This window comes from Streptomyces sp. NPDC086766, from assembly GCF_044746005.1.
In the GTDB taxonomy this organism is placed as follows: domain Bacteria; phylum Actinomycetota; class Actinomycetes; order Streptomycetales; family Streptomycetaceae; genus Streptomyces.
This window is the reverse complement of the sequence record NZ_JBIVBI010000005.1, coordinates 399254-456924: the sequence shown is the minus strand read 5'-3', so window position 1 is coordinate 456924 and position 57671 is coordinate 399254. Positions and strand designations below refer to the sequence as shown.

Sequence of the window (57671 nt, the reverse complement as noted above, 5' to 3'; positions counted from 1 at the left end):
TGCCTGCGCTGTTCCATGCGCACCAGGCCGAGCCCGAGGTCCGCGATGACGTCCCGCACCACGTCGTACGTCTCCTCGCCCTGGGCGGTGAGCAGCAGGACGTGGCCGGCGCCCGGCAGGCCGGTGCCGTCCTGGGTCGTCACCCCGCGCGCGTGGAGCGCGTCGCGCAACGCGCGGGTGCCGTCCGGGTGCTCGTCGGTGTCGGTGACCTCGACGGCGAGGGTGGTGGTGGTCTGGGTGAAGTCGGTGGTGGAGCTGGAGCGGAGCAGGGTGCCGCCGTCGATGACGACGACGTGGTCGCAGGTGCGTTCCAGCTCGCCCAGCAGGTGCGAGGTGACCAGGACCGAGATGCCGAAGTCGGTGTGGATGCGGCGGATCAGGCCGAGCATCTCGTCGCGGCCGACCGGGTCGAGGCCGTTGGTGGGCTCGTCGAGGAAGACCAGCCGCGGGTCGTGCACCAGGGCCTGGGCGAGCTTGACGCGCTGCTTCATGCCGGTGGAGTAGCCGCCGATGGGGCGGTAGCGCTCCTCGTAGAGGCCGACGTGGCGCAGGGTGTCGGCGGTGCGCTCGCGCGCGGCGGTGGGCGGGAGGCCGGACATGCGGGCCATGTGGACGACGAACTCGGTGGCCGAGACGTCGGGCGGCAGGCAGTCGTGCTCCGGCATGTAGCCGACCCGTTCGCGGATGGCGGCGCCCTGGGTGGCGACGTCGAGGCCGAGCACCTCGGCGCGGCCCTCGGTGGCGGGGGACAGACCCAGCAGGATCTTGATCAGGGTGGACTTGCCGGCCCCGTTGGCGCCGACGAGTCCGGTCACACCGGGCCCGACGTCCACGGAGAGCCGGTCGAGCGCGGTCACCCGGGGGAACCGCTTGCTCAGGCTTTCGGTCGCGATCACAGTCACGTCGTAGACGGTAGTGACGCCCGCCGGGGCCGTCGTCAGACCCCAGAGCAGTGTTGGTGTCAGCCTCCAGTCGTACGGGGCCGCGGGGGTCCCCCTGAGGTCTCAGCCGGGTCGGCCGTTCTGCCTGGTTCCTCCCGTCCTCTGCCCCGGTCTTCCCCCGGCCTTCCCCGCTATTGACGATCGGTCTAACAACTGCCACAGTCGCCAGATCACGTGACGGACACTTACGGCGGCCGAAGGGCTGGGTGGACCGGTGGACGGTGGAAGGCGGGCGCGGGGCGGTGCCGCGCCGGGCGGAGGGGACGGGGCGCGCGTGCCCTCAGTGAAGGGGGCGCGGGAGCGCCGGGTGGCGACCGGCGGGGTCGAGCTGTGCGTGGCCGAGCTCGGCGACCCGGCGCGGCCGACGGTCGTCCTGGTGCACGGCTACCCGGACAGCAAGGAGGTCTGGTCGGAGGTGGCCGGGCGGCTCGCCGACCGCTTCCACGTCGTGCTGTACGACGTACGGGGCCACGGTGGCTCCACCGCGCCCCGGCCGCTGCGCGGCGGCTTCACCCTGGAGAAGCTCACCGACGACTTCCTGGCCGTGATCGACGCGGTCAGCCCCGGCCGGCCGGTGCATCTGGTGGGACACGACTGGGGCTCGGTGCAGTCCTGGGAGTTCGTCACCGTCGGGCGCACCAAGGGCCGGATCGCCTCCTTCACCTCGATGTCCGGGCCCTCGCTCGACCACTTCGGCCACTGGATCGGCCGGCGGATCAAGCGGCCCACCCCGCGCCGGGTCGGACAGCTCCTCGGCCAGGGCGCCCGGTCCTGGTACGTGTACCTGCTGCACACCCCGGTGCTGCCGGAGCTGGCCTGGCGCGGCCCGCTCGGCAGGCGGTGGCCGGAGATCCTCCGGCGCGTGGAGAAGGTGCCCGGCGGGGACTACCCCACCGCGTCACTGCCGACGGACGCGGCGCACGGCGCCTGGCTCTACCGGGACAACGTCCGGGCCCGGCTGCGCAGGCCGCGCCCGGACGCCTACGCCCACGTGCCCGTGCAGCTCGTCACCCCGGAAGGGGACGCGTTCCTGTCGGAGCGGCTGTACGACGACCTGGAGCGGTGGGCGCCGGAGCTGGTGCGCCGGACGCTGCCCGCCGGGCACTGGATCCCCCGCACCCGGCCGGACCAGGTGGCGGCCTGGATCTCGGAGTTCGTGACGGCCACCGAGGGAGGGCGTCCCGTACCGGCGGCGACCGGGAAGCACGCCGACCGCTTCGGCGGGCAGCTCGTGCTCGTCACCGGGGCGGGCAGCGGCATCGGGCGGGCCACGGCGCTCGCCTTCGCCGAGGCCGGGGCCCGGGTGGTCGCCGTCGACCGGGACGCGGAGGCCGCCGCCCGCACCGCCGAGCTGTCCCGGCTGCACGGCGCGCCGTCCGCCTGGGCGGAGACGGTGGACGTCTCCGACGAACAGGCGATGGAGAAGCTCGCAGCCAAGGTCGCCGACGCGTACGGCGTGGTGGACGTGCTGGTCAACAACGCCGGCATCGGACTGGCCGGCTCCTTCCTCGACACCACGCCGGAGGACTGGCGGAAGGTCCTCGACGTCAATCTGTGGGGCGTGATCCACGGCTGCCGCCTCTTCGGACGGCAGATGGCCGAGCGCGGGCAGGGCGGCCACATCGTCAACACCGCCTCCGCGGCGGCCTACCAGCCCTCCCGGGCGCTGCCCGCCTACAGCACCTCCAAGGCGGCGGTGCTGATGCTCAGCGAGTGCCTGCGCGCCGAGCTGGCCGGGCGGGGCATCGGCGTCACCGCGGTCTGTCCCGGCTTCGTCAACACCGCCATCACGTCGACGGCGCGCTTCGCGGGGGTCGGCGCCGAGGAGGAGCGTCGCCGGCAGAAGCGCGCGGCCCGCCTGTACGGGCTGCGGAACTACCCGCCGGAGAAGGTCGCCGACGCGATCCTGCGCGCGGTCGCCCGCAACGAGGCGGTGGTCCCGGTGACGCCGGAGGCGCGGGTGCTGCGCGCGATGTCCCGGTTCGCGCCGGGGGCGCTGCGCAGACTCGCGCGGGCCGAGCCCCCGCTGTGAGCGGAAGTCCCTCCAGTCGGTCCTGCCGACCCCCGAGCGGGCGGGTGGTTGTCCACAGAATCGCGGGCTCAGCCTGTGGATAACCCGGCCTGCTTGTGGATCAAACCTTCACCGGGAAATTCGGCTGCGTGATCCGCGTCTCCCCCGGCAGGCTGGGGAAATGGACGAAAGACGCACCGTCACGGTGTCGAAGTACCTGTCGAAACACCTCCGCCACCAGCCCGAACGGATCGGGCTGGTGCCGGACGCGGCAGGCTGGGTGGAGATCGACGTGCTGATCGCAGCGGCCGGCGCACACGGCTTGCCCTTCACGCGCGAGGAACTGGACCATGTGGTCGCCGTCAACGACAAGCGGCGCTTCGCGATCGAGGGCACCCGGATCCGCGCCAGCCAGGGCCACAGCATCGAGGTCACCCTCGGGCTGCCGCCCGCGACCCCGCCACCCCACCTCTTCCACGGGACCGTGGCCCGCCACCTGGACGCGATCCGCGCCGAGGGGCTCCGCCCCATGAGCCGTCACGACGTGCACCTCTCAGCCGACCGCGAGACCGCGACCCGCGTGGGCGCCCGCCGGGGGCGCCCGGTCGTCCTCTCCGTCGACGCGGCCGCGATGCACCGCGACGGCCATGTCTTCCACGTCAGCGCGAACGGGGTGTGGCTGACGCGGGCGGTGCCTCCGCGGTATCTGCGCCTCCCAGGGAACCGGTAGAGGTTCCGGCGGGGGGCCGGGCTCGGGAGAGGAGTTGGCGTTTCACGTGAAACCACGGCGGCGCATAGGCTCGGGCCCATGAGTCTGCGCCTGAGCACCGTGATCCTCCCGTACCGCCGCTGGCACGAGGGGGGCCGCGGGGCATGGACGCGTGCCGAGGAGCTGGGCTTCCACACCGCCTACACCTATGACCACCTGTCGTGGCGCAGCTTCCGGGACGGCCCCTGGTTCGGTGCCGTCCCGACCCTGACCGCCGCGGCGGCCGCGACCGAGCGGCTGCGCCTGGGCACGCTGGTGACCTCGCCGAACTTCCGGCACCCGGTCACCCTCGCCAAGGAGCTCATCTCCCTCGACGACATCTCCGGCGGCCGCGTCACGCTCGGCATCGGTGCGGGCGGCACCGGCTTCGACGCCACCGCGCTCGGCCAGGAGCCCTGGACCCCGCGGGAGCGGGCCGACCGGCTCGCCGAGTTCATTCCACTGCTCGACCGGCTGCTGACCGAGGACGCCGTGTCGTACAAGGGCGACTTCTACTCGGCGCACGAGGCGCGCAACATCCCCGGCTGTGTGCAGCGGCCCCGGCTGCCGTTCGCGGTGGCGGCCACCGGTCCGCGCGGGCTGCGGCTCGCCGCGCGTCACGGGCAGGCGTGGGTGACCACCGGCGACCCGAGGCTCTACGAGAACGGCACCCCGGAGCAGTCGCTCCAGGCGCTGCGCGACCAGAGCGACAAGCTGGCCGCCGCCTGCGACACGATCGGACGGGACGTCTCCGAGCTGGACCGGATCCTGCTCACCGGGTTCACCCCGGACCGGGGCCGTCCGCTGGAGTCCCTCGACGCGTTCGTGGACTTCGCCGGGCGCCACAAGGAACTGGGGTTCACCGAGATCGTGGTCCACTGGCCGATCCCCGACTCGGACTTCGCGGCCGACGAGAAGGTCTTCGAGCAGATCGCACGGGAGGCACCGGCCCAGCTCGGATGACGTCTGCGGGGTGACTCCTCTGGGGGCGGGATCCGGGGAAAGGCCCGTGAGGTGGTCCACCGGAGTGCTCTCCGTGAGGCCGGCTCCGCGGGGTGACTCCTCAGATGTGCGGAGGTCCTCATCACATGTGCGCGGACCCGCCCGGCCGGGCGGGCATGTGCGGGACAATGGCGTGGTGACCTCAGCGACTCGACAGCCCGCCGTCCCGGCCGCCTCACCCATGCTCTCGACCTCGCGCGAGCGGGGCGGTGCCCCCGTCGGCCCACCGCGGCTGATCGCCACCGACCTCGACGGAACGCTGCTGCGCGACGACAAGTCGGTGTCCCCCCGCACGGTCGCCGCCCTCGCCGCCGCCGAGGAGGCGGGCGTCGAGGTCTTCTTCGTCACCGGCCGCCCGGCCCGCTGGATGGACGTCGTCAGCGACCATGTGCACGGCCACGGCCTGGCGATCTGCGGCAACGGCGCCGCCGTGGTCGACCTGCACGGCGGGCCCGGCGCCCACCGCTTCGTCAAGGTGCGGGACCTGGCCCGGGAGAACGCGCTGGACGCCGTGGGACTGCTGCGGGACGCGGCGCCGGGCACGGTGTACGCCGTCGAGCAGACCTACGGCTTCTACCAGGAGCCGGCCTATCCGAAGCTGCACATGGAGGTGCCGGACACGCGCGCGCCCGCCGAGGAGCTGCTGGCCGTGGACGGGGCCGGCACCGACCAGCCGATCCTGAAGGTGCTCGCCTACCACCCCGAGCTGGACCCCGACGCCTTCCTCACCCTCGCCCGCCTCGCCGTCGGCGAGCGCGTCACCATCACCCGGTCCAGCCCCAGCGCCCTGCTGGAGATCAGCGGCCCGGGCGTCTCCAAGGCCAGCACGCTCGCCCTGTGCTGCGCCGAGCGCGGCATCTCGCACGAGCAGGTCGTCGCCTTCGGCGACATGCCCAACGACGTGGAGATGCTGACCTGGGCCGGCCGTTCCTACGCCATGGGCAACGCCCACCCGGCCGTGATCGCCGCGGCCTCCGGACGGACGGTGGCCAACAACGAGGACGGGGTCGCGGTCGTCATCGAGCAGCTGCTCGCGGAACGGCTGTGACGGGCGGCGCGCCGCCCGGCCGGGACGGGTCCTGGCGCGCCGCCATCAGGAGCAGCTCCGCCTCCGCCTCCCGCGCCACCATCCGCCGCAGCGGCCCCGGCAGGGCGGCCAGCTCCGCGTAGGGGCCCCGCTGCACCACACGTCCCCGGTCGAGGACGATCACCTCGTCGACGCTCTCCAGCCCGGCCAGCCGGTGCGTGATGAGGAGCGTCGTGCGGCCCTCGGTGGCGGCCAGCAGATCGGCGGTGAGGGCGTCGGCCGTCGGCAGGTCCAGGTGCTCGGCGGGCTCGTCGAGCACGAGGACCGGGAAGTCGGCGAGCAGCGCGCGGGCCAGTGCCAGCCGCTGCCGCTGACCGCCGGACAGCCGCGCGCCGTGCTCGCCGACGAGGGTGTCGAGGCCGTCGGGCAGACCGTCCACCCAGTCGAGCAGCCGGGCCCGCGCGAGCGCGTCCCGCACCTCGGCCTCGGTGGCGTCCTTCCTCGCCAGCAGCAGGTTCTCCCGTACGGAGCTGTCGAAGAGGTGCGCGTCCTGGGCGCACAGCCCGACACACCGCCGTACGTCGTCGCCGTCCAGCGCGTACGCGTCGACCCCGCCCAGCGTGTACGCACCGGCCCGCGCGTCCAGGAACCGCAGCAGCACCTGGGCCAGCGTGGTCTTGCCGGACCCGGACGGCCCGACCACCGCGATCCGGCGCCCCCGGTCCAGCGTCAGGTCGAGACCGCTCAGGGCATCCGTTTCCTGACCCGCGTGACGGGCCGTGAGGTCCGTCACGACGAGCGGGAAGGGAGAGGCGGGCGCGCGCCCCGGCCGTTCCGGTTCGCGGACGGGCTCGGGGGCGTCCAGGACCTCGTACACCCGCTCCGCGCTGCGGCGCACCCGCTGCCGGTACTGCGCGGCGAGCGGCATCCCGAGCACGGCCTCGAAGGCGGCCGACGGGATGAGGACGACGACGGCCATGGCCACCCCGGCCAGCCGCCCGTCCGCGACCCCCCGGGCGCCGGCGAGGGCCGCCGCCGCGACCGTCAGGCCCGAGATCAGCGCGGTGAGCCCGTCGCCCAGCGCGGTGGCGGTGGCGGCGCGCGAGGCGATCCGGGTGAGCACGGTGTCGGCCCGCCGCGCCTCGGCGGTACGGGCGGGCAGGGCACCGGCGACCGTGAGTTCGGCGGTCCCGGTGAGCAGATCGGTCACCCGGGTCGCGAGCACGCCGCGGGCGGGGGCGAGCCGGTGCTCGGCGCGCCGGGCCACGGCTCCGGTGACCAGGGGGACGCCGGCCCCGGCGGCCAGCAGCCCGGCCGCCAGCACCGCTCCGGCCTCCGGCAGCAGCCAGGCCGTGAACGCCACGGAGGCGGCCGAGACCAGCACGGCGGCTCCGGCCGGCAGCAGCCAGCGCAGCCAGTAGTCCTGGAGCGCGTCCACGTCGGCGACGAGCCGGGACAGCAGATCGCCCCGGCGGGTCCGGCGCAGTCCGGCGGGCGCCAGCCGTTCCAGCCGCCGGTAGACCGCCACCCGGGTGTCGGCCAGCATCCGCAGCACCGCGTCGTGCGACACCAGGCGCTCGGCGTACCGGAAGACCGCACGTCCGATACCGAAGGCGCGCGTCGCCGTCACCGCCATCATCAGGTACAGCACGGGGGGCTGCTGCGAGGCCCGCGAGATGAGCCACCCCGAGGTGGCCATCAGCCCTACGGCACTGGCGAGCGCGAGGCCGCCGAGCAGCAGGGCGAGAGCGAGCCGGCCGCGCCGGGGGCCGGACATGGCCCGGACGCGTGCGAGGACGCCGCCGGAGACCGCCGTGGCACCGCTCTCCGGCTCGGCCGGCACGGAGGGCGCGACGGACTCCCCCATGGTTTCCTCCGCGGTCTCCGCCGCGCTCATGCGGGCCCCGGAGGCGTGCGCGACCAGTCCGGCGCCCTCGGCTCCTTCAGCCTCGGCCCCCGCACCCTCGACCTCGGCGCCCTCGGCCTCCCGGAGCCGCACCACGCGGTCCGCCACCCCCAGCAGCGCGGGGCGGTGCACCACCAGCAGCACCGTCCGCCCCACGGACAGACGCCGTACCGCGTCGACGACTTCGGCCTCGGTCGCCCCGTCCAGCGCGGCCGTGGGCTCGTCCAGCAGCAGGACCGGCCGGTCCGCGAGGAAGGCCCGGGCCAGCGCCAGGCGCTGCCGCTGCCCGGCGGACAGCCCGGCCCCGTCCTCACCCAGCGCGGTGTCCGCTCCCTCGGGCAGCGCGTCGACGAACTCCAGCGCACCGGCGTCGGCCAGCGCCCGCCGTACCGCCGCGTCGTCCGCGTCGGGCCGCGCGAGCCGTACGTTCTCGGCGATGGTGCCGGCGTACAGGTGCGGCCGCTGCGGCACCCAGGCGACACGTGACCGCCACTGCTCCGGATCGAGGTCCGCCAGATCGGCCCCGCCGATCCGCACCCGCCCCCCGGTGGGCCGGACGAACCCCAGCAGGACGTTCAGCAGGGTCGACTTGCCCGCCCCGCTCGGCCCGACCAGGGCCACCGTCTCTCCGGGTTCCACGATGAAGGACACATCGCTCACGGCGTCGGCGGACCGGCCCGGGTAGCGGACGCTCACGCCCTCGAAGGCCACCGCCCCCGCCGGGACGGCGCCCCGGCCGGACTCCGGCACCGGCGTCTCGAGCACGGCGAAGATCTCCTCGGCCGCCGCCAGCCCCTCCGCCGCGGCGTGGTACTGCGTCCCGACCTGACGCAGCGGCAGATACGCCTCAGGCGCCAGCACGAGGACGACCAGGCCGTCGTACAGGGCCAGATCGCCGTCGACCAGCCGCATACCGATGGTGACGGCGACCAGGGCCACGGACAGGGTGGCGAGCAGCTCCAGCGCGAACGAGGAGAGGAAGGCGATCCGCAGGGTCCGCATGGTGGCTCGCCGGTACTCGCCGGTGATGCGCCGGATGGACTCCGCCTGCGCCTTGGCCCGGCCGAACACCTTCAGGGTCGGCAGCCCGGCGACGACGTCGAGGAAGTGCCCGGACAGCCGGGACAGCAGCCTCCACTGCCGGTCCATCCGCGACTGCGTCGCCCAGCCGATCAGCATCATGAACACGGGGATGAGGGGCAGGGTGCAGACGATGATGGCCGCCGACACCCAGTCCTCGGTGACGATCCGCGCCAGCACCGCCACCGGGACGACCACCGCGAGCCCCAACTGGGGCAGATAGCGCGAGAAGTAGTCGTCCAGGGCGTCGACGCCCCGGGTGGCCAGGGCGACCAGCGAGCCGGTCCGCTGCCCGCCCGGCCGGACGGGACCGAGGGCCGCGGCCCGCTCCAGCAGCCGCCCGCGCAGCTCGGACTTCACCGCGGCGCTCGCCCGGTGCGCGGCCAGCTCGGTGAGCCAGGAGACCAGCGCGCGGCCGCAGGCGACGGCCACCAACAGCAGCAGGGGAGCGCGGAGTTCGGCGACCGGCATCCGGTGCTGGAAGGCGCCCACCACCAGCTCGGCGAGGAGCATCGCCTGCGCGATGACCAGTCCCGCGCCGACGGCACCCAGGCCGATGACCGCCGCGAGGAAGAACCGGGTGGCGCGGGCGTGACGGAGGAGGCGCGGATCGATCGGTTTCACGGGAGACAAGCCCTTCGGCCCAGAGGGGTGTGTTTCACGTGAAACACACCCCGTTCGGACTCAGTGCGCGGCGTCGGCGAGGTGCTGCGTGCCGATCCGCTTGCGGAAGACCCAGTAGGTCCACCCCTGGTAGAGCAGGACGATCGGGGTGGCGATTCCCGCGCACCAGGTCATGATCTTCAGGGTGTACGGGCTGGACGAGGCGTTGGTGACCGTCAGGCTCCACTGTTCGTTCAGCGAGGACGGCATGACGTCCGGGAAGAGGGACAGGAAGAGCATCGCCACCGCGGCCACGATCGTGACGCCGGACAGGGCGAAGGACCACCCCTCGCGTCCCGCCTGGTTCGCCACCAGCGCGGCCACCAGGGCGAGCACCGCGACGACCAGCGCCACCAGGCTCCGGCCGTTGCCCGTCTCGGCCTGCGTCCACAGCAGGAAGGCCAGCGCCGCGACGGCCGTCACCAGGCCCACCCACAGGGCCAGCCTCCGCGCCCGCTCCCGGATGTCACCGACGGTCTTCAGCGCGGTGAACACCGCGCCGTGGAAGGTGAACAGGGTCAGCGTGACCAGCCCGCCGAGGAGCGCGTACGGGTTGAGCAGGTCCCAGACGGTCCCGACGTACTCCAGGTTCCGGTCGATCTTCACGCCCCGCACGATGTTGCCGAAGGCCACGCCCCACAGGAAGGCGGGGATCAGCGAGCTCCAGAAGATCGCGGTCTCCCAGTTGCGCTGCCAGTGCTCCTCGGGCCGCTTGGCCCGGTACTCGAAGGCGACGCCCCGCACGATCAGCGAGACCAGGATGACCAGCAAGGGCAGGTAGAAGCCGGAGAAGAGCGTGGCGTACCACTCGGGGAAGGCCGCGAAGGTGGCGCCGCCCGCGGTGAGCAGCCAGACCTCGTTGCCGTCCCAGACGGGTCCGATGGTGTTGATCAGGACCCGCCGCTCCGGCCGGTCGCGGGCCAGCAGCCTGGTGAGGATGCCGACCCCGAAGTCGAAGCCCTCCAGGAAGAAGTAGCCGGTCCACAGGACGGCGATGAGGACGAACCAGACGTCGTGCAGTTCCATGACTGTGCAGCTCCCTCGGCCTAGTACGAGAAGGCCATCGGCTTGTCGGCGTCACGGGAGTCGCCGCCGATCTTCGTGGGCGGGTGGAGATCGGCCTCGGTCAGCTCGGGCGGGCCGGCCTTGACGTACTTCACGAGCAGCTTCACCTCGACGACGGCGAGGATGGCGTAGAGCAGCGTGAAGACGGTCATCGAGGTGAGGACCTCGGCCTGGGAGACGCCGGGGGAGACCGCGTGCCGGGTCTGCAGGACGCCGTAGACGACCCAGGGCTGACGGCCCATCTCGGTGAAGATCCAGCCCCAGGAGTTGGCGATCAGCGGGAAGGCCAGGGTCCAGATCGCGATGCGCCAGTACCAGGTGGTGTGCTTCGGGCTGAGTGCCTTGTTCCGGAACAGGACCAGGTGCGGGATCTCGTCCTCGGCCACCCTCAGGTGCTGCGGCAGCATGAACTTCTTGCGGGTCAGCCACAGACCGGCGAGACCGATGGCGAAGGACGCCATGCCGAAGCCGATCATCCAGCGGAAGCCCCAGAAGGTGACCGGGATGTTGGGCCGGTAGTCACCGGGCCCGAACTTCTGCTGCTCGGCCTTGTTGACGTCGTTGATGCCCGGTACGTAGGAGGTGAAGTCGTCGTTGGCCAGGAAGGACAGCACGCCGGGTATCTCGATGGCCACGCTGTTGTGGCCCTTCTCCACGTCGCCGTAGGCGAAGATCGAGAACGGGGCGGAGTCCTGGCCGTCCCACAGCGCCTCGGCCGCCGCCATCTTCATCGGCTGCTGCTTGAACATGACCTTGCCCAGGACGTCACCGCTGACCGCGGTGAGCAGGCCGGCGATGACGACGGTGACCAGGCCGAGCCGCAGCGAGGTCTTCATCTCGCGGACGTGCTTCTTGCGGGCGAGGTGGTAGGCGGCGATGCCGACCATGAAGGCCCCGCCGGTCAGGAAGGCCGCGGAGAGCGTGTGGAAGGCCTGGCTGAGCGCGGTGTTCTGGGTCAGCACCGCCCAGAAGTCGGTGAGCTCGGCGCGCCCCTTGGCCTGGTTGATCCGGTAGCCGACGGGGTGCTGCATCCAGGAGTTGGCCGCGAGGATGAAGTAGGCCGACAGGACCGTGCCGATCGCCACCATCCAGATGCAGGCCAGATGGATCTTCTTCGGCAGCTTGTCCCAGCCGAAGATCCACAGTCCGATGAAGGTGGACTCGAAGAAGAACGCGATCAGGGCCTCGAAGGCCAGCGGGGCGCCGAAGATGTCGCCGACGAAGCGGGAGTAGTCCGACCAGTTCATGCCGAACTGGAACTCCTGCACGATGCCGGTGACCACACCCATGGCGATGTTGATCAGAAAGAGCTTGCCCCAGAACTTGGTGGCCCTGAGGTACTTCTCGTTCTCCGTGCGCACCCAGGCCGTCTGCAACCCGGCCGTCAGAGCGGCCAGCGAGATCGTCAGGGGGACGAACAGGAAGTGGTAGACGGTGGTGATGCCGAACTGCCAGCGCGCCAGTGTCTCCGGCGCAAGAGCCAGGTCCACGTCGTCACTCTCCTTACCTCGCAGCGATCACGGCGACCGCGTACCCGGGATGTAACGCACATCACGGAGCAATCGGACGCGCTTGTGAACGCGTTCACATTCACAAGCAATTATGACGCATACCCGTTCGGTGCCCGATAGGTGGGGGTCCCCTCCGGGCCCCCGGAACACGAAACCGCCCCCGGACCGGGTCCGGAGGCGGCACGACAGAGGCGGCGGAACAGGGGCGGAACAGGAACGACAGCGGCAGGAAAGAGCCGGAGGGAGGCGGCCCCGGGCCGAGCCGGGGCCGTGACTCAGGCCTCCTTGCGGAACGCCTCCGTCACCTTCAGGAAGATGTCGTTCGCCTCGCACTCGCCGATCGTCACCCGCACCCCCTCGTTCGGGAACGGCCGGACCACCACGCCCGCCTGCTCGCAGGCCTCGGCGAAGGCCGTCGTGCGCTCCCCCAGCCGCAGCCAGACGAAGTTGGCCTGCGTCTCGGGCACCGTCCAGCCCTGGCCCCGCAGCGTGTCCACCACGCGCGTGCGCTCGCACACCAGCGAGCCGACCCGGCCGAGCAGCTCGTCCTCGGCGCGCAGCGAGGCGACCGCCGCCTCCTGCGCGAGCTGGCTCACACCGAACGGCACCGCCGTCTTGCGCAGCGCCGCCGCCACCGGCTCGTGGGCGATCGCGAAGCCCACCCGCAGGCCGGCCAGGCCGTACGCCTTGGAGAACGTCCGCAGGACGCAGACGTTGGGCCGGTCCCGGTACAGCGCCACGCCGTCGGGTACCTCGGGGTCGCGGATGAACTCGCGGTAGGCCTCGTCCAGCACCACCAGCACATCGCCGGGCACCCGGTCGAGGAAGCGCTCCAGCTCGGCCCGCCGCACCACCGTGCCGGTCGGGTTGTTCGGGTTGCAGACGAAGACCAGCCGGGTGCGGTCGGTGATCGCGTCCGCCATCGCGTCCAGGTCGTGCACGTCGCCCGGCGTGAGCGGCACCTGCACCGAGGTGGCGCCGCTGATCCGGGTGATGATCGGGTACGCCTCGAAGGACCGCCAGGCGTAGACGACCTCGTCGCCCGGTCCGCTGGTCGCCTGGATCAGCTGCTGGGCGACGCCCACCGAGCCGGTCCCGGTGGCCACGTGGGAGGCCGGCACGCCGAAGCGCTCGGCCAGCTCGTTCGTCAGGGCCGTGCACGCCATGTCGGGGTAGCGGTTGAAGGAGGAGGCGGCCGCCGTGACCGTCTCCATCACCCCCGGCAACGGCGGATAGGGGTTCTCGTTGGAGGACAGCTTGTACGCCACCGGGCCCCCCGCCGCGGCGGGCTTGCCCGGCTTGTAGGTGGGGATACCCTCCAGCTCGGCGCGCAGCTTCGGGCTCGTCTCGCTCACCGCAGTCCTCCTCGTGACCACCACCGGCTTTCAATACTGCTCACCTTATGAGGATTCCGCGCGCCTGCGTATGGGTCGGGAGCCATCACTCGTGCGCGGAAGGCCGGACTCCGCCCGTCGCACCGGCATCCGGGGGCAACGTTGTACGAAGTTGTACGAATGAGGGGGCGCGTCGCACATATATCTACGCGCCGGTGGCTCACGCCGTGGCGCGCATCACCCGTGCAGGTGAGTTGAGACCTCTTCGAGACATCGAGGGCTCGACAGGCCCATGCGTGCCCCTACGGCACGTACTGGCGCTGGATCGTTTAACTGCCATGGTTTCCAATGGAGTTGACTACGGATGACCATGCAGAAACGTGCCTGTCAACGCGTGCATATGCGTCCGCACTACCCCACCGCAAGAGCCCTACTATCGGCTCGCCATGACAGCAGCAGGGAAGCACCAGGTGAGCCGCGCGGAAACCTCACGTCGAGGCAGCCGACCGGGACGGGCGGGCATCAGAGACGTGGCCGCCGCCGCCGGGGTCTCCATCACGACCGTCTCCGACGCCCTCAACGGCAAGGGCAGGCTCCCGGACGCCACCCGCCGCCATGTCCGCGAGGTCGCCGACCGGCTGGGGTACCGCCCCTCGGCCGCCGCCCGCACCCTCCGTACCGGCAAGTCGGGACTCATCGGCCTGACCGTGACGACGTACGGGGATGAACCTTTCACCTTCACGGAGTTCGCCTACTTCGCCGAGATGGCCCGGGCCGCCACCTCCGCCGCGCTCGCCCGCGGCTACGCCCTGGTCATCCTGCCCGCGACCTCGCGCCACGACGTGTGGTCGAACGTCGCCCTGGACGGCACGGTGGTCATCGACCCCTCCGACCAGGACCCGGTGGTGAGCGAGCTGGTCCGCCAGGGCTTACCGGTCGTCAGCGACGGCCGCCCGGCCGGCACCCTGCCGGTCACCGCCTGGGTCGACAACGACCACGAGGCCGCGGTCCTCGGCATCCTCGACCATCTCGCCGAGGCCGGCGCCCGGCGCATCGGCCTGCTCACCGGCACCACCACCGACACGTACACCCACCTGTCGACCACCGCCTACCTGCGCTGGTGCGAGCGGGTCGGCCAGGACCCGGTGTACGAGGCCTACCCGGCGCACGACCCGTGCGCGGGCGCCGTCGCCGCCGACCGGCTGCTCGCCCGGCCCGACCGTCCGGACGCCGTGTACGGCCTGTTCGACCCGAACGGCACCGACCTGCTCGCCGCCGCCCGCCGCTACGGCCTGCGCGTCCCCGAGGATCTGCTGCTCGTGTGCTGCAGCGAGTCCACGGTGTACGCCAACACCGAGCCGCCCATCACCACGCTCTCCCTCAAGCCGCGCCGCATCGGCACCGCGGTGGTCCAGCTCCTCATCGACGCGATCGAGGGAGTCGAGTCGGACCAGCCGGTGGAACAGGTCATACCGACCGAACTGATCGTGCGCACCTCGTCCCAGCGGCGCCCGCCGCGTACGACCGTCAGCCCGCCCCGGACAGCGGAGGGACGGTAGGACCCCTCGTTCGGATCGTGCCGGGGTCGCGGGGCCCGGCACGTGCGCCTGCCCTCGCTCGGGCACCCGGGAGGCAGCGTCGCCCGGAGTCGGCCGGATCCGGAGGAAAGGCTCCGGGCCGGCCGCCCGCCGGACCGCCGAAGACCGCCCAATCGGGGCGAAAGCCGCGGTGCACCGGAGTCCTGCTCCGATTCACCACCCCTGGGTCATCACACGGCGCGATCCGCGTTCCTATGATGGGCCCACGACACCGCGGGCCGCTGCGACCAGGCAGTCCGAAGCGGTGCAGCTGCGGCGCGATGGTGGAGGGGTCGATGACTCAGGGGGCCGGTCAGGGACCCGAGGTGGAGCGGACGGCGACGCTGCGCGACTTCCGGGTACCCGCGTACGTGCCCGAGACCGGTCCGTACGCCCACGGCGCGCAGCCCGCCGACACCGCCGCGCCGGCCCGGGAGGGCTACCCGGACGCGTACACGCCGACGCAGCGCGACCTGCCCGTCATCAACCGGGGCGACACGGTGCAGGTGGCCGTCGACCCGGCCGCCGAACCGGCGCCGGGGTCCGCCACCGGCCAGGGCCCCCTGTACGTCGTCGGGGACGTGCACGGCTATCTCGACGAGCTCCTCGCCGCCCTGCGGGGCAAGGGGCTCGTCGACTCCGAGGGGCGCTGGTGCGCCGGCACCGCGCGGCTGTGGTTCCTCGGCGACTTCACCGACCGCGGGCCGGACGGCATCGGCGTCATCGACCTGGTGATGCGGCTGTCCGCCGAGGCGGCCGCGGCCGGCGGCTACTGCAAGGCGCTCATGGGCAACCACGAGCTGCTGCTGCTCGGCGCCAAGCGGTTCGGCGACACCCCCGTCCACTCCGGCGCGGGCACCGCCACCTTCCAGGCGGCCTGGCTGCTCAACGGCGGCCAGAAGTCCGACATGGACCGCCTCCAGGACCACCACCTGCAGTGGATGGCCCGCCTGGACGCCGTCGAGGAGGTCGACGGCCACCTGCTCGTGCACTCCGACACCACCGCCTACCTCGACTACGGCGACTCCATCGAGGCGGTCAACGACACCGTGCGCGAGACCATCACGCGCAACGACGCCGACGAGGTGTGGGACCTCTTCCGCAAGTTCACCAAACGCTTCTCCTTCCGCGACGAGGGCGGCGCCGACGCCGTGCGCTCCCTGCTCGACACCTACGGCGGCCACCGCATCGTTCACGGCCACAGCCCCATCCCCTATCTGCTGGGCGAGGTCGGCTCGGAAGACGGCGAGGACGACACGGGCCCCGTGGTGGAGGGACCGCACGTCTACGCCGACGGACTCGCCATCGCGATGGACGGCGGCGTGACCATGGCCGGAAAGCTGCTGGTCCAGCAACTGCCCCTGGACGTCTGAGCGTTCACCGACGCGGCCTCCGGCGGTCGCGGAGGCGCGGGTCCGCACCGAAATTGTGGAAACCCCCTGTCACCGCGCGCCGTCACGGCTCTACCATCGGCTTATCCGTAGCAGGCTCCCCTCCGTTTCTGCCCGACGGCTCGCCGGCGTGCGAGCCCCAAGCCCTACGGAGCATCGGGGGATGCACATGAACAGCGTTCCGCAGCACCTGCTGAGCGAGGACCGCCAGGAATACGAGCGGATCCTCGATGAGGCGCTGCGCTCCGCCCCGCACCGCCAGGAACTGGCCGCTGTCGGACAGCGGCTCAACCTCGAACAGCTGCGCACCATGGCACTCGACGCCACCGCCCTCATCACGGCGGCCGCGGCGACCGAGTACCAGCACTACGTGAAGATCCGCGAGGAACTGCGTCGTCCGGAGCAGGCCACGGCGGCGCCCGTCCGCGAGGCCGGCTCCGCCGAGCCGGGCGCGGGCGCGGTGGGCATCGCCGCCACCATGGGCGAGGTCGCGGAGACGGCCGGCGCGGGCGCCGTCGCCGTCGTCGCCGTCCTCGCCCCCGTACTGGCCGGAACGGCCGCGGCCCTCTTCCTGCTCGTCGGCTACGTCCTGAAGATGCTCGACCCCGCGCCGGCCTTCGCCCAGACCATGATCACGACGGGCTGGGTGTTCGGCGCGGTGACCGCGGCCGCGATCCTCGTCGCCGCCGTCGGGCTGCTGCTCACCGCCCTGCGCAACCGCCCCTCGCCGGCGGCCGGTCCGTACGGCGCGCTCGACGAGGAGGTCGCCCGGGCCAGGGACGCCTGGCGGGAGGCGCTGCTGGAGCGCGGCATACTGCCGTTCCTGCGCGAGGCGCTCACCGACCGCGGCTCGGGCGCGGCCCCCCGGACGTCACCGGCCCCCTCGGCGCCGACCGGCCGTATGCCGCGGCTCGGCTACGACCGTCCCGGCTTCAGCAGCCCCGACGACGGCAGCCCCGGCCACCGCACGAGCTTCACCAGCCCCGACTTCACCAGCCCGGACTTCGGAGGACCGGAGCACCAGCCGGAGTGACCCGGGCGTCCGGGCCCCCGGCTACAGACGCCTGAGGACCTGCGCTTCCACCCGCTCGACGAGCGTGCGGCTGTAGGCATGGACGAGAGCGAGGTGGAACAGCGCCGGGGCCAGCGGCGCCCACCGGTGCACGCGGTCCTCCCGCATCATGTACCGGACCACCGGGGCGGGCCGGAAGGGCACGTAGTCGATCGTCTGGTGCTCCCAGCGGTCCGCGACGCCCCGGCTCATCCGCTCCTGCAGGTCCGTGCTCTTCAACTCCTCGAGCCGGGCGTAGTAGTGGGCGCTCCAGTGCCGCCGCTCGACGTCCAGGACGAAGGCCAGCAGGTCGACGGTGTACTCGTGCGGTTCCAGCGACAGTTCCTCGCGCATGCCCCGGCGGCACACGGCGTGCAGGTCCGGCGCGCTCCGCCCCGAGGAGTCGATGTGGCGTGACAGGCCCTCGTTGACGGAGGAGTTCCACACGCCCGGCGCCATCCGGACCCGGTCGCTGCGCCGGCTCACCACCAGCATGTCGTCGGCGGTGACCACCGCGACGTTGACGGCGAAGCTGCACTGCAGGAACGCCGGGGCCCGCAGCGGCTCCCCCGGGTCGAGATGGCGCGAGCGGGGAGTCGTCCCGTCGGGCAGGCGGCGGTCGAGCTGCTGCGCGGCGAGGAAGGTGTAGTAGTCGGTCGGCCGCAACCGCAGGTGCACCTCCGGGGTCTCGTCGAGGGCGGTGCGGGAGATGTCGAACGACTCCACCGCGTACCGCGGGCCGTTCCACACCGGGGTGCGTCCCTCGGCGCGCAGACGCTCGCAGTCGGCGGCCACCTCGTCCCGCCAGGGCGCCATGTCCTCCGGCAGCCTCACCTCCTCGTCGAGCACGTGGACGAAGACCGCCTCGGCAGGGATCGGCGTCTCCCCGTCCCCCTCGACGATCAGGGCCGAGGTCTGCAACGGCCCGAGGGAGAAGGTGCGCCAGGCGGGACTGGACTCGTCCCGGCGCCGCAGCGTGCGCAGCGCACGCCCCGACCGCCCCCGCAGCCGGAACCAGGCGTCCTGCAGCGGCTGTTGGAACAGCACCGCGAACAACATGCCGATGACGGCGCCGGCCACTCCATTGGCAACATCGATCCCACCCACGCCCCCGACAGTAGAGATCACGCTCCCCACCGAATACCGTCGTACCCCTTCCGTTACGACACCGGCTCCCCGGGACCCGCGCTCCGCGCCCCGTGCTCCGGCCGATGCGGCCGGGCACAGGGCATGGGGCGGGCGGAACACGCACCCGCGGTGGAACCTTGGGACGTCAGTCCGTGATGGGCAGGTAGACCCGGTTCCCCGCCTCCGCGAACTCCTTGGACTTCTGGGCCATGCCCTTCTCGATCTCCGCCTGATCGGTTCCGTGTTCGCGGCGGATGTCCTGCGAGATCTTCATCGAGCAGAACTTCGGCCCGCACATCGAGCAGAAGTGGGCCGTCTTGGCCGGTTCCGCGGGGAGGGTCTCGTCGTGGAACTCCCGTGCCGTGTCCGGGTCGAGGGCCAGGTTGAACTGGTCCTCCCACCGGAACTCGAAGCGGGCGTCGGACAGTGCGTCGTCCCACTCCTGCGCCCCGGGGTGGCCCTTGGCGAGGTCGGCCGCGTGGGCGGCGATCTTGTAGGTGATGACCCCGGTCTTGACGTCGTCGCGGTTGGGCAGGCCCAGGTGCTCCTTGGGCGTGACATAGCACAGCATGGCCGTGCCCCACCAGGCGATCATCGCGGCGCCGATGCCCGAGGTGATGTGGTCGTACGCCGGCGCGACGTCCGTGGTCAGCGGGCCGAGCGTATAGAACGGAGCCTCATCGCAGATCTCCTGCTGAAGGTCGATGTTCTCCTTGATCTTGTGCATCGGGACGTGTCCCGGGCCCTCGATCATGGTCTGTACGTGGAAACGCTTGGCGATCGTGTTGAGTTCCCCGAGCGTGCGCAACTCCGCGAACTGCGCCTCGTCGTTGGCGTCGGCGATGGAGCCGGGACGCAGTCCGTCGCCCAGCGAGTAGGTGACGTCGTAGGCGGCGAGGATCTCGCAGAGTTCCTCGAAGTTCTCGTAGAGGAACGACTCCTTGTGGTGCGCGAGGCACCAGGCCGCCATGATCGAGCCGCCGCGCGAGACGATGCCGGTCTTGCGGTTCGCCGTCAGCGGCACGTAGGCGAGGCGTACGCCGGCGTGGACCGTCATGTAGTCCACGCCCTGCTCGGCCTGCTCGACGACGGTGTCCTTGTAGATGTCCCAGGTCAGTTCCTCGGCCCTGCCGTCGACCTTCTCCAGGGCCTGGTAGAGCGGCACCGTGCCGATGGGGACGGGGGAGTTGCGCAGCACCCACTCGCGGGTGGTGTGGATGTTGCGGCCGGTGGAGAGGTCCATGACCGTGTCCGCGCCCCACCGGGTCGCCCAGGTCATCTTCTCCACCTCCTCCTCGATGGAGGACGTGACCGCGGAGTTGCCGATGTTGGCGTTGACCTTCACCAGGAACCGCTTGCCGATGATCATCGGCTCGATCTCCGGGTGGTTGACGTTGGCCGGCAGCACGGCGCGGCCCGCCGCGATCTCCTCCCGGACCACTTCCGGAGCGACGTTCTCGCGGAGAGCCACATACTCCATCTCGGGCGTGATCTCGCCCCGGCGCGCGTACGCGAGTTGCGTGACCGCCTGGCCGTCGCGTCCCCGGCGCGGCTGGCGCGGCCGCCCCGGGAACACCGCGTCGAGGTTGCGCAGGCCCCCGCGCGGCGAGGTGTGCTTGATCCCGTCGTCCTCGGGGCGGACGGGTCGGCCCGCGTACTCCTCGGTGTCACCGCGGGCGACGATCCAGTTCTCCCGCAGCGGCGGCAGGCCCCTGCGGACATCGGTGTCGACGAGTGGATCGGTGTACGGGCCCGACGTGTCGTACAGCGTGACCGACTTCCCGTTGGTGAGGTGCACCTGACGGACCGGCACCCGCAGATCGGGGCGCGAGCCCTCGACATACGCCTTGTGCCAGCCGATGGACTTCCCGGCCTCCCCGTCGCTGGAGATCTGCGTGGAGGCAGGCGTGCGTGCGTCCTTGTGGGTCATGAGACCTACTCCCTACGCCGGCATTACCCGGTAACAGGTTCGGCGGTCGACGCAGCGGCTTCCGTCTGTCGACGTTCCGCGTGAAACATCTCTCGTTCCACGTGAAACATCGCGAATACGGAGGTCAGCGCCCTCTCAGCCCGGTGCTCCGAGCTCCCGCGTGTGCAAAGGTGCCTCCACGCTAGCGCCCCTTGTGGCGCGGTGAACAGTGGGCCTCTGCCGTTCTTGCGATGATCTGGCGGTGACCACGACACAGCAGTCCCCCTATCCACCGCCAGAACCACGAGGCAGACCGGGCCCCGGGCAGGAGCAGGGCCATGGGCACGGGCACGGGTCCGGACAGGGCCACGAGCACGTGCAGGGACACGGTCACGGGCACGCTCACAGCCATGGGCCCGCCACGCCCGTCTCGAAGCACCTGCGCAAGGTGATCGCGGCGGTCCTGATCCCGTTCGCCGTCGCGGTGGCCGTCGGGCTCGCGGTGCTCTGGCCCGGCGGCGCCCCCGCGCACGAGCGCACCGGCGTCGGCTTCGACCGGCAGAGCCAGCAGGCCACCGTCACCCAGGTGATCGCGGTCAGCTGCAAGGGGGTGAACGCCTCGGCCGGCGCCCCCGCCGGAGATCCCTCCGCTGCCGGAAGCTCCTCCGCGCCGGAGCAGGCATCCGGCACCTGCAAGAAGGCCACGGTCCGGGTCGACACCGGCTCCGACACGGGCCGTACGTTCACCGAGTTCGTCCAGCCGGACCAGTCACGGCAGTTGCACGAGGGCCAGAAGGTCGTCGTCGCCTACGAGCCCTCGGCGCCGAAGGATCTCCAGTACTCGGTCACCGATGTCGACCGGCGCTTCCCCATGGGCCTCCTGGCCGGCATCTTCGCACTCGCCGTCGTGGTCGTCGGGCGGATGCGGGGCGTCATGGCGCTGGTCGCGCTGGCCATCAGCTTCCTGGTGCTGAACTTCTTCGTCCTGCCGGCGATCCTGGAGGGCTCGAACCCCCTGGTCGTGGCGGTCGTCGGTTCGAGCGCCATCATGCTGATCGCCCTCTACCTGTGCCACGGCCTGTCCGCGCGCACGTCGGTCGCGGTGCTGGGCACCCTGATATCTCTGGTGCTGATCGGCGTCCTGGGCTCGCTGTTCATCGGCTGGGCCGCACTCACCGGCAACACGGACGACAACACCGGCCTCATCCACGGCCTCTATCCGTCGATCGACATGAGCGGTCTGCTGCTCGCCGGCGTCATCATCGGCTCGCTCGGTGTGCTGGACGACGTGACGGTGACGCAGACGTCGGCGGTCTGGGAGCTGCACGAGGCCAACCCCGCGATGGGCTGGCGAGGCCTGTACCGGGCGGGCATCCGCATCGGACGCGACCACATCGCGTCGGTCGTCAACACACTGGTCCTCGCGTACGCGGGCGCCGCGCTCCCGCTGTTGCTGCTCTTCTCCGTCGCGCAGAGCAGCGTGGGGACGGTCGCCACCAGCGAACTGGTCGCGGAGGAGATCGTGCGCACGCTGGTGGGCTCGATCGGCCTGGTGGCCTCGGTCCCGGTCACCACGGCCCTCGCCGCCCTCGTGGTCTCGGCCGACCGCCCGGGAGCCGACCCGGCCCCGGCACCGGCCGCGCAGCCGGCCCCGGCGCGCGGCGGACGGGGACGACGCCGCAGGCGCTGAGGCGGCGCCTCGGGCCGGACCACGGCCACGGTGAGGGGTGGGGGCGCGGACCGCAGGCGCTGTCGCCGGCGAGGCCGCGGGAGATGCGGCGAACGCCCTCGGGAGCGGTGAAGCGTTACGGCAACAGCGCCCCGACGGCCCTAGCTCAGCCCGCGCTCTGTTCCTCCGCCAGGATGCGGTCCAGGGCCTCGTCGAGATGGGCGTCGAAGTCCCCCAGCGCGCCCTCCTGCCCGAGCGGCACCAGCTTGTCCGTGCGGTCGAGGAAGGCCACGAGCGGGGCCGCCGAGGAACGGAACAGCGCCCGGTCGCCGCCGACCTGCAGCCGGATCAGGACCTCGCTGAGCGCCTCGTTGTCGGCGGGCGAGATCCGCACGTCGCCGTCGCCGCACGGCGTGCCCACCCCGTCGATCAGCAGCTCGCGCCCGAAGGCCCAGGTCACCGGTGCGTCCCCGGGCAGATGGAAGGTCAGCCGCACGGCATAGGGATCGCAGGTCTCGTACCGCAGCTCCACCGGGATGCGGAAGGAGAGCTCCTCGGACACGAGAAAGCTCATCATGACCTCTGCCTGTACGGACTCGCGCATCGCTACCCCGTCATCTGCCGTCGACTGGCCGGGAATCGTCCCCGTCACACTGGGTGCATCTTGCTGAACGTGCACGGCAGATCACAAGGAGTGAGTTTTCAGATGCTGATAGAGAGTGCCAGGGAGCCGATCCTCCGGCTCACCTCGCCCTGCAGCTGCCGGGCCGCGGGCAGCAGGCGGGAGGCCTGGTGGGCGGGGAGGGAGAGGGCCATCGTGGCCGCCGTGGTGCCCACCGTGATCGGGACCGCCGCACAAACCGTACCCAGCGCGTACTCCTGACGCTCGGTCACCGGTTCCATTCGGCACATCCGTTCCAGACGCCGCAAAAGAGCGTGATCGTCCCGAACCGTGTACGGGGTGAGGGACTGCACGGGGTAGCGGTCGAGATGGTCCCGGCGGGCGCCGTCGTCCAGTTGCGAGAGCAGGCACTGACCGATCGCGTGCGCGTGCCCGGTCTCACGGAAGTCGGCCCATTCCTCGACCGCGGGACTGCCCGGGCTGTCGGAGACGCACACGATCTCGATCTCGCCGTCGCGGTACATCGCGTAGTACACCGGGGCCCCGATCGCATCGCGCCAGTGCGCGAGCGCGTCGACGACCGTGCTGCGACGTTTCTGCGCCGCTCCGCTGCTGCTCAGCCGTTCGGCGGCGTCGCCGAGGAAGAACAGGCCCTTGTCCCGGTACAGATAGCCCTCGTGGACGAGGGTGCGCAGCAGGTGGTAGGCCGTGGGAAGCGCCAGTCCGGTCTCGCGGGCCAGCTGCTTGGCGGGCGCGCCGTGCTCGTGCCGGGCGACCGTCTCCAGCAGGCGCATCGCGCGCTGCACGGATCCGATGAGGGTCTGGGAGTGCTGCTGCTCCGGGACGCTGGGGCTCGGCCGCTCCACGGGGGCCGCGGAGCGCGGCTGCGCGGGGAGCGCCGTGGAGTGGGACGGCATCCGGGGCGCGTGCGGTTCTGCGGGTGCGGTGTCAACAGTGGCCAAGGGGTCACTCCCGAAGCGCGAGGGGGCATCCCGTGCGGGGGACACGGGAAGGGGGTGTGCGCCGCCCGCGGGGGACCGACCCCCGCGTCGATTTTCGGACCCTATCCGCCCGCCACCGCTCGCGGACGGCCCGTCCGGCAAACTTCCCTCCCGCGAGGGAACACGCGATTCCTGTTACCGGCCACCGGCGTTCCCCCCACGTGCCCTGCGGCCGCCGCGCGACCCGCACCGGCCGGTCGCCCCCGCGCCGCGCTCACCGCTCCACGCGCGCCCCGCTCACCAGTCGCTGCGCGACGACGAACTCGACGTGAACTTCCGCACGACGTAGATCAGTCCGCCGACCAGGGCGACGAAGACCAGCAGCTTGAACAGCAGGCCGATCACGAAGCCGACCACGCTGGCGATCAGGCCGCCGAAGACGACCAGGGCGATGACCGGCACCGCGACCCACTTCACCCACCACGGCAGACCCGCGAAGATCTCTCGCATTGCCCTCGTCCCTACTCTCCGCCCGTCGCCGGCGCCGGACCCTGTCGGGCCCCGGGCTCCCCGCCGCCGGGTCGTCTCGATGTCCTGCACCCGATGCTAGGGCCGCGAACGGGCCGGGCGGGGGCCTCGCACCCCTTGCCCGTCCCTGACCGTTCCCCTAGGGAACCCCGACCGGCGCCTCAGGCTTCGGGGGGAGAGAACACCACCAGGACCCGCAGGTCCTCGCTGATGTGGTGGAACTTGTGGGCGACTCCGGCCGGTACGTAGACCAGGCTGCCGCGCGCCACCTCGGTGGTCTCCAGGCCGACCGTGATCGAGGCGCGGCCGCTCACGACGAAGTACACCTCGTCCTGGTGGTGGGGCTTCTGCGGGTCGTGCTCGCCCGCGTCGAGGGCGTACAGGCCGACCGACATGTTCCGCTCCCTCAGGAACTGGAGGTAGGCGCCCTCGTTGGCGGCTCGCTCCGCCTCCAGTTCGTCCAGCCGGAATGCCTTCATTCGCCCTCGCCCGCCTCGTAGCCCCGTCCGGTCTGCCACGATCAGACACATGAAGAATTTCATAGTCAAGACGATCGCCAACGCGGGTGCGCTGGCGGTCGCCGTATGGCTGCTCGACGACATCACTCTGACCGGTGACAGCACCGGGAAGAAGATCGGCACGCTGATCGCGGTGGCGCTGGTCTTCGGCCTGGTCAACTTCCTCGTCAAGCCTCTCGTGAAGGTGCTGACGTTCCCGCTGTTCGTGCTGACGCTCGGCCTGATCACCCTGGTGGTCAACGCGCTGATGCTGCTGCTGACCTCGTGGGTGTGCGGCGAGCTCGACCTGAGCTTCCACGTCGACGGCTTCTGGACCGCGGTCGTCGGCGGCCTGATCATCTCGGTCGTCTCCTGGGCGCTGAACCTCGTACTGCCGGACGAGGACTGAGCGGAAGGCCTCGGCCTCGTCGTGGTCGCACCCGGCCCCTGCCACGGGGGTGCGGACGGCCTCGAGGAGCGTCCTGAGAGGGTGGAGGGGTGAGCGGGCCCCGTCCTGCTCGCCGCGGTACGAGAGCACGGAAGGACGGCCGGCATGAACGATTCCGTTGGGGACGACGAGGGCGGCACGCTGGAGGGGGCCGGATCCCCGGCCACCGCCGCTGTCGGCGACGGCACGCGCGCGGTGCGCGCCGGGCTGCCCGAGCCGGTCAAGCACGAGCCCACACTCCCGGGACCGGTGTTCGCCGCTCATTTCCACCTGCCGGGCGACCCGACCGGCCCGTACGCCTACGGCCGTGACGAGAACCCGACGTGGACGCTGCTGGAGCGGGCGATCGGCGAGCTGGAGGGGCCCGGCCGCGGCGACGTCGAGACCCTGGTGTTCGCCTCCGGCATGGCCGCCATCTCCTCGGTGCTCTTCTCCCAGCTGCGCGCCGGGGACGCGGTGGTCCTGCCCAGCGACGGCTACCAGGCGCTGCCGCTGGCTCGCGCCCAGCTGGAGGGATACGGCATCGAGGTGCGCACCGCGCCGACCGCCGGCGACGCGCAGGTGGAGGTCCTGGACGGGGCACGGCTGCTGTGGATCGAGTCCCCGTCGAACCCCGGGCTCGACGTGTGCGACATCCGGCGGCTGGTCGAGGCGGCCCACGCCCGCGGGGCCCTGGTCGCCGTCGACAACACGCTCGCCACACCGTTCGGGCAGCGGCCGCTGGACCTCGGCGCCGACTTCGCGGTGGCCAGCGGCACCAAGCAGCTCACGGGGCACGGCGACGTTCTGCTCGGCTACGTCGCCGGCCGCGACACCGAGGCCATGGCCGCCGTGCGGCGCTGGCGCAAGATCGTCGGCGCGATCCCGGGGCCGATGGAGGCCTGGCTCGCGCACCGTTCGATCGCCACGCTCCAGCTGCGCGTCGAGCGGCAGAACGCCTCCGCCCTGGCGCTCGCACAGGCGCTGCGCGAACGTTCCGACGTGACCGGTCTGCGCTATCCGGGCCTGCCCGACGACCCCTCGCACAAGATCGCCTCGCAGCAGATGCGGCGCTACGGATGCGTGGTGTCCTTCACGCTGCCCACGCGCACGCGGGCCGAGCGCTTCCTCGACGCGCTGCGGCTCGTGGACGACGCGACGAGCTTCGGCGGGGTGCGCTCGACCGCCGAGCGGCGGGGACGCTGGGGTGGCGACGCCGTGCCGGAGGGCTTCATCCGGCTCTCGGTCGGGGCCGAGGACCCCGCGGACCTGGTGGCCGATGTGCTCCGCGCGCTGGACGAATCGGCCCGGTGACCTCTTCCGGACACCGGTCGGCGGTCCTCTCCCGGACGCCGTTCGGTGTCCGGCTGCGTACGACGGACGGTCCGAGCCTCCCCCCTCGTGGCTCGGACCGTCCTCGGTTCCGCGCGCGAAGAACCGCGCGAACAAGGCTAGTTGACTGCCTGTCAGTGTCCAATCACGGTAGCGACAGAGACCTATCGACATATTTATAGTTGGGCGCGGTCGGGGGCTGGGGGAAGGGCACCGAGAGGCGAGGGCGTGCCATGGATCTGGCGTTGTTACGGACGTTCGTCACCGTGCACCGGGCGGGCTCCTTCACTCGGGCCGCGGCGCTGCTCGGTCTCTCCCAGCCGGCCGTGACCTCCCAGATCCGCAGCCTGGAACGGCAGCTCGGCCGTCCGCTCTTCCTGCGCCAGGCCCGCGGTGTCACGCCGACATCCATCGGCGACGAGCTCGCGCACAAGGCGGCACCGCACCTGGACGCCCTGGTGGAGATCGCCGAATCGGGCCTCGACGACGAGGCGTCCGTACGGACGCTGCACCTGGCCGGGCCGCCCGAGTTCACCGCCGAACGGGCGCTTCCCGTGCTGACCGAGCTGACCGAGCTGACCGGCGAGGACGGGCAGGCCTTCGCGCTGCGCGCCTCCTTCGGGAACGCCGAGGAGACCCTGGAGGGACTGGCCGCCGGACATCATGATCTGGCCATCGGCACGGCCCGGCCGCGCGGTGCCCTGCTCACGGCGACCACGCTGTGCGACGAGGAGCATGTACTGGTCGCCGCCCGGAGCTGGGCGGAGCGGATCGGTTCCACCCCACTGCGCCGCGAGGACGTACCGGCCCTGGATGACATCCCCGTGGTCGAGGTGCACGAGTCGCTTCCCTTCGTCTCCCGCTACTGGGCCTCGGTCTTCGACTCCCGGCCGGCCGCCTCCGGCACCGTGATCGTCCCCGACCTGCGCGCGGTCCTCGCCTGCGCGATAGCGGGTGCCGGGCTCGCGGTGCTGCCCCGGTATCTGTGCGCGCCCGCCCTGGCACACGGTCGGGTGGTGGCCCTGCACGAGCCGGCGGTGCCGCCGCTGCGGACGTACTTCCTGGTGGCCCGCACCGGAACGCTGGCGATGCCGCACATCGCGCGGGCCCACGAGTGGCTGCTGCGGGCGGCTGCCGACTGGTGCTAGAAGCAGTCCGGCGAGGGCGCCACGTCCTGGCTCCGTCCGGTGACGTCTCGCGATGTTTCACGTGGAACCAGCCGGGCCACATTTCTCCCATGACCGTCCGACCCGTGGTCAAGCGCACCGCCCGCGCCGTCCTTCTCGACGGCGACGACCTGATCCTGATCAAACGCACCAAGCCGGGGGTCGATCCCTACTGGGTCACGCCCGGTGGCGGGGTCGAACCGGGGGACACGACCGTCGTCGACGCCCTGCACCGCGAGGTGTACGAGGAACTCGGCGCCAAGATCACCGATGTGGTGCCCTGCTTCGTGGACACCGTGGAGCACATCGGCGAGGACGGCGGGGCGACCGGGGTCAAGGTGCAGCACTTCTTCGTCTGCCATCTGGAGTCGATGGACCCCTCCCTGCGGCACGGCCCCGAGGTGGAGGAGCCCGCCGGCGAGTACGAGATCGTCCGCGTGCCGTTCACCCGGGTGGGGATCGCCTCCGTCCATCTGGTCCCGCTGTCGCTGCGGCACTACCTGGACGGCAACATCGAGGGCGTACGCGCCATGCACGCGCCCGACCTGGGGTGACGCCGAGCAGAACGGCTCACGATCCGGCGGAGGCCAGTTCCTCGACCGCGTCGTGGCGGATCCGCGCGGACGGGATGCCGAGGTCCCGCAGGGTGGTCAGCCCGCTGCGGATCATGCCGGGCGGTCCGGAGAGATAGGCGTCGTACTCGTTCCATGGACCGGCCCCCCGTACCGCCTCCGGCAGCCCGGGGTGCGCCTGCCGGTCGACGACCGCGCGGACCGACAGCCAGGGGTGGGCGTGCTGGAGCCGGCGCATCGTGTCGATGTCGTACAGGTCGTGGTCGGTTCGGGCGCCGTAGAACACCTCGACCGGGCGCTGCTCGCCGTGGGCCGCGACGTCCTCGACCAGCGCCTTGATGGGCGCGATCCCGGTGCCTCCGCCCAGGCAGAGCAGACCGCTCTCGGTGGTGTGGTCGACGGTCATCGCACCGGCGGGCGGGCCGAGGCGGACGACGTCGCCGGGCCGGGCACGGTGCACCAGCGCCTGGGATACCCAGCCTGCGGGGACCGCCTTCACATGGAAGGTGAGCAGCCCGTCGGAGCGGGGCGCGGACGCGAAGGAGTAGTGCCGCCAGATCCGCGGCCACCAGGGCGTCTCCACACTCGCGTACTGGCCGGCCAGGAAGGGATAGGGGTGGTCGGGGCGGAGGGTGAGGACGGCGATGTCCGGAGTCCTCTTCTCCTGGGCGACGATCTCCGCGGACCACCAGGCCGGGGCATGTGCCTCGTCGGCCGCCGCCGCATCGATCATGACCTGGGACATCCTCGTGTACGCCCGGATCCAGGCCGCCGCGGTCTCCTGGTTCCAGACGCCGGGCGCGTACGCGCTCAGCGCGCCCATGAGGCATTCACCGACCGCCGGGTAGTGCTCGGCCCGGGTGCCGTACTTGCGGTGGCCACGGCCGAGGTTCCGCAGATAGCCCACGAGGACCTCGGTGTCGTCGAAGCGCTCCGCCGCGGTGAGCAGGGCCTTGAACAATCGGTCCCGCTGGGTGTCCATGGCGAGCGGGAACAGGGACCGCAGCTCGGGATGGCGCACGAAGAGCAGCGCATAGAAGTACGAGGTGGCGTCGTCGGCGACCGGCTCGATCGCGGCCAGCGTGCGGCGGATGAGCACCGCGTCCGGGGACGCGCCGCGAACGCCCGGCGCCGGAGTGGGCGGCGGTGTGGGCGCGTGGTCTGCCGGTGGGCGCTCCTGACCCGCTGCGGGGTCCGCTGAGGGGCCGGGCCGCCCGTCGCGGGTGCCGGACGGCTCCGCCGGCCCTCTGCGCGGAACGAACCAGCCGCTCCCGTCCGACGTGCCGTCCCCGGCCGACGGGCTGATCGGAGCGTCCATGCTGTGCCTCGCCTAGGACATCGTGTGGTCGGTCTGCGCACGTCCTCGGCCGTACGCGTGTGCTCTCCCCCGCAGTGGCTTGAATCCTGCCTGCGGTCCCGTACCCGGCACGACCGCATCCACGCGAGGTCTCGCATATGCCGGACCCCACAGATCACGGCGACCACGTTTCACGTGAAACCACCGGCAGCTGTCCAAAGGTTGTGCACACGGCGACGACATGGCCAAAACCACGTGTGTCTCCCCCGAAACCGGTGGACGGCGAGGGCGCCGGTCGGACAGCCTGACCTGCGTGCCGACTCCTTTCCCCGCCGCTCTGCCCATTCGCCGTCTGACGCTCCGCGATCTCACCGCCTGCGCCGACTTGTCCGAGAACCGGGGGTGGCCGCGCGAGGAGCACAAGTGGGGCTTCCTCCTCACAGCCGGTCGGGGGTACGGGATCGACGACCCCGACGGCGGCCTCGTCGCCGCCTGTGTGGTCACGGAGTACGGACCACGGGAGCGCCCCGACCTGGGCGCCATCGGCATGGTCCTGGTCGCGGAACGGCACGCGCGTCAGGGCATCGGACGCCGGTTCATGCGCCACATCGTCTCGCTGCTGGACACCACGCCGCTGACCCTGCACGCGACGCCGTACGGCCGCCCCCTGTACGAGGAGATCGGGTTCAAGGCGACCGGCCGGGCGGAGATGGCGAGTGGCCGTTTCACGCCGGGTGGGGCGGAGCCCCGGGTCGCCACGCGGGCGGCCACCGCCGAGGACCTCCCCGGCATCCTCCGGCTCGACGAGGAGGTGTTCGGCGCCGACCGCACCCACATCGTCACCCGGCTGCCCGCCTTCGCCGACCAGTTGAGGGTCGCCGAGGACGACGGCCGCGTCATCGGATACGCGGCGGCCTGGCCCAACATGGACACCCAGGTGGTGGGCCCGCTGATCGCCCGCGACACCGACACCGCCAAAGCGCTCCTCGCCTCGCTCGCCGCCCACACGGACCGGCCGCTGCGCACCGACATCGACGTACGGCACGAGGAGCTGCTGGACTGGGTGAAGGAGCGGGGACTGACGTCCGTCACCTTCAACACCGTCATGACCTACGGGATCACGGAGCTGCCCGGGGACTGGACCCGCCGGTTCGCCCCGGTCACGGTGGCGGCGGGCTGAACCGGCCGCACGAGTACGGGCGCCTACGACGCGCTACGGCAGAACGCCGGTCCCCGAACGGGGACCGGCGTCGTCGTGCGGAGGGTGTCGTCAGTGGTGGACGACCGTCCGCTGCTCGGCCGCCGGGGCCCCCGCGACGACGCTGCCGGGCGCGGTGTCCCGGCGCTCCAGGGCGGACGAGACGACGGCGAGGACCAGGGCGCCCGCGGCGAGCACGGCACCGACCCAGTTGGGCGCGGTGTAGCCGAAGCCGGCCGCGATGACCAGGCCGCCGAGCCAGGCGGACAGCGCGTTACCGAGGTTGAACGCGCCGATGTTCACGGCCGAGGCCAGGGTCGGGGCGCCGTGCGCCTGGTCGAGGACCCGCTTCTGCAGCGGCGGCACGGTGGCGAAGCCCAGGGCGCCGATCAGGGCGATGGTGACGGCGGCGGCGATCTTGTTGTGCGCGGTGAACGTGAAGAGCGCGAGAACGACGGCCAGGGCGCCGAGGGAGACGTACAGCATGGGCATCAGGGCCCGGTCGGCGAACCTGCCGCCGACGAGGTTGCCGGCGACCATGCCGAGGCCGAAGAGGACCAGCAGCCAGGTGACGGACCCCTCGGCGAAGCCGCCGACGCGGGTCATCATCGGCGCGATGTAGGTGATGGCGGCGAAGACACCGCCGAAGCCGAGCACGGTCATCGCCATGGCGAGGAGGACCTGGGCGTTCTTGAACGCGGCCAGTTCATGGCGCAGGTGCACCCCCTCGGGCCTGGGCATCTCGGGTACGAGCCGGGCGATGCCGGCCAGCCCCACGACGCCGAGAGCGGCGACGACGGTGAAGGTGACGCGCCAGCCCGCGGACTGGCCGAGCAGGGTGCCCAGCGGCACGCCCACGACGTTGGCGACGGTCAGACCGGTGAACATCATCGCGATGGCGCCGGCCTTCTTGTCGGGGGCGACCAGATCCGCGGCGACGACCGAGCCGATGCCGAAGAAGGCACCGTGGGCCAGCGAGGCGACCACCCGGCCGATCAGCATGACCGAGAAGGCGGGGGCGATCGCGGAGAGCAGGTTCCCGGCGATGAACAGGCCCATCAGCAGCATCAGCATCCGCTTGCGGGAGACCTTGGTGCCGAGCGCGGTCATCAGCGGGGCGCCGAACACGACGCCGAGGGCGTAGCCGGTCACCAGGAGACCGGCGGTGGGGATGGTGACCCCGAAGTCGTTCGCCACCTGGGGCAGCAAGCCCATGATCACGAATTCGGTGGTTCCGATTCCGAAGGCCCCGATCGCGAGGGCCAGAAGCGCGAGAGGCATGAGGAGGAAACCTTCCCAGACGATTGCAGGTGCGCTTTGCGTGCGTCCACAATAATTGCACACGCGGGCTATATGCAAACGACGGATATTTCGAAGCTGCTCTATCCTGGGGGGTAGCCGCTCCGGGACGGAGGAGAACGCCCATGACAGCGACGGATCCCGCGCTCACCGCCCTCGCCCAGGGCTGGTGCGCCCTCTCCCTGCTGCACGGGAGGATCGAGGCGCACATCGAGCGCGCCCTGCAGTCCGCGCGCGACCTGAGCGTGCGTGAGTACTCCCTGCTCGACGTGCTCAGCCGTCAGCACGACGGCGAGGGAGGCCATCTGCAGATGAAGCAGGTGGCCGATGCGGTCGTCCTCAGCCAGAGCGCCACCACACGACTGGTCACCCGGCTCGAGGACCGCGGGCTGCTGGAGCGCTATCTGTGCCCCACCGATCGCCGGGGCATCTACACCAACGTCACCGAGGCCGGCCTCACGCTCCTGGAGGAGGCCCGGCCGACCAACGACGCCGCCCTGCGCGAGGCACTCGACGAGGCCGCCAAGAACCCCGCACTGGCACCGCTGGTCCGGGCCGTGGAGTCGTTGCACGCGCCGGCTCCGGCCTGACCCCGCGGGCCGCCGGCGGCGCATAGGGTGCGGGACATGGGAGATCTCGACATCCGCGCCGCCGCCACCGACGACGTCCCCGCCCTTGTCGCCCTGCTCGCTGACGACCCGCTCGGCGCGCAGCGCGAGTCCCCGGACGACCTCGCCCCGTACTTCGCCGCTCTGGAGCGGCTCAGCGCCGATCCGAACCAGCATCTGGTCGTCGCCGTGCGCGAGGGGCGCGTCGTCGGCACGCTCCAGCTCTCGATCATTCCCGGGCTGTCCCGCCGCGGCTCCACCCGGTCGATCATCGAGGCGGTCCGCGTCCACGCCCACGAACGTGGCAGCGGCCTGGGGACGCGGCTCATCGAGTGGGCGATCGACGCCTCACGGCGCCAGGGCTGCCGACTGGTCCAGCTGACCTCGGACACGACCCGCACCGACGCCCACCGCTTCTATGAGCGGCTGGGATTCCAGGCCTCCCACGTGGGCTTCAAGCTTCAGCTCTGACCCCGGGCCCGCCTCCGTATCGGCGCGGCCCGGCCGGCAGGTCGGTCGGGGAGTCGGCAGGCGGGTGCCCACAAGCAGCGAAGCGTCCTGTTTCACGTGAAACAGGACGCTTCGCCGAAGGGATCGGGCAGCGGCCGCGTCAGCCGACTCCGCGCCAGCCCTCCGCGTCCACCCCGCCGGGCACCGGCGCCGTCTCGTCGTAGGGCTGACGCGTGAAGACGAAGGATCCGAGGTCGAGGTGGCTCACCATCCCGTCGGGCCGTCGTACCGCCCGCAGAACCTCTCCGGCGTAGTACCCCTCCAGACCGGTCCACGTCCCGTCACCGTTCGCCCGGAACCGCGAACGGCGGCCCGTGCCGGACAGCGGCTCCAGCGAGACCAGCCCGTCGGCCGTGACCCTCAGAGCGACGCCCTGGGTCCCCCAGTACCACTGCCCCGCCAGTTCCAGCACGGCCGGATCGACCTCCCGCAGCGGCCGCCAGGGCTCCGGGATCCGCGGCTCCGCCTCGGCGACGATCCCGACGAGCTCGACGCCCAACGTCGACACCAGTGGACCCTGTGTGCAGTTGGCCAGAACGACGGCGGCGACATCCTGCTCCGGGCTGAAGGTGAGGCAGGCGAGAAAGCCCGGCAACGACCCCGTGTGCCCGACGAGCAGGCGTCCGTCCATGCGCCTCAACTCCAGTCCGAGGCAGTACGCATAGCCGGTGGCCACGTCGAGGGCCTCGGGCGGAGCGGCGGGGGTGCGCATCTCGTGCAGGGAGGCGGCACCCAGCACCCGGTCGTCCCCCTTGGCCAGGAAGGCCGCGAACCGTGCCAGGTCGCCCGTGGTGGACCAGAGTTGCCCGGCCGGTGCCATCCGGCCGAGATCCTCGGCGGGCTCGGGGAGCAGCACATCGGCCCAGGGGTGCACGGCCCAGCCACCCGCATGGGGCGCCTGAGGCAGCGCAGAAGTGCGATGCAGGCCCAGGGGTTCGAGCACTTCCCGCCGAAGAACCTCCTCCCACGGGGCCCCGCGCAGCTTCTCCACGAGAGCGCCCAGCAGGGTGTAGCCGGGGTTCGAGTAGTGGAACCGCCGGCCGACGGGATGCACGAGCGGCCGCTCGCCGAGGACGTCGGACAGTTCGGGGCGCAGCGTCCCCGGGGTGCGCTCCCACCAGGGGGCGGGGGACTCGGCTGCCAGTCCGCCCGTGTGGGCCAGCAGGTCCACGATCGCGGCCTCCCCCACACCGGTGCCGGGCAGATGCTTCTCCAGCGGGTCGCCGAGGTCGAGCAGCCCCTCGTCCCGCAGCCGCAGGACGAGCACCGCGGTGAACGTCTTGGTGATCGAGCCGATGCGGTACTGGGTGTTCTCGTCCGGCCCGTGCCCGTCCACCGACGTCCGCGCGCCGTGCCACACCGTCCGCCCGTCCCGCACGACCGCAGCGACGAGCGACGGCGCCCGTCCCTCGCTCTGGGCGACGGCGATCCTGTGCAGCAGTGCCCGGCGCGTACCGGGGAGAAGCTCGTCCTGAGGTGTCGTCATGCCCCCAGTCCACCTGGTGCGACGACGCACGTCGAGTTCATTTCACCCAGCGTGCCGGGCCGGCCGCCCTCGCCGGACCACCGGGCACCAAGCGCTGGCACATCAGTGGCACCGCCAAGCCACGGCACATCAGGAGCATCAGGGCCCCGATCAGGTCTGCGCCATGTCCACGAAACGCGAGTAGTGCCCCTGGAAGGCGACCGTGATCGTCGCCGTCGGGCCGTTACGGTGCTTGGCGACGATCAGGTCGGCCTCGCCCGCCCGCGGCGACTCCTTCTCGTAGGCGTCCTCGCGGTGCAGCAGGATGACCATGTCGGCGTCCTGCTCGATGGAGCCGGACTCACGCAGGTCGGAGACCATCGGCTTCTTGTCGGTGCGCTGCTCGGGGCCACGGTTGAGCTGGGAGAGCGCGATGACCGGGATCTCCAGCTCCTTGGCGAGCAGCTTGAGGTTCCGGGACATGTCCGAGACCTCCTGCTGACGGCTCTCGGCACGCTTGGAACCGCCGGACTGCATCAGCTGGAGGTAGTCGATGACGACCAGCTTCAGGTCGTTGCGCTGCTTCAGGCGGCGGCACTTGGCGCGGATCTCCATCATCGACAGGTTCGGGGAGTCGTCGATGTAGAGCGGGGCGGCCGAGACGTCGGGCATCCGGCGGGCCAGCCGCGTCCAGTCCTCGTCGGTCATCGTGCCCGAGCGCATGTGGTGCAGGGCGACCCGGGCCTCCGCGGACAGCAGACGCATCGCGATCTCGTTGCGCCCCATCTCGAGGGAGAAGATGACGCTCGGCAGGTTGTTCTTGATCGACGCCGCGCGCGCGAAGTCCAGGGCGAGCGTCGACTTGCCCATCGCGGGACGGGCGGCGATGACGATCATCTGGCCGGGGTGCAGGCCGTTGGTGAGGGAGTCGAAGTCCGTGAACCCCGTGGGCACACCTGTCATCTCGCCGCTGCGCGAGCCGATCGCCTCGATCTCGTCGAGCGCGCCCTCCATGATGTCGCCCAGCGGCAGGTAGTCCTCGCTGGTGCGCTGCTCGGTGACCGCGTAGATCTCCGCCTGGGCCCGGTTGACGATCTCGTCGACGTCGTCGTCGGCCGCGTATCCCATCTGCGTGATCCGCGTGCCTGCCTCGACCAGCCGACGCAGCACGGCGCGCTCGTGGACGATCTCCGCGTAGTACGCGGCGTTCGCCGCGGTCGGGACGGTCTGGACGAGCGAGTGCAGATACGAGGCGCCGCCGACCTTGTTGATCTCGCCGCGCTTGGTCAGCTCGGCGGCGATCGTGATCGGGTCGGCCGGCTCGCCCTTGGCGTAGACGTCGAGGATCGCCTGGTAGATCGTCTCGTGCGCGGGCTTGTAGAAGTCGTGGCCCTTGAGGATCTCGACGACGTCGGCGATGGCGTCCTTGGACAGCAGCATGCCGCCGAGGACGGATTGCTCGGCGTCGAGGTCCTGCGGCGGGACCCGCTCGAAGGAGGTGCCCGCGCCGTCCCATCCGCCGCTGTCCCGGCCCCGGTCGTGCTGCTCGTCGCGCCCGCGGCCTCCCTCGGGGCGCCGGCGGGAGGCGGGCAGACGGTCGCCGGGTCCGCTCTCGGCCCACGGGTCGTCCAAGGGCTCGGAAATGCTCACCGAGCGACCTCCTCCCGTCCGCCGAGCGGACCTCGCCGTGCCCCTCTTTTCTACGGCACGGCACTGACAAAACGAGAAGCCAGTCTCCGCTTCTGGCGCGTCACTCTGTGACGGTTCGGAGGCCGGCGAACGGAGCGGGCGCCGGTCCACGGTAGGCCCCCGGGGGGCGTCAGCCAATCTGGTTATCCACAGGCCATGTGGACGAGCGCCCGGATGCTGTGGAGAACTCGGGAAAACCTGTGCACGACCCGGTGGACAGCACTGTGAACAAGCCCTCGCTCTTCCCTCCACCAAGCCCCTGAGCTGGTGTTTTGCCGTCCACGGGCTGTGCAGAAGAAAAACTTCCCCGGTCGGGCCACATTCGCTTCGAACGGTGCGCACCGCCGCACACCCCGAGAGGATCAGTAAGGCCCTCAAGGGCTTTGCATCTCTTACCTGTGGACGATTACATTGATGCCCATGACACAGGCCCCCGCACGCCCCGCGAGCACCCGGCGGAAGCACGACCGGGAGATCGTCGCGCTGGCCGTTCCGGCCTTCGGCGCGCTGGTCGCCGAGCCGCTCTTCGTGCTGGCCGACAGCGCGATCGTCGGCCACCTCGGCACGGCACAGCTCGCCGGACTCGGCGTCGCCTCGGCCCTTCTGACGACGGCCGTCAGCGTCTTCGTGTTCCTCGCCTACGCCACCACCGCAGCCGTCGCCCGGCGCGTCGGCGCCGGAGACCTCCCGGCCGCCATCCGCCAGGGCATGGACGGCGTCTGGCTGGCGCTGCTGCTGGGCACCGCCGTCATCGCGGTCACCCTGCCCACCGCTCCCGCCGTGGTGGACCTGTTCGGAGCCTCGCCCACCGCGGCCCCGTACGCGACCACGTATCTGCGCATCTCCGCCTTGGGCATCCCGGCCATGCTCGTCGTACTCGCGGCCACGGGCGTCCTGCGCGGTCTGCAGGACACCCGGACTCCGCTCTACGTCGCCGTGGGCGGCTTCGTCGCCAACGCCGTCCTCAACGCCGGTCTCGTGTACGGCGCCGGTCTCGGTATCGCGGGCTCCGCCTGGGGGACCGTCATCGCCCAGTGCGGCATGGCCGCGGTCTACCTCACCGTGGTCGTCCGCGGCGCCCGCGAGCACGGTGCCTCGCTGCGCCCGGACGCCGCGGGGGTCAGGGCCTCCGCCCAGGCCGGCGCGCCCCTGCTGGTCCGCACGCTCTCCCTCAGGGCGATCCTGATGATCGCCACAGCGGTCGCGGCCCGGCTGGGGGACGCGGACATCGCCGCCCACCAGATCGTCCTGTCCCTGTGGAGCCTGCTCGCCTTCGCCCTGGACGCCATCGCGATCGCCGGGCAGGCCATCATCGGACGCTATCTGGGCGCGGAGGACGCCGAGGGCGCCCGGGCGGCCTGCCGCCGCATGGTCCAGTGGGGCATCGCGGTCGGCGCCGCACTGGGCCTGCTGGTGGTCGTGGCCCGTCCGGTGCTCCTGCCGCTCTTCACGGGCGACCCCGCGGTGACGGACACCGCCCTGCCCGCGCTGCTCGTGGTGGCGCTCTCCCAGCCGGTCTGCGGTGTCGTCTTCGTGCTCGACGGCGTCCTGATGGGCGCGGGCGACGGCCCCTACCTGGCGTGGGCGATGCTGCTCACTCTGGCGGTCTTCACCCCCGCCGCGCTGCTGGTACCCGCGTTCGGCGGAGGCCTGACCGCGCTGTGGGGAGCGATGACCCTGATGATGGCCGTACGGATGCTGACCCTGTGGCTGCGGGCCCGCTCGGGCCGCTGGCTGGTGACGGGCGCAACGCGCCCGTGAGCGGTTCACGTGAAACGGGGCTGTTTCACGTGAAACGTGAGACAGCCCCGTTTCACGTGAAACACGGCCATGAAGAAGGGCCGCACCCCCTCGGGTACGGCCCCTCTCCAGGCTGTTCAAGCCGGACGCAGCGGTCAGCCCGCGACGACCTCGATGTTGACCTTGGCGGCAACCTCGGGGTGCAGACGCACGGACGTCTCGTGGGCGCCCAGGGTCTTGATCGGCGCACCGAGCTCGATGCGGCGCTTGTCGACCTCGGGACCACCGGCGGCCTTGATCGCCGAGGCGACGTCGGCCGGGGTGACGGAACCGAAGAGACGGCCGGCGTCGCCGGAGCGAACGGCCAGACGGACCTTCACACCTTCGAGCTGGGCCTTGATCTGGTTGGCCTGCTCGATGGTCTGGATCTCGTGGATCTTGCGAGCACGACGGATCTGCTCGACGTCCTTCGCGCCACCCTTGGTCCAGCGGATCGCGAACTTCCGCGGGATCAGGTAGTTGCGAGCGTAGCCGTCCTTGACATCGACGACATCGCCCGCGGCACCGAGGCCGGAGACCTCGTGGGTGAGGATGATCTTCATGATTCGGTCACCCTTCCCTTAGCGCGCGGTGGACGTGTAGGGCAGCAGCGCCATCTCACGGCTGTTCTTGACGGCCGTGGCGACGTCACGCTGGTGCTGCGTGCAGTTGCCGGTCACGCGGCGGGCACGGATCTTGCCGCGGTCGGAAATGAACTTCCGCAGCATGTTCGTGTCCTTGTAGTCCACGTACGTGACCTTGTCCTTGCAGAAAGCGCAGACCTTCTTCTTCGGCTTGCGCACAGGCGGCTTCGCCATGGTGTTTCTCCTGTGTGATCAAGAAGTGTGGGTACGACCCACCCTTGGTCCGGGGACCTAGAAGGGGGGCTCGTCCGAGTAGCCGCCACCGCCGCCGGAGCCGGAGCCGCCGCCCCAGCCGCCGCCACCGCCGCCGCCCTGGTTGCCACCGGCGGGAGCGCCGGTCGCCCACGGGTCGTCGGCCGGGCCGCCGCCCTGCTGACCGCCGCCGGGGCCGCCGCCCCAGCCGCCGCCACCCTGGCCGCCACCGCCGCCGTAACCGCCCTGGCCCTGGCCACCGCGGCCGGTGGTCTTGGTGACCTTGGCCGTGGCGTTGCGCAGGCTGGCGCCGACTTCCTCGACGTCCAGCTCGTAGACCGTGCGCTTGACGCCCTCGCGGTCCTCGTAGGACCGCTGCTTCAGCCGGCCCTGCACGATGACGCGCATGCCTCGCTGGAGCGACTCCGCGACGTTCTCCGCCGCCTGACGCCAGACCGAGCAGGTCAGGAACAGGCTCTCGCCGTCCTTCCACTCGTTCGTCTGACGGTCGAAGGTGCGGGGCGTGGACGCGACACGGAACTTCGCGACCGCCGCACCGGAGGGGGTGAAGCGCAGCTCGGGGTCGTCGACAAGATTGCCGACGACCGTGATGACGGTCTCGCCTGCCATGGGGGAACCTCTCGGCGGGTGTGCTGCTGGCTGCTTGGTGCTGCTACTCGAATCCCGGGATCAGCTGAGCGGGAGAGCTCAGTGGGTCTCGGGACGGAGGACCTTGGTCCGGAGGACCGACTCGTTCAGGTTCATCTGGCGGTCGAGCTCCTTGACGACCGCAGGCGCGGCCTGCAGGTCGATGACCGAGTAGATGCCCTCGGGCTTCTTCTTGATCTCGTAGGCGAGACGACGACGACCCCAGGTGTCGACCTTCTCGACCTTGCCGCCGCCGTCACGGACGACGGACAGGAAGTTCTCGATCAGCGGAGAGACAGCGCGCTCCTCGACATCGGGGTCGAGGATGACCATCACCTCGTAGTGACGCATGTGGAACCCACCTCCTTTGGACTCGGCGGCCACGGTCGTTCCGTGGCAGGAGGGTTGTGATGCGTACGCAACGGTATCGGCCGCCACTGACAATCGGAGGCGGCCGACGGAATCGCCAGGCGCCGCGAGGTGCCTGGGCAGAGACCGATGCAGACGTTACAGACTACCCGCACCCCCGCTTCCGGTTGAAATCGGGCCCCAGGACCCGTCAATCTGGACACGACGGGTGTGTAAGGCGCTACGATGCGCCGCCCTTCGCAGGAGGTGCCCCATGGCACAGACGTTGCGACCCAACACCGCCACCGGCGGTGGACTCCTCTCCACGGACGGCAAGTCCCATCCCGTCCAGGACACCCTCCTCGCGGTGACCCTGGCGCTGGGCCTGACGGCTGTCGTCGCCGCGTGGTTCCCCGGTCTTCATGCGCTGAGTTCCTGGGCCGGCCTGGTGGGCATCCTCACCGGCGCGTACGGCCAGTGGATCTCGGAGACGACACGGGAGCGCTTCGGGCTGATCATCGGCCTCGGCGCCTCGGCGGTCGGCTTCGGACTCGGCCTGGCCTGGGGCGGGTTCTTCTGACGCCGCACACCCCCCTCCACCACAACATCACGGACACCGTCCGCACGGCATGAGGCGCCGTCCGCCGGATCTTCGGACGGCGCCCCGCCGGATCTCCGGACGGCGCCCCCGCCGACCCACAGCACGCCCCGGCCGGGCCCCGGGCCGGGGCGAAGGCACCGCACGGTCATTCGGGCCGCGGGCCGGGCGCAGTAGGCTTCGGCGCGAGAGCCGGAGCCCCTGATCCCATGGGGACACGCCAGCCCGAGGAGCGCCCCGAATGACCCTGACCCTGAGGACCATCAGTCGAGAGCAGCATCTGGCCTACATCCAGAGCCTGCCCGCGGCGAGTCACATGCAGGTCCCGGCCTGGGCGGACGTGAAGGCGGAGTGGCGTTCGGAGCACCTGGGATGGTTCGACGACCGCACCGGCGAGCTGGTCGGGGCGGGCCTCGTGCTGTACCGCCAGCTGCCCAAGATCAAGCGGTACCTCGCCTACCTGCCCGAGGGCCCGGTCATCAACTGGTTCGCGCCGAACCTGGACGACTGGATCCAGCCGATGCTGGCCCACCTCAAGCAGCAGGGCGCCTTCTCCGTGAAGATGGGCCCGCCGGTGATCATCAGGCGCTGGAACGCCGAGTCCATCAAGAGGGGCATCCAGGACCCGGACATCAAGCGCCTGCGCGACCTGGAGGCCGACTTCATCGAGCCCCGCGCCTTCGAGGTCGCCGACAAGCTGCGCCGCATGGGCTGGCAGCAGGGCGAGGACGGCGGCGCCGGCTTCGGCGACGTCCAGCCGCGCTACGTCTTCCAGGTGCCGCTCGCCAACCGCTCCCTGGAAGAGGTGCACAAGAACTTCAACCAGCTCTGGCGGCGCAACATCAAGAAGGCCGAGAAGGCCGGCGTCGAGGTGGTCCAGGGCAGCTACCAGGACCTCGAGGAATGGCAGCGGCTGTACGAGATCACGGCCGTGCGCGACCACTTCCGGCCCCGCCCGCTGTCGTACTTCCAGCGCATGTGGACGGCCCTGAACTCCGAGGACCCCAACCGGATGCGGCTGTACTTCGCCCGGCACAACGGGGTGAACCTCGCCGCGGCGACCATGCTGATCGTCGGCGGGCACGTCTGGTACTCCTACGGCGCCTCCGACAACATCGGCCGCGAGGTCCGGCCCTCGAACGCCATGCAGTGGCGGATGCTGCGCGACGCGTACGCGCTCGGCGCCACCGTCTACGACCTGCGGGGCATCTCCGACTCGCTGGACGAGACCGACCACCTCTTCGGTCTGATCCAGTTCAAGGTGGGCACCGGCGGACAGGCCGCCGAGTACCTCGGCGAGTGGGACTTCCCCCTGAACAAGCTGCTCCACAAGGCGCTCGACATCTACATGTCCCGGCGCTGAGCCCCGTCCCCTGTTCCCCCCGTCCCCTCTTCACCCCAGCTGACCACCGCAGCTGACCAACCGCAGCCACCAGAAGGAAAGGTTCCAGGTCCGGCCATGGCGCTCACGCTCTACGTCGACACCGCGCGCTGGCGGGCGCACCACAAGCACGTGCAGGAGCAGTTCCCGGGCCTCGTCCCGGTCTGCAAGGGCAACGGCTACGGCTTCGGGCACGAGCGGCTGGCGGAGGAGGCCACGCGTCTGGGCGCGGACGTCCTCGCCGTCGGCACGACGTACGAGGCCGCCCGGATCAAGGACTTCTTCGGCGGCGACCTGCTGGTGCTGACGCCGTACCGGCGCGGCGAGGAGCCGGTCCCGCTGCCCGACCGGGTGATCCGGTCGGTGTCCTCGGTCGACGGGGTGTACGGCCTCGTCGGCGCCCGTGTCGTCATCGAGGTGATGTCCTCGATGAAGCGGCACGGCATCAGCGAGCAGGACCTGCCCCAGTTGCACGCCGCCATCGAGAACGTCCGGCTGGAGGGCTTCGCCATCCACCTGCCGCTGGACCGCACCGACGGCTCGGACGCCGTCGAGGAGGTCATCGGCTGGATGGACCGGCTGCGCGCGGCCCGGCTGCCGCTGCACACGATGTTCGTCAGCCACCTCAAGGCCGACGAACTGGCCCGGCTCCAGCAGCAGTTCCCGCAGACCCGTTTCCGCGCCCGCATCGGCACCCGGCTGTGGCTGGGGGACCACGACGCCACCGAGTACCGCGGGGCGGTCCTGGACGTCACCCGCGTGACCAAGGGCGACCGCTTCGGCTACCGGCAGCAGAAGGCAGCCTCCGACGGCTATCTGGTGGTCGTGGCGGGCGGTACGTCGCACGGCGTGGGCCTGGAGGCCCCCAAGGCGCTGCACGGCGTCATGCCACGCGCCAAGGGCGTCGCCCGCGCCGGCCTCGCCACGGTCAACCGCAACCTCTCGCCGTTCGTCTGGGGCGGCAAGCAGCGCTGGTTCGCGGAGCCGCCGCACATGCAGGTCTCGATCCTGTTCGTGCCCATGGACGCCCCGGAGCCGAAGGTCGGCGACGAGCTGGTGGCCCATCTGCGGCACACCACCACGCAGTTCGACCGGCTCATGGACCGCTGAGGTCCCACCGGCACGAAAGGCCGTACCCGGAACGCCCGGTGTACGGCCTTTCGCATGCGGCCGGGTGCGAAGGGGGCCTTCGCACCCCGTTCGCTCAGAGCGAACCTCCTCCCGGGGAGGCCACGGCCCCGGCGCCCCACTCCACCTGCGGCCCGGCGAAGTGGGCCGCGTGGCGCCGCGGACGGGCCGCCGTGCCGAGCACGAAGACGTCCTCCGCGCCGTCGAGCACACCGCCCGAGGGGTCGTCGTCCCCGGCCCGGCGCACCACGTCCCGCTCCGGCATGAGGATGTCCCGCACCACGACGGCGCACAGGTACAGCGTCCCCAGCAGGTGCACGCCGATGGCCCAGTGGTAGCCGTCGGTCGGCAGTCCCTTGTGGGCGTCGCCGCTGGTCGTGTACGCGAGGTACATCCAGATCCCCAGGAAGTACGCCACCTCGCACGCCTGCCAGACGAGGAAGTCCCGCCACCGGGGCCGGGCCAGCGCGGCCAGCGGCACCAGCCACAGGACGTACTGCGGGGAGTAGACCTTGTTGGTGAGGATGAAGGCCGCGACGATCAGGAAGGCCAGCTGGGCGAAGCGGGGACGGCGCGGAGCGGTCAGCGCGAGGGCCGCGATGCCCACGCAGCTCAGCAGCATCAGCAGGGTGGCGAGGAAGTTGACGGTGTCGGTGCTGAGCGGGCTGCTGGAGTTCTGGGCGAGGATCAGCCAGAAGGAACCGAAGTCGACACCGCGCTCCTGGCTGAACCGGTAGAACTTCGACCACCCCTCGAAGGCGAACAGCATCACCGGGAGGTTCACCACCAGCCAGGCCACGGCGGCGCCGCCGAACGCCCGGCCGAACTCCCGCCACCTGCCCGCGCGCCAGCACAGCACCAGCAGGGGGCCGAGCAGGAAGACCGGATACAGCTTGGCGGCCGTGGCGAGCCCGAGCAGGACGCCGAAGGCGAGGGACCGGCCGCGGGACCACATCAGCATCGCCGCGGCCGTCAGGGCGACCGCCAGCAGGTCCCAGTTGATGGTGGCGGTCAGGGCGAAGGCGGGCGCCAGCGCGACCAGCAGGCCGTCCCAGGGCCTGCGCGCGTGGGTGCGGCCGACGCAGACGGCGATGACGGCGGCGCAGGCCATCAGCATCCCCGCGTTGACCATCCAGTACCACTGCTCCTGGTCCTGGATGCTGCCGCTGCCGGGCGTGAGCCAGGCGGCCACCTCCATGAACACGCCGGTCAGCACCGGGTATTCGAGGTAGTCCATGTCGCCGGGGAGCTTGTCGAAGTACGGCACGAGCCCCTCGGCGAACCCGCGCCCCTGGTAGAGGTGCGGGATGTCGGAGTAGCAGGCCTTGGTGTACTGCGAGCTGGCGCCGAAGAACCAGGCGCCGTTGTAGCAGGGCGCCTTCTGGACCAGGCCGAGGGCGAACATGCCGATCGCCACGAGCGCCACGATCCGCACCGGGGTCCACCAGGACGTCCCGAGCAGGGCGAGCCGCCCGACGGGCCCGCCGATCAGCTCGCTGCCGGCCGCGGCGACCGGGTCCTCCCTGGTCGGCCGCACCGGGTCGGTCTCGGGCACGCTCGCTTGCGTCGATTCAGCACCGGTCATGCCGCACATCCTGCCGTACGCGCCTGAGCGGGACCCCGCGCACACCGTTCTCCGCGGCCGCCCGGGAGGGAAACCCGGAACCCGGCGCGGAGCGAGGGCACGGGACCGCGGCGCGGCACCACGGCACAGGACCTCGGCACAGGACCTCGGCACGGCACCGGGACGAGGAACCACGGCACGGAAAAGGGCAGGGCCCCCGGATCTGTTCCGGTGGCCCTGCCCTGTCGTTCCGGCGCGGGTGTCGCGCCACGGTGCCGGCCGGAGGAACCGGCCGGCCGGGGTCAGCCCGTACTGCCTCCGAAGAAGCCTCCGTTGCCGTTGCCCCGGGTGGTGCCCGTGGTGCTCGTGTCCGTGATCGTCGGCGTGGGACTGGTGCCGCCGTCGGTGGTACCGCCGTTGCCGTTCTGTCCGCCGTTGTTGCTGCAGCCGAAGAAGCCACAGCTGTCGCTCGGCGAGGGACTCGGGCTGGTCTGGGTCTCGCTGGGCGTGGGCGACGGGCTCGGGCTCGTCTCCTGGCTCGGCGTGACCGTCGGGGTCGGGGTCGGGCTCGGCGGGGCGTTGACGACCGTGCCGATGGGCTCGGGCGCCGGGAACGGCATCGCCGGCTGGCCCTTGAGCGCCTCGGCCATGTAGTCGTGCCAGATCTGGGCCGGGAACGAGGCACCGTGGATCTTCTTCTGCCCGCCCGTTCCGTACATCTTCAGGAACGTGCGCGACTTGTTCTCCGCGTTGTCGTCCATCCGGAACATGCTGATCGCGGTGGACAGCTGCGGGGTGTAGCCCACGAACCAGGCGGACTTGTTGCCGTCGGTGGTACCGGTCTTGCCGGCCACGTCACGGCCGGGCAGCTGGGCGTTGGTACCCGTGCCCTTCTCGACCACGGTCTTCAGCACGTCGGTGACGTTGTCGGCGACCTTGGGGGTGAAGGCCTGCTTGGTCTTGTCCTCGTGCTTGTAGCGCGTGCCGTCCTTGTCCTTGACCTCCGTGACCGAGAACGGCTCGTTCTGCTTGCCGCTGGCCGCGAAGGTGGCGTACGCCCCCGCCATGCGGATCGCGCTCGGGTCGGAGATGCCGATGGAGAAGGAGGGGTAGTTGGTGCCGGCCAGGCTGTTCGCCTTCAGGCCCGCGTCGATGGCCGACTCCTTGACCTTGTCCAGGCCGATGTCCATGCCGAGCTGCACGAAGGCGGAGTTCACCGACTCCCGCATCGCCTCACGCAGGTCGATCTGGTGCTGGGGCGGGGTGCCGTAGGACTGGTTGCCGTCGTTGGTCTGCAACCACTCCTCGCCCTTCTCGTTCTTCCAGACCTCGCCCCGGTAGTCCTTGATCTTGAGCTTGTTCTGGCCGCTGAACAGGCTCTTCGGGGAGACCTGGGTGCGCTCGTCCTGGGGCTGGTCCTCGGGGCCGTCGGGGTTGCGCACGCCCCACTTCATGGCCGCGGCCAGCACGAACGGCTTGAAGGTCGAGCCCACCTGGGCACCGGTGGCGTCGGCGTTGTCGGTGAAGTGCTTGGTGGCGTCCTCACCGCCGTAGATGGCCGCGATGGCGCCCGTCCTCGGGTCCACCGAGGCGCCGCCGAACTGGACGTGGGTATCGGTGTCCGGACGCAGCTTGGGCTTGATGTTGCCCTTCTGGACCTTCTCCACCGCGGCCTTGAGGGCGTTGACCTTCTTCTTGTCGAAGGTCGTGTAGATCCGGTACCCGCCCCGCTGCAACTGGCTGGCGGTGATGTCGGTGTTGTTGATGATGTAGGCCTTGGCGAGGTCGACCAGATAACCGGTCTGGCCGCTCAGCCGGGTGTTCGACCGCGGGTTCTGCACCTTGGGGAGCTGGGTGTACTTGGCCCGCTCCGATGCGCTCAGATGCCCGTACTCGACCATCTTGTCGAGCGTGTCCTGCATCTGCGACTGCGCACGCTTGCTGTTGGCCTGCGGGGTGGCGTTCGGGTCGATGGACGTCGCGCCGGCCGGGTCGTAGTACGTGGCGCCCTTGAGCGTCGCGGCCAGGAAGGCGCACTCGCCCGGGTTCAGCCTGATGGCGTCCTTGTTGAAGTACGCGCGCGCCGCCGCCTGGATGCCGTAGGCACCGCGGCCGTAGTACGCCGAGTTCAGGTAGCCGGCCAGGATCTGCTTCTTGGGGACCGTGGCGCCCACCTTGATGGAGATGAAGATCTCCTTGAACTTACGGGTGATCGTCTGCGACTGGTCGTCCAGCCGCGCGTTCTTCACGTACTGCTGGGTGATGGTGGAGCCACCCTGCGTCTGACCGCCCCGGGCCATGTTCAGCACGGCGCGGGCGATGCCCTTGGGGTCGACGCCGCTGTCGCTGTAGAAGGTCTTGTTCTCCTGGGAGATGACCGCGTTCTGCATCGCCTCCGGAATCTCCGAGAGGTTGACGATCTGGCGGTTCGTCTCACCGCCGGTCGCGACCATCTGGGTGTGGTCGGACCAGTAGTAGACGTTGTTCTGCGCCTCCGCGGTGTCCGCGACGTTGGGCACGCTCACCATGGCGTACCCGATGCCCGCGACCATCACCATGCTCCCGATCATGCCGATGAACAGGCCGGTCACGAGCTTCCAGGACGGCATCCAGCGGCGCCATCCGTACTTGCCCGCGCGCGGGTAGTCGATCATGCGCTTGGCGGCGGGAGAGGCGCTTCGGCTCCTGCCGCGCCCGGGGCCGGCGGGCTCGGGCGCACGACGGCGGCCGCCGCCTCTCTGCGCCGCGCGCCTGGCCTCGGCACGGCTGCCGTACGCGCGGCCCTCATCCCCCATGCCATGGGATCCCGCGCCCTGGGGCCCCGACCCGTAGGGAGTGGATCCATAGGAACTGGACCCATAGGAGTCGGCGGAAGATCCGGTGGCGCCTCGCGGTGCCGCGCGGCGGCCGGAGGGCGAACCGGACTGACCGCGTCGGGCCGCGGCACGTCCGCCTTCCTGCGGCTGCGGCGGTTTGCGACGGTGCTCGCTCATCGAACGATTACTCCTCGGGCAGGCGCACCCTTGCGCGCCTGGAAACGGCAGCTGGTTTCCGGTCCCCCCGAAGTACGGATGTGGTCGGTCGCGCATTCACCCGTACTGCACCGAGGACGAGGACGTCCCCAGGAGTCTCTCGGTTCCCGGTGGTGTGCATGGCGCACAGACTACGCACCGCCAAAACCTCCCGAGCCCCTGAGTTCACCCCAAATCAGGCAACTCGCCTGCAACGAAACGGTGATGTGATCCCGTTCACCATGTGCCCTCTTGTCGCATGCGGACGACCGTTCTATCGTCGTGATGTATCGAGTCGATACATCAGCGCGAGATAAGGACGAGGGGGGCGACGATGAGCCGACGTTCCGGCATCCTCGAGTTCGCCGTGCTCGGCCTGCTCCGCGAGTCTCCGATGCACGGCTACGAGCTGCGCAAACGCCTCAACACGTCTCTGGGTGTGTTCCGCGCCTTCAGTTACGGGACGCTGTACCCCTGCCTCAAGACGCTCGTCGCAAACGGCTGGTTGATCGAGGAACCGGGCAGCACCCCCGAGGACGCCCTGGCCGCTTCCCTCACAGGGCGCCGCGCCAAGATCGTCTACCGGCTGACGGCGGAAGGTAAGGAGCACTTCGAGGAGCTGCTCTCGCAGACCGGCCCCGACGCGTACGAGGACGAGCACTTCGCCGCCCGCTTCGCCTTCTTCGGGCAGACGTCGCGGGACGTGCGCATGCGCGTACTGGAGGGCCGACGCAGCCGGCTGGAGGAGCGCCTGGAGAAGATGCGCGCCTCCCTGGCGCGCACCCGGGAGCGCCTCGACGACTACACCCTCGAGCTCCAGCGCCACGGGATGGAGTCCGTGGAGCGCGAAGTGCGCTGGCTGAACGAGCTCATCGAGAGCGAGCGGGCCGGACGGGACCTGAAGGGTGCCGGCCCGGGGGGACCCGCTCAGCAGGACACCACATCTGGAGCGCCGGGCGGCCTGCCCCGGTCCGGGGATTCGCCCCGGCCGGATACGCCCGGCGACACCGCCACGTGAGGTCCCGTCGGGACCTCACCGAGTACACACAGGGAGCAACCGCCAATGGGTTCGGTTCGCGTAGCCATCGTCGGCGTGGGCAACTGCGCCGCGTCGCTGGTGCAGGGCGTCGAGTACTACAAGGACGCCGACCCGGCGTCCAAGGTCCCGGGCCTCATGCACGTGCAGTTCGGCGAGTACCACGTGCGTGACGTCGAGTTCGTCGCCGCCTTCGACGTCGACGCGAAGAAGGTCGGCCTCGACCTCGCGGACGCCATCGGCGCCTCCGAGAACAACACCATCAAGATCTGCGACGTGCCGAACACCGGCGTGACCGTCCAGCGCGGCCACACCCTCGACGGCCTCGGCAAGTACTACCGCGCCACCATCGAGGAGTCCGCCGAGGAGCCGGTCGACGTCGTCCAGATCCTCAAGGACAAGCAGGTGGACGTCCTCGTCTGCTACCTGCCCGTGGGTTCCGAGGACGCGGCGAAGTTCTACGCGCAGTGCGCCATCGACGCCAAGGTGGCCTTCGTCAACGCCCTCCCGGTCTTCATCGCCGGCACCAAGGCGTGGGCGGACAAGTTCACCGAGGCGGGCGTCCCGATCGTCGGTGACGACATCAAGTCCCAGGTCGGCGCCACCATCACGCACCGCGTCATGGCGAAGCTGTTCGAGGACCGCGGTGTCGTCCTGGACCGCACCATGCAGCTGAACGTCGGCGGCAACATGGACTTCAAGAACATGCTCGAGCGCGAGCGCCTGGAGTCCAAGAAGATCTCCAAGACGCAGGCCGTCACCTCCCAGATCCCCGACCGGGAGCTCGGCGAGAAGAACGTCCACATCGGCCCCTCCGACTACGTGGCCTGGCTGGACGACCGCAAGTGGGCCTACGTCCGCCTCGAGGGCCGCGCCTTCGGCGACGTCCCGCTGAACCTGGAGTACAAGCTCGAGGTGTGGGACTCCCCGAACTCGGCGGGCGTCATCATCGACGCGCTGCGCGCCGCGAAGATCGCCAAGGACCGCGGCATCGGCGGCCCGATCCTGTCGGCGTCCTCGTACTTCATGAAGTCCCCGCCGGTCCAGTACTTCGACGACGAGGCCCGGGAGAACGTGGAGAAGTTCATCCGCGGTGAGGTCGAGCGCTGAGCACGCTCGTGATCACGGGTCGTTGAGGGCCCCCGGGGGGATCATCCCCCCGGGGGCCCTTCCCGTATGTGAGGCTGTGCCCCATGCCCGTCGTCCGTGACCTGCGCGTCCTGCTGCGTTTCCGGGACTTCCGGCGCCTGCTGTCCGTGCGGCTGCTCTCCCAGGGCGCCGACGGCGTGTACGAGACCGCGCTCGCCACCTACGTCGTCTTCTCCCCGGAGCGGCAGACCTCGGCCGCCGCGGTCGCCTCCGCCATGGCGGTGCTGCTGCTGCCGTACTCCCTGGTGGGCCCCTTCGCCGGAGCCCTGCTGGACCGCTGGCGGCGCCGCCAGGTGCTCCTCTACGGCAACCTGACCCGCGCGGCGATGGCCACGGTGACGGCGGTGCTGATGGTCGCCGCCGTCCCGGACTGGCTGTTCTACGTCTCCGCCCTGTGTGTGACCGGCGTCAACCGCTTCGTCCTCTCGGACCTGTCCGCGGCGCTGCCCCGCGTGGTCGACGGGGAGCGCCTGGTGATCGCGAACTCCCTGTCCCCGACCGCCGGGTCACTGGCCGCCTTCGCGGGCGGCGGGCTCGCCTTCGCGGTCCGGCTGGTGGCCGAGGACTCCGACGCGGCCGTGGTGCTGCTGGGTGCCGCGCTCTACCTGTGCGCGGCCCTGGTGTCGCTGCTCATGGCGCCGGAGCTGCTGGGCCCCGACCGGGAGCTGATCCAGCCCCGGCTGGGCGCGGCGCTGCGGGGCACCGCGCGCGACCTGGCGGCGGGCGTGCGGCACCTCGCGGCCCCGCCGCGCCGGGAGGCCGCCTGGGCGCTGGCCTCGATGACGCTGATGCGGTTCTGCTACGGCGCGCTGACCGTCATGGTGCTGATGCTGTGCCGGTACGGGCTGACCTCCCACCCGCAGGAGGGTCTGCGCCTGCTGGGTCTGGCGCTGGGCGCCTCGGGCGCCGGCTTCTTCGCGGCGGCGGTCGTCACTCCGTGGGGAGCCGGGCGGCTCGGCCCCGCCCGCTGGATCGTCGTGTGCGCGGCGGCCGCGGCGGTCCTGGAGCCGGCTCTCGGCCTCCCCTTCGCCGTCGGGCCGCTGCTGGTGGCGGCCTTCGTGCTGGGACTGACCACCCAGGGCGCGAAGATCGCCACGGACACGGTCGTGCAGTCCACGGTCGAGGACGGCTTCCGCGGCCGCATCTTCTCCGTCTACGACGTGCTGTACAACGTCTCCTTCGTAGGCGCCGCCGGCGTCGCCGCGCTGATGCTTCCGCCGGACGGGCGCTCGGCCGCGCTGGTGGTCACGATCGCCGTGATCTACGGCGCGGTTGCGGCCGCTATGGCCCGTTTTGAGCGCTGGTAAGTGTCACATCAGAGCTACAGAGTCCGCCTCGGCTGCCGCGTTGTCAGTGGGGACCGGTAACTTACGTGCGTCTTATTCGCGCCATGTCCGCGTCAGCGGCGCCGCCTCATTTCCAGGGGGACCCCAAGTGACCGTTCCACCGCCTGCCCAGGGCCAGAACCCGTACGCCCAGGCGCCCACGGGTCAGCCGGCCGCCCCGGGTGCGCAGCAGCAGCCGTACGCTCCGTTCCCGCAGCAGCAGGGCGCGCCGGTCCCCCCGCCGCCGCCCTCGGTCGGCAAGCGGGCGGGCAAGAAGGCGCTGCGCATCGTCGGGCTGATCGTCGTCGCCGTCATCATCGCCATCATCAAGTTCGGCGCGGGCTGGTTCCTCACCCGCGACGACGCGGAGACCACGTCGGTGGGCTCGTGCATGCACAACGACGGCTCGTACTCCAAGCCCGACCTCCAGGATGTCGACTGCTCCTCCAGCGGCGCCCAGTACAAGGTCGTCCAGAAGTTCGACAACTCCACCGACGAGTCCCAGTGCAAGACCGTCACGGACTCGACGATCTACTACGTGCAGTCGGGTGGCGGCCATGACGTGGTGCTCTGCCTGAAGGAGACCAAGTAACACCTCGGTCCCCCATGCCGAAGGGGCGATGTTTCACGTGAAACATCGCCCCTTCGACTTCCCGGGGTCATGCCGCGCGGCCGTGTTTCACGTGAAACAGGAGTCCGGTGCCACGCGATCCCGTGTGCGCGACCCGTGCCGCGCGCCCTCAGCCCTGCGGACCCTGCTCGGCCCACCACTCCTTGAGGGCCGTCACCGCGGCGTCGTGGTCCATCGGGCCGTTCTCCAGACGGAGCTCCAGCAGGTACTTGTAGGCCTTGCCGACGGCCGGGCCGGGCTTCACCCCGAGGATCTCCATGATCTGGTTGCCGTCGAGGTCGGGCCGGATGGCGTCGAGCTGCTCCTTCTCCTGAAGCTCGGCGATGCGGGCCTCCAGACCGTCGTACGCGCGGGACAGCGCGGCCGCCTTGCGCTTGTTGCGCGTGGTGCAGTCGGAGCGAGTGAGCTTGTGCAGGCGGCTCAGGAGCGGCCCGGCGTCGCGGACGTAGCGGCGGACCGCGGAGTCGGTCCACTCGCCTGTGCCGTAGCCGTGGAAGCGCAGGTGGAGCTCGACCAGACGCGAGACGTCCTTCACGAGCTCGTTGGAGTACTTCAGGGCCGTCATGCGCTTCTTGGTCATCTTCGCGCCGACCACCTCGTGGTGGTGGAAGGAGACCCGGCCGTCCTTCTCGAAGCGGCGCGTGCGGGGCTTGCCGATGTCGTGCAGCAGCGCGGCCAGCCGGAGGACCAGGTCCGGGCCGTCCTCCTCCAGGGCCATCGCCTGCTCCAGCACGATCAGCGTGTGGTCGTAGACGTCCTTGTGCCGGTGGTGCTCGTCGCTCTCCAGGCGCAGCGCGGGCAGCTCCGGCAGCACCCGGTCGGCCAGGCCGGTGCCGACGAGCAGGCTCAGGCCCTTGCGCGGGTGCGCGGACAGGATCAGCTTGTTCAGCTCGTCCCGGACCCGTTCGGCGGAGACGATCTCGATCCGTTCGGCCATTCCCTTCATCGCGGCGACGACCTCGGGCGCCACTTCGAAGTCGAGCTGGGCGGCGAAGCGTGCGGCCCGCATCATCCGCAGCGGGTCGTCGGAGAAGGACTCCTCGGGCGTGCCCGGGGTGCGCAGCACCCGAGCCGCGAGGTCGTCGAGCCCGCCGTGCGGGTCCACGAACTCCATCCGCGGGAGCGCGACGGCCATCGCGTTGACCGTGAAGTCACGCCGGACGAGGTCCTCCTCGATGGAGTCGCCGTACGACACCTCGGGCTTGCGGGAGGTGCGGTCGTACGCCTCCGACCGGTAGGTGGTCACCTCGATCTGGAAGCACCGGTCGACGTCCCCCACGCGGGCCTGCTTCTGGACCCCGACCGTGCCGAAGGCGATCCCGACCTCCCACACCGCGTCCGCCCAGGGCCGCACGATCTTCAGTACGTCCTCGGGGCGGGCGTCGGTCGTGAAGTCCAGATCGTTGCCGAGCCGGCCGAGCAGCGCGTCCCGGACCGAGCCGCCGACCAGGGCGAGCGAGAACCCGGCCTCCTGGAAGCGGCGCGCGAGGTCGTCGGCGACGGGGGCCACCCGCAGCAGCTCGTTCACCGCGCGCTGCTGGACCTGGCTCAGGGCAGGGGGAGTGTCTTCGTTGGCGTTCGGCACAACAGAAGAGGGTACGTGGCCCGGCTGCCCGGCCGCGCCGCCATATGCGGACCCCGGGCGAGCCCGCCGACGCGGGACCCGGGCCCCTCCGCCAGGCACCCAATCGGCGCTTTTGTGACGGAACGAACAGCATCCGTGGAAACGGGCATATGAAGGGCGAGCGTCGGTGCCCGCCGATCTTGTGGGCGCCTCCGTGGCGCTTCGCCACAGCGCACATCGTTACCATGCGGGGACGCACATCCGACGACCACTGACGACGACGAGGGACGGGCGAGCGCGTGGCCGACGCGGCAGACTTCCAGGGGACCACTCCCTCACCTGCCCGCCGCTGGTTGCGGCGCACCGGCGCAGCACTCGCCGGGGCGCCCCTGCTGGCCGGTCTGCTCCAGCTGCCCGTCGCGCCGACCGCGGGCGCCACGGGACAGGACGCCGCCACCGGCTCGCGCACGGTGGCCGTCTCCCTGGACTCGCTCAGCCCCAGCGCCCCCTCCGACGGTGACACCGTCACCGTCGGCGGCACGGTGACGAACAACGGCAAGCAGACGGTCACCGGCGCCCACGTGGGCCTGCGCGTGGGCCCCGAGCTGAACACCCGCTCGGCGATCGACGCGGTCGCCCGGCGCACCGACTTCGTGCCGGGCACCGACGGCCCCGAGGTGGGCGGCAAGTACGTCCAGAAGTTCGACCGGCTCACCCCGGGCGTCGCCGAGCACTTCAGCATCTCGGTGCCGGTCGACAAGCTCGACCTCGGCCCGGACGGGGTCTACGCGCTCTCCGTCTCGCTCTCCGGCCGGACCACGGCGCAGCCGTGGGACCAGGTGCTGGGCATCCGGCACACCTTCCTGCCCTGGAAGCCCGACGAGGCGGACACCAAGACGAAGACCACTTATCTGTGGCCGCTCGTCTCCGACGTCCACATGACGGCGGAGACCGGGCCCGGGGAACAGCAGACGCCGACCTTCGGCAACGACGACCTCTCCCAGGACCTCGCTCCCGGCGGCCGTCTGGAGCAGATGCTCGCGCTGGGCAAGGACCTCGACGTCACCTGGGTGATCGACCCGGACCTGCTGGCCTCCGTCGACGCCATGACCCGCAACTACCGCATCCGCAACGGCGGCGGCCGCCCCGTGGCGGGCACCAAGCAGGCGGTCGCCAAGAAGTGGCTCGCCGAGCTGCAGCAGGCGGTGGCGGGCAAGGACGTCGTGGCGCTCCCCTTCGCCGACCCGGACCTGGCCTCCCTCGCGCACAGCGGGACGAGCGTCACCGGCTCCCTCAGCCAGCTCAGGGACGCCACCGACGTCGCCGCCGGCACGGTGGAGACGGTGCTCCACGTGAAGCCGAGCACCGACTTCGCCTGGCCCGTCGACGGCGCCGTCGACCCGTCGATCGTGAAGGTCGCCACCTCCGCGGGCGCCGACAAGGTGATCGCGCGCGGCGACAGCCTCCAGGAGACCGGAGGCCTGTCCTACACCCCCTCGGCGGCCCGCCCGATCGGCGGCGGCACCACGGCCGTGGTCGCGGACGCGCGGCTGTCCACGGCGTTCCAGGGCGACCTGACCAAGGCCGGCAGCTCCACGCTCGCCGTGCAGCAGTTCCTCGCCCAGAGCCTGGAACTCGGGGAGCAGACCGGCAAGCAGCGCAGCATCGTCGTCGCCCCGCAGCGGATGCCGAGCGCGAGCCAGGCCCGGGCCATGGCGCAGGCGCTGACCGACCTCCAGCACAGCACCTGGTCGGAGACGCAGGACCTGAACGCGGCCGCCGGCGCCAAGCCGGACCCCGGCGCCACCACGAGGGTGCCGTCGTCCGCGGACTACCCCTCCTCGCTGCGCGGGCAGGAGCTGACGCACTCCGCCTTCGCCGCGATCGGCAGGACGCAGGACAAGGTCGACAACTTCAAGGTCGTGCTCACCGACGAGTCCCGGGTCGTCACTCCCTTCGGCCGGGCCATGAACCGCGAGATGTCCACGTCGTGGCGCGGCCGGTCCTCGGCGGCGGAGGACTTCCGGGACGGCGTGGAGGCGTACCTCGACGACCTCGCCCAGGAGGTCAAGCTGATCGACAAGTCGGAGACCAAGCTCTCCGGGCGCAGCGCGACCATCCCGGTCACCGTGCAGAACAACCTGGTGCAGGGCGTCGACCACCTGGTGCTGCGGCTCACCTCGACCAACCCCACCCGACTGAAGATCGGCGGCAAGGCCTACACGGAGCAGCGCGTGGCCATCGCCGGCGGGCACAGCCAGTCCGTGAAGTTCACCACCTCCGCCAACGCCAACGGCCCGGTGACGGTGGTGGCCCAGCTGTACACGCAGGACGGCCAGGAGTACGGCGACCCGGTCACCTTCGACGTGAAGGTCACCGAGGTGACGGCCACGGTGATGCTGGTCATCGGCGGCGGCGTCCTGCTGCTCGTCCTCGCCGGCTTCCGCATGTACACCCAGCGCAAGCGGGCGGCCGCCCGCGACGCCGCGGAGGACGGCCCCGACGGGACCGGCGAGGGCGCCGGAACCGCCGACGAGCAGGAGAACGACGGTGCGGAGAACCCCGAGGGCCCCGCGGACCGTCTCACAGAACAGTCCGGCGCTCGGCCCGGGGCGGACACCCCCGAGCAGCCGAGTGACCCGGCACCGGACACCGCAGCGGGAGACGCCGACCCTTCCGGCACGGGTGAGAGGGTGGACCGTTGAGGATGTCATGGCCCGGTGGGCCCGGGACGACGAGGTGGGGTAAGCATGAACGCGCCGTACGACGGTGACCGCGGCCAGGCCGTGGGCGGCTCGGGCCACCCCGAGGGGCCGCCGCCCGAGCACGGCCAGGTGCCGTCGCAGCCCCCGGCGGACATGTACCTCCAGGACGCCTACGCGGACGACCCCTACCGGGCGCAGGACCTCTCCGCCCAGGATCCGGTCGACGAGGCACTGTACGACCGTGCCGCCCATCCTCCGCAGGCTCCGGGCACCCACCAGCCGCAGCAGCCGCTGTACGGCCCGCCGCAGCAGTCGCCGTACGCCCCCGACCCGCGGGTGTGGGCCCAGACCCCGCCGCCGGAGCCGTCGGGCGCCACGCAGTACCTGCCGCACGGGGAGGATCCCCGCAGCACCCGGTTCGTGGGCGTCGACGACCTCGTCAGCCACTCCGGCGAGGAGCGCCACGAGCCGGACGCCTTCGCCCACCTCTTCCGCGACCAGCAGCAGGGCGGCCACCAGGACACCCGGCAGGGCGGCTACCCCGACGCGCGCCAGGACGGCTTCCAGGAGTCCGGACAGCGCGGCTACCAGCCCCCGCAGCAGACCGGCGGGCACCCGTGGACGGACGCGCCCTCGGTCCCCGGCCCCTCGCCCGCACCGGCCGGCGGCCAGGGTCCTGCGGGACCGTACGCCGCCGCTCCGGCCGCCACGGAGACGGCAGCCCCCGCCGCCGCGCCCGCGGCGGCGAAGAAGGGCGGGCGGGCATCGGGGTTGCTGAAGTCGAGCGCCGTGATGGCGGCGGGCACGATGGTGTCCCGGCTCACCGGCTTCATCCGCTCCGCGATGATCGTGGCCGCGCTGGGCACGGCCCTCCTCGGCGACACCTTCCAGGTGGCCTACCAGCTGCCCACGATGATCTACATCCTGACCGTCGGCGGCGGCCTCAACTCGGTGTTCGTCCCGCAGCTCGTCCGCGCCATGAAGGAGGACGAGGACGGCGGCGAGGCCTTCGCCAACCGGCTGCTGACCCTGGTCGTCGTGTCGTTGGGCCTGCTCACCGCGCTGGCGATGTTCGCGGCGCCGCTCCTGGTCCGGCTGCTGTCCAACCCGGTCGCCAGCGACCCCGCGGCCAACGAGGTGGGCGTCACCTTCACCCGGTACTTCCTGCCCACCATCTTCTTCATGGGCATCCACGTGGTGATGGGGCAGATCCTCAACGCCCGGGGCAAGTTCGGCGCGATGATGTGGACGCCGGTCCTCAACAACATCGTCATCATCGCCACGCTCGGCATGTTCCTGTGGGTCTACGGCACCGCCGCGGACTCCCACATGAACGTCACGAACATCCCGCCGGAGGGGCAGCGCCTGCTGGGCGTCGGCGTGCTGCTCGGCCTCGTCGTGCAGGCGCTGGCGATGATCCCGTACCTGCGGGAGACCGGCTTCCGGCTCCGCCTGCGCTTCGACTGGCGGGGCCACGGCCTCGGCAAGGCCGCCATGCTCGCCAAGTGGACGGTCCTCTTCGTCCTCGCCAACCAGGCGGGCGCCCTGGTCGTCACCCAGCTGGCCACCGCCGCGGTCACCGACACCGACCTGCCCGGCACGGGCTTCAGCGCCTACGCCAACGCGCAGCTGATCTGGGGTCTGCCGCAGGCCATCATCACGGTCTCCCTGATGGCGGCGCTGCTTCCCCGCATCTCGCGATCGGCCGCCGAGGGCGACGCGGGAGCCGTCCGCGACGACATCTCGCAGGGTCTGCGCACGACGGCCGTCGCCATCGTGCCCATCGCCTTCGGGTTCCTCTCCC

At 71.2% G+C, this 57671-nt stretch carries 47 protein-coding genes and 1 riboswitch (2 of these 48 running past the window's edge); of the genes, 25 read left to right on the top strand and 22 right to left on the bottom strand.

Annotated elements, in window-relative coordinates:
- A protein-coding gene (locus ACIPM1_RS12690; RefSeq protein WP_402432970.1) for an ABC transporter ATP-binding protein crosses the window boundary here: on the bottom strand, positions 1-941 show its 5' portion. Its footprint begins 79 nt before the window's first position; 941 of the gene's 1020 nt are visible here — the first part of the coding sequence; its start codon is at positions 939-941; its stop codon lies beyond the left edge, outside the window.
- 283 nt (positions 942-1224) lie between these two features.
- Here ACIPM1_RS12690 and ACIPM1_RS12685 point away from each other — a divergent pair, with 283 nt between their 5' ends.
- The 4 genes from ACIPM1_RS12685 (at position 1225) to ACIPM1_RS12670 (ending at position 5750) form a co-directional block, all read left to right on the top strand.
- Positions 1225-2973: an SDR family oxidoreductase gene (locus ACIPM1_RS12685; RefSeq protein ID WP_402432967.1), complete on the top strand. Its 1749-nt coding sequence runs from the start codon at positions 1225-1227 to the stop codon at positions 2971-2973.
- A 160-nt stretch (positions 2974-3133) separates the two neighbouring features.
- Positions 3134-3682 carry an RNA 2'-phosphotransferase gene (locus ACIPM1_RS12680; RefSeq protein ID WP_402432769.1) on the top strand — a complete coding sequence of 183 codons (549 nt, stop codon included), beginning with the start codon at positions 3134-3136 and terminating at the stop codon, positions 3680-3682.
- Between the two features lie 78 nt (positions 3683-3760).
- On the top strand, positions 3761-4663 hold the full coding sequence (locus tag ACIPM1_RS12675) for an LLM class flavin-dependent oxidoreductase (RefSeq protein ID WP_402432766.1): 903 nt from the start codon (positions 3761-3763) through the stop codon (positions 4661-4663).
- A gap of 157 nt (positions 4664-4820) precedes the next feature.
- A complete protein-coding gene (locus ACIPM1_RS12670; protein WP_402432964.1) occupies positions 4821-5750 on the top strand; it encodes a Cof-type HAD-IIB family hydrolase in 930 nt (309 codons plus the stop codon).
- Here ACIPM1_RS12670 and cydD read toward each other — a convergent pair.
- The 4 genes from cydD to hisC form a co-directional block, all read right to left on the bottom strand.
- Positions 5719-9339, bottom strand: a complete 3621-nt coding sequence (gene cydD, locus ACIPM1_RS12665; RefSeq protein ID WP_402432763.1) for a thiol reductant ABC exporter subunit CydD — start codon at positions 9337-9339, stop codon at positions 5719-5721. The genes ACIPM1_RS12670 and cydD overlap by 32 nt on opposite strands.
- Positions 9340-9399: 60 nt before the next feature.
- On the bottom strand, positions 9400-10404 hold the full coding sequence (gene cydB, locus ACIPM1_RS12660) for a cytochrome d ubiquinol oxidase subunit II (protein ID WP_402432760.1): 1005 nt from the start codon (positions 10402-10404) through the stop codon (positions 9400-9402).
- A gap of 20 nt (positions 10405-10424) precedes the next feature.
- A complete protein-coding gene (locus ACIPM1_RS12655) occupies positions 10425-11933 on the bottom strand; it encodes a cytochrome ubiquinol oxidase subunit I (RefSeq protein WP_402432757.1) in 1509 nt (502 codons plus the stop codon).
- A gap of 296 nt (positions 11934-12229) precedes the next feature.
- Positions 12230-13309 carry a histidinol-phosphate transaminase gene (gene hisC / locus ACIPM1_RS12650; protein WP_402432754.1) on the bottom strand — a complete coding sequence of 360 codons (1080 nt, stop codon included), beginning with the start codon at positions 13307-13309 and terminating at the stop codon, positions 12230-12232.
- A gap of 425 nt (positions 13310-13734) precedes the next feature.
- Between hisC and ACIPM1_RS12645 the strand changes: the two genes are divergently transcribed.
- The 3 genes from ACIPM1_RS12645 (at position 13735) to ACIPM1_RS12635 (ending at position 17289) form a co-directional block, all read left to right on the top strand.
- Positions 13735-14847 (top strand): LacI family DNA-binding transcriptional regulator, encoded by a 1113-nt coding sequence (locus ACIPM1_RS12645; protein WP_356181286.1) that lies wholly within the window; start codon positions 13735-13737, stop codon positions 14845-14847.
- A 299-nt stretch (positions 14848-15146) separates the two neighbouring features.
- Complete coding sequence (locus ACIPM1_RS12640) at positions 15147-16238, top strand: metallophosphoesterase (protein WP_402432751.1); 1092 nt, start codon at positions 15147-15149, stop codon at positions 16236-16238.
- Between the two features lie 181 nt (positions 16239-16419).
- Entirely contained in the window at positions 16420-17289 is an 870-nt protein-coding gene (locus ACIPM1_RS12635) for a hypothetical protein (protein WP_402432748.1), read from the top strand.
- 21 nt (positions 17290-17310) lie between these two features.
- Here ACIPM1_RS12635 and ACIPM1_RS12630 read toward each other — a convergent pair whose 3' ends face one another.
- Both ACIPM1_RS12630 and thiC read right to left on the bottom strand, forming a co-directional pair.
- A complete protein-coding gene (locus ACIPM1_RS12630; RefSeq protein ID WP_402432745.1) occupies positions 17311-18414 on the bottom strand; it encodes a hypothetical protein in 1104 nt (367 codons plus the stop codon).
- Between the two features lie 166 nt (positions 18415-18580).
- Positions 18581-20365 (bottom strand): phosphomethylpyrimidine synthase ThiC, encoded by a 1785-nt coding sequence (gene thiC / locus ACIPM1_RS12625; RefSeq protein WP_402432742.1) that lies wholly within the window; start codon positions 20363-20365, stop codon positions 18581-18583.
- Positions 20358-20535, bottom strand: a riboswitch (TPP riboswitch). Its footprint overlaps the gene before it by 8 nt.
- A gap of 71 nt (positions 20536-20606) precedes the next feature.
- On the opposite strand from thiC, the gene ACIPM1_RS12620 reads away from it, so the two are divergent.
- Positions 20607-22034, top strand: a complete 1428-nt coding sequence (locus ACIPM1_RS12620; RefSeq protein ID WP_402432739.1) for a YibE/F family protein — start codon at positions 20607-20609, stop codon at positions 22032-22034.
- 145 nt (positions 22035-22179) lie between these two features.
- Here the strand turns inward: ACIPM1_RS12620 and ACIPM1_RS12615 are convergent, their stop codons facing one another.
- From ACIPM1_RS12615 to ACIPM1_RS12600, 4 genes are all read right to left on the bottom strand, one after another.
- Positions 22180-22617, bottom strand: a complete 438-nt coding sequence (locus ACIPM1_RS12615) for an SsgA family sporulation/cell division regulator (RefSeq protein ID WP_356181304.1) — start codon at positions 22615-22617, stop codon at positions 22180-22182.
- Between the two features lie 98 nt (positions 22618-22715).
- Positions 22716-23597 (bottom strand): helix-turn-helix domain-containing protein, encoded by an 882-nt coding sequence (locus ACIPM1_RS12610; RefSeq protein WP_356181307.1) that lies wholly within the window; start codon positions 23595-23597, stop codon positions 22716-22718.
- Positions 23598-23873: 276 nt separating this feature from the next.
- The gene (locus ACIPM1_RS12605; protein WP_333931721.1) at positions 23874-24086 is read right to left on the bottom strand and encodes a DUF5326 family protein; all 213 of its coding nucleotides are present in this window, start codon (positions 24084-24086) and stop codon (positions 23874-23876) included.
- A gap of 179 nt (positions 24087-24265) precedes the next feature.
- On the bottom strand, positions 24266-24583 hold the full coding sequence (locus ACIPM1_RS12600) for a cupin domain-containing protein (protein WP_402432734.1): 318 nt from the start codon (positions 24581-24583) through the stop codon (positions 24266-24268).
- A 49-nt stretch (positions 24584-24632) separates the two neighbouring features.
- Between ACIPM1_RS12600 and ACIPM1_RS12595 the strand changes: the two genes are divergently transcribed.
- The 4 genes from ACIPM1_RS12595 to ACIPM1_RS12580 all read left to right on the top strand — a co-directional run bounded on the left by ACIPM1_RS12595 (position 24633) and on the right by ACIPM1_RS12580 (position 28080).
- A complete protein-coding gene (locus ACIPM1_RS12595; protein ID WP_402432731.1) occupies positions 24633-25010 on the top strand; it encodes a phage holin family protein in 378 nt (125 codons plus the stop codon).
- A gap of 144 nt (positions 25011-25154) precedes the next feature.
- Entirely contained in the window at positions 25155-26342 is a 1188-nt protein-coding gene (locus ACIPM1_RS12590) for a cystathionine gamma-lyase (protein WP_402432728.1), read from the top strand.
- 251 nt (positions 26343-26593) lie between these two features.
- On the top strand, positions 26594-27508 hold the full coding sequence (locus ACIPM1_RS12585; RefSeq protein WP_402432725.1) for a LysR family transcriptional regulator: 915 nt from the start codon (positions 26594-26596) through the stop codon (positions 27506-27508).
- A gap of 89 nt (positions 27509-27597) precedes the next feature.
- Positions 27598-28080, top strand: coding sequence for an NUDIX domain-containing protein (locus tag ACIPM1_RS12580; protein WP_402432722.1), 483 nt, complete (start codon positions 27598-27600; stop codon positions 28078-28080).
- Between the two features lie 16 nt (positions 28081-28096).
- On the opposite strand, the gene ACIPM1_RS12575 is transcribed toward ACIPM1_RS12580, so the two are convergent.
- Positions 28097-29416: a globin domain-containing protein gene (locus ACIPM1_RS12575; protein ID WP_402432719.1), complete on the bottom strand. Its 1320-nt coding sequence runs from the start codon at positions 29414-29416 to the stop codon at positions 28097-28099.
- 292 nt (positions 29417-29708) lie between these two features.
- Between ACIPM1_RS12575 and ACIPM1_RS12570 the strand changes: the two genes are divergently transcribed.
- On the top strand, positions 29709-30575 hold the full coding sequence (locus tag ACIPM1_RS12570) for a GNAT family N-acetyltransferase (protein ID WP_402432716.1): 867 nt from the start codon (positions 29709-29711) through the stop codon (positions 30573-30575).
- Between the two features lie 90 nt (positions 30576-30665).
- On the opposite strand, the gene ACIPM1_RS12565 is transcribed toward ACIPM1_RS12570, so the two are convergent.
- A complete protein-coding gene (locus ACIPM1_RS12565) occupies positions 30666-31874 on the bottom strand; it encodes an MFS transporter (RefSeq protein ID WP_402432713.1) in 1209 nt (402 codons plus the stop codon).
- Positions 31875-32017: 143 nt separating this feature from the next.
- Between ACIPM1_RS12565 and ACIPM1_RS12560 the strand changes: the two genes are divergently transcribed.
- Together ACIPM1_RS12560 and ACIPM1_RS12555 are read left to right on the top strand one after the other, a co-directional pair.
- Positions 32018-32482, top strand: a complete 465-nt coding sequence (locus ACIPM1_RS12560) for a MarR family winged helix-turn-helix transcriptional regulator (RefSeq protein ID WP_402432710.1) — start codon at positions 32018-32020, stop codon at positions 32480-32482.
- A 36-nt stretch (positions 32483-32518) separates the two neighbouring features.
- Positions 32519-32971 carry a GNAT family N-acetyltransferase gene (locus tag ACIPM1_RS12555; RefSeq protein WP_402432707.1) on the top strand — a complete coding sequence of 151 codons (453 nt, stop codon included), beginning with the start codon at positions 32519-32521 and terminating at the stop codon, positions 32969-32971.
- 139 nt (positions 32972-33110) lie between these two features.
- Here ACIPM1_RS12555 and ACIPM1_RS12550 read toward each other — a convergent pair whose 3' ends face one another.
- Both ACIPM1_RS12550 and dnaB read right to left on the bottom strand, forming a co-directional pair.
- On the bottom strand, positions 33111-34496 hold the full coding sequence (locus ACIPM1_RS12550; protein ID WP_402432704.1) for a serine hydrolase domain-containing protein: 1386 nt from the start codon (positions 34494-34496) through the stop codon (positions 33111-33113).
- A 150-nt stretch (positions 34497-34646) separates the two neighbouring features.
- A complete protein-coding gene (gene dnaB / locus ACIPM1_RS12545; RefSeq protein ID WP_356181343.1) occupies positions 34647-36125 on the bottom strand; it encodes a replicative DNA helicase in 1479 nt (492 codons plus the stop codon).
- Positions 36126-36584: 459 nt separating this feature from the next.
- Between dnaB and ACIPM1_RS12540 the strand changes: the two genes are divergently transcribed.
- A complete protein-coding gene (locus ACIPM1_RS12540) occupies positions 36585-37925 on the top strand; it encodes an MATE family efflux transporter (protein WP_402432700.1) in 1341 nt (446 codons plus the stop codon).
- Between the two features lie 134 nt (positions 37926-38059).
- Here ACIPM1_RS12540 and rplI read toward each other — a convergent pair whose 3' ends face one another.
- The 4 genes from rplI to rpsF all read right to left on the bottom strand — a co-directional run bounded on the left by rplI (position 38060) and on the right by rpsF (position 39778).
- On the bottom strand, positions 38060-38506 hold the full coding sequence (gene rplI, locus ACIPM1_RS12535; RefSeq protein WP_356181349.1) for a 50S ribosomal protein L9: 447 nt from the start codon (positions 38504-38506) through the stop codon (positions 38060-38062).
- 18 nt (positions 38507-38524) lie between these two features.
- Positions 38525-38761, bottom strand: coding sequence for a 30S ribosomal protein S18 (gene rpsR / locus ACIPM1_RS12530; RefSeq protein ID WP_003949403.1), 237 nt, complete (start codon positions 38759-38761; stop codon positions 38525-38527).
- 57 nt (positions 38762-38818) lie between these two features.
- Complete coding sequence (locus ACIPM1_RS12525; protein WP_402432696.1) at positions 38819-39409, bottom strand: single-stranded DNA-binding protein; 591 nt, start codon at positions 39407-39409, stop codon at positions 38819-38821.
- 78 nt (positions 39410-39487) lie between these two features.
- Positions 39488-39778, bottom strand: a complete 291-nt coding sequence (rpsF, locus tag ACIPM1_RS12520) for a 30S ribosomal protein S6 (protein WP_402432693.1) — start codon at positions 39776-39778, stop codon at positions 39488-39490.
- Between the two features lie 271 nt (positions 39779-40049).
- On the opposite strand from rpsF, the gene ACIPM1_RS12515 reads away from it, so the two are divergent.
- The 3 genes from ACIPM1_RS12515 to ACIPM1_RS12505 all read left to right on the top strand — a co-directional run bounded on the left by ACIPM1_RS12515 (position 40050) and on the right by ACIPM1_RS12505 (position 42864).
- Positions 40050-40355, top strand: coding sequence for a hypothetical protein (locus ACIPM1_RS12515; RefSeq protein WP_402432690.1), 306 nt, complete (start codon positions 40050-40052; stop codon positions 40353-40355).
- Between the two features lie 259 nt (positions 40356-40614).
- Positions 40615-41736, top strand: a complete 1122-nt coding sequence (gene femX / locus ACIPM1_RS12510; RefSeq protein WP_402432687.1) for a peptidoglycan bridge formation glycyltransferase FemX — start codon at positions 40615-40617, stop codon at positions 41734-41736.
- Between the two features lie 96 nt (positions 41737-41832).
- Complete coding sequence (locus ACIPM1_RS12505) at positions 41833-42864, top strand: alanine racemase (protein ID WP_392195953.1); 1032 nt, start codon at positions 41833-41835, stop codon at positions 42862-42864.
- Between the two features lie 94 nt (positions 42865-42958).
- Here ACIPM1_RS12505 and ACIPM1_RS12500 read toward each other — a convergent pair whose 3' ends face one another.
- Together ACIPM1_RS12500 and ACIPM1_RS12495 are read right to left on the bottom strand one after the other, a co-directional pair.
- Positions 42959-44476, bottom strand: coding sequence for a glycosyltransferase family 87 protein (locus ACIPM1_RS12500; protein WP_402432684.1), 1518 nt, complete (start codon positions 44474-44476; stop codon positions 42959-42961).
- Positions 44477-44748: 272 nt separating this feature from the next.
- Positions 44749-47439 carry a transglycosylase domain-containing protein gene (locus ACIPM1_RS12495; RefSeq protein WP_402432681.1) on the bottom strand — a complete coding sequence of 897 codons (2691 nt, stop codon included), beginning with the start codon at positions 47437-47439 and terminating at the stop codon, positions 44749-44751.
- 352 nt (positions 47440-47791) lie between these two features.
- On the opposite strand from ACIPM1_RS12495, the gene ACIPM1_RS12490 reads away from it, so the two are divergent.
- From ACIPM1_RS12490 to ACIPM1_RS12475, 4 genes are all read left to right on the top strand, one after another.
- On the top strand, positions 47792-48475 hold the full coding sequence (locus ACIPM1_RS12490) for a helix-turn-helix transcriptional regulator (protein WP_356181371.1): 684 nt from the start codon (positions 47792-47794) through the stop codon (positions 48473-48475).
- Positions 48476-48520: 45 nt separating this feature from the next.
- Positions 48521-49603, top strand: coding sequence for an inositol-3-phosphate synthase (locus ACIPM1_RS12485; protein ID WP_402432678.1), 1083 nt, complete (start codon positions 48521-48523; stop codon positions 49601-49603).
- An 83-nt stretch (positions 49604-49686) separates the two neighbouring features.
- The gene (locus tag ACIPM1_RS12480; RefSeq protein ID WP_402432675.1) at positions 49687-50949 is read left to right on the top strand and encodes an MFS transporter; all 1263 of its coding nucleotides are present in this window, start codon (positions 49687-49689) and stop codon (positions 50947-50949) included.
- Between the two features lie 127 nt (positions 50950-51076).
- Positions 51077-51559: a hypothetical protein gene (locus ACIPM1_RS12475; protein ID WP_402432672.1), complete on the top strand. Its 483-nt coding sequence runs from the start codon at positions 51077-51079 to the stop codon at positions 51557-51559.
- 148 nt (positions 51560-51707) lie between these two features.
- On the opposite strand, the gene ACIPM1_RS12470 is transcribed toward ACIPM1_RS12475, so the two are convergent.
- Positions 51708-53183: a CCA tRNA nucleotidyltransferase gene (locus ACIPM1_RS12470; protein ID WP_402432669.1), complete on the bottom strand. Its 1476-nt coding sequence runs from the start codon at positions 53181-53183 to the stop codon at positions 51708-51710.
- A 278-nt stretch (positions 53184-53461) separates the two neighbouring features.
- On the opposite strand from ACIPM1_RS12470, the gene ACIPM1_RS12465 reads away from it, so the two are divergent.
- Both ACIPM1_RS12465 and murJ read left to right on the top strand, forming a co-directional pair.
- Complete coding sequence (locus ACIPM1_RS12465) at positions 53462-55867, top strand: DUF6049 family protein (RefSeq protein ID WP_402432666.1); 2406 nt, start codon at positions 53462-53464, stop codon at positions 55865-55867.
- A 45-nt stretch (positions 55868-55912) separates the two neighbouring features.
- Positions 55913-57671 carry the 5' portion of a murein biosynthesis integral membrane protein MurJ gene (gene murJ, locus ACIPM1_RS12460; RefSeq protein ID WP_402432663.1) on the top strand. It continues 581 nt past the right edge of the window, so 1759 of the gene's 2340 nt are visible here — the first part of the coding sequence; it begins with the start codon at positions 55913-55915; its stop codon lies off the right edge, out of view.

Excerpts from the sequence above, each read along its gene's own strand:
- ACIPM1_RS12680 (WP_402432769.1), top strand. The coding sequence starts at position 3,134 with ATGGACGAAAGACGCACCGTCACGGTGTCGAAGTACCTGTCGAAACAC.
- ACIPM1_RS12675 (WP_402432766.1), top strand. The coding sequence starts at position 3,761 with ATGAGTCTGCGCCTGAGCACCGTGATCCTCCCGTACCGCCGCTGGCAC.
- cydB (WP_402432760.1), bottom strand. The coding sequence starts at position 10,404 with ATGGAACTGCACGACGTCTGGTTCGTCCTCATCGCCGTCCTGTGGACC.
- ACIPM1_RS12645 (WP_356181286.1), top strand. The coding sequence starts at position 13,735 with ATGACAGCAGCAGGGAAGCACCAGGTGAGCCGCGCGGAAACCTCACGT.
- ACIPM1_RS12640 (WP_402432751.1), top strand. The coding sequence starts at position 15,147 with ATGGTGGAGGGGTCGATGACTCAGGGGGCCGGTCAGGGACCCGAGGTG.
- ACIPM1_RS12635 (WP_402432748.1), top strand. The coding sequence starts at position 16,420 with ATGCACATGAACAGCGTTCCGCAGCACCTGCTGAGCGAGGACCGCCAG.
- thiC (WP_402432742.1), bottom strand. The coding sequence starts at position 20,365 with ATGACCCACAAGGACGCACGCACGCCTGCCTCCACGCAGATCTCCAGC.
- ACIPM1_RS12615 (WP_356181304.1), bottom strand. The coding sequence starts at position 22,617 with ATGCGCGAGTCCGTACAGGCAGAGGTCATGATGAGCTTTCTCGTGTCC.
- ACIPM1_RS12605 (WP_333931721.1), bottom strand. The coding sequence starts at position 24,086 with ATGCGAGAGATCTTCGCGGGTCTGCCGTGGTGGGTGAAGTGGGTCGCG.
- ACIPM1_RS12600 (WP_402432734.1), bottom strand. The coding sequence starts at position 24,583 with ATGAAGGCATTCCGGCTGGACGAACTGGAGGCGGAGCGAGCCGCCAAC.
- ACIPM1_RS12595 (WP_402432731.1), top strand. The coding sequence starts at position 24,633 with ATGAAGAATTTCATAGTCAAGACGATCGCCAACGCGGGTGCGCTGGCG.
- ACIPM1_RS12590 (WP_402432728.1), top strand. The coding sequence starts at position 25,155 with ATGAACGATTCCGTTGGGGACGACGAGGGCGGCACGCTGGAGGGGGCC.
- ACIPM1_RS12585 (WP_402432725.1), top strand. The coding sequence starts at position 26,594 with ATGGATCTGGCGTTGTTACGGACGTTCGTCACCGTGCACCGGGCGGGC.
- ACIPM1_RS12580 (WP_402432722.1), top strand. The coding sequence starts at position 27,598 with ATGACCGTCCGACCCGTGGTCAAGCGCACCGCCCGCGCCGTCCTTCTC.
- ACIPM1_RS12575 (WP_402432719.1), bottom strand. The coding sequence starts at position 29,416 with ATGGACGCTCCGATCAGCCCGTCGGCCGGGGACGGCACGTCGGACGGG.
- ACIPM1_RS12565 (WP_402432713.1), bottom strand. The coding sequence starts at position 31,874 with ATGCCTCTCGCGCTTCTGGCCCTCGCGATCGGGGCCTTCGGAATCGGA.
- ACIPM1_RS12560 (WP_402432710.1), top strand. The coding sequence starts at position 32,018 with ATGACAGCGACGGATCCCGCGCTCACCGCCCTCGCCCAGGGCTGGTGC.
- ACIPM1_RS12555 (WP_402432707.1), top strand. The coding sequence starts at position 32,519 with ATGGGAGATCTCGACATCCGCGCCGCCGCCACCGACGACGTCCCCGCC.
- ACIPM1_RS12550 (WP_402432704.1), bottom strand. The coding sequence starts at position 34,496 with ATGACGACACCTCAGGACGAGCTTCTCCCCGGTACGCGCCGGGCACTG.
- ACIPM1_RS12540 (WP_402432700.1), top strand. The coding sequence starts at position 36,585 with ATGACACAGGCCCCCGCACGCCCCGCGAGCACCCGGCGGAAGCACGAC.
- rplI (WP_356181349.1), bottom strand. The coding sequence starts at position 38,506 with ATGAAGATCATCCTCACCCACGAGGTCTCCGGCCTCGGTGCCGCGGGC.
- rpsR (WP_003949403.1), bottom strand. The coding sequence starts at position 38,761 with ATGGCGAAGCCGCCTGTGCGCAAGCCGAAGAAGAAGGTCTGCGCTTTC.
- ACIPM1_RS12525 (WP_402432696.1), bottom strand. The coding sequence starts at position 39,409 with ATGGCAGGCGAGACCGTCATCACGGTCGTCGGCAATCTTGTCGACGAC.
- rpsF (WP_402432693.1), bottom strand. The coding sequence starts at position 39,778 with ATGCGTCACTACGAGGTGATGGTCATCCTCGACCCCGATGTCGAGGAG.
- ACIPM1_RS12515 (WP_402432690.1), top strand. The coding sequence starts at position 40,050 with ATGGCACAGACGTTGCGACCCAACACCGCCACCGGCGGTGGACTCCTC.
- femX (WP_402432687.1), top strand. The coding sequence starts at position 40,615 with ATGACCCTGACCCTGAGGACCATCAGTCGAGAGCAGCATCTGGCCTAC.
- ACIPM1_RS12505 (WP_392195953.1), top strand. The coding sequence starts at position 41,833 with ATGGCGCTCACGCTCTACGTCGACACCGCGCGCTGGCGGGCGCACCAC.
- ACIPM1_RS12500 (WP_402432684.1), bottom strand. The coding sequence starts at position 44,476 with ATGTGCGGCATGACCGGTGCTGAATCGACGCAAGCGAGCGTGCCCGAG.
- ACIPM1_RS12495 (WP_402432681.1), bottom strand. The coding sequence starts at position 47,439 with ATGAGCGAGCACCGTCGCAAACCGCCGCAGCCGCAGGAAGGCGGACGT.
- ACIPM1_RS12490 (WP_356181371.1), top strand. The coding sequence starts at position 47,792 with ATGAGCCGACGTTCCGGCATCCTCGAGTTCGCCGTGCTCGGCCTGCTC.
- ACIPM1_RS12485 (WP_402432678.1), top strand. The coding sequence starts at position 48,521 with ATGGGTTCGGTTCGCGTAGCCATCGTCGGCGTGGGCAACTGCGCCGCG.
- ACIPM1_RS12480 (WP_402432675.1), top strand. The coding sequence starts at position 49,687 with ATGCCCGTCGTCCGTGACCTGCGCGTCCTGCTGCGTTTCCGGGACTTC.